Origin of the sequence: Moorena sp. SIO3H5, from assembly GCF_010692395.1 — a bacterium.
Classification (GTDB): domain Bacteria; phylum Cyanobacteriota; class Cyanobacteriia; order Cyanobacteriales; family Coleofasciculaceae; genus Moorena.
Genome location: NZ_JAAHHS010000030.1, coordinates 1 through 45125 on the forward strand (window position 1 = coordinate 1; position 45125 = coordinate 45125).

The following is a 45125-nucleotide window of genomic DNA, read 5'->3' on the forward strand; positions in this document are numbered from 1 at the left end:
TTCTTTGGGCTCTATAGTTTGATTAATAAAATTTGATAATTCATCTATAATATTCATATTTTTTATTTTTGTATAATAAAATTAATATTTATATTATATCTGTTACAAGCTATTTAGGGTTGCTATACCGGAAACGCTAACACAGAAACCGTCAAAAAGTATATACAGAATCAAAAAGGCAAATAATACAAGAGCCGGGATGAATCCCGGTTCGCTCCACGCCCACCTAATTTATTAGGTGGCTAACTCTCGCTTGTTAGTTTTCTGTTTTTCCATCAAATCATCAAATGTGGGATCATTGGCAAATATTCCCGCATATCTCATCTGAGGCGTAGTTGCATTTGGCTGAAGGTCTAAATTTACTTCAATAGTGACAAACTTACCTCTAATTAATTGGGCTTCTAGGGCAGATTTTACCTTCAAAATTGCCTCTGACTCCGTCCTGCCCTCAACCGTTAAATTTGGCATACCAATTACTGATGCCACAAACTTATCGTCGGATTGACTCTGAACAAAAACTTGATACTGCATGATGTATTTTATCCGATTATTTGAGTTTATTTAGAATTAATTCTTAATTCTTAATTCTTAATTCTACATTCTTCATTCTGACGATTCTTCTTCGTCGATGTCGATTGGATTAGGAACATCAAAAATAATCACAAATTCAGCCTCGGGCATCAGCCGTTTAAGGGCTGTCATATGACCCTCCGCATTAGATCGGTTACGGAAACGAGCGACAACGACTCGTTGCATCTGTGGTAACAAGCGAACGATTGCCCATGGGTATAGGCGTTGACTGTAAGACATAATAAAATTACCTCCTTTTGAGTGGGAGACCCAGAGCCAGCCCGTGACGCTCTAACATCTTGGGGCTGGCTCTTCACTTATCTCCTTTTGAGTGTTCCTTTTTCTATAATAGCATAAAAAATTAATAATTATAACATATTTTGAAAATTTTTGTAACAATTTTTTGAGGAACAGCGGATCTCGGAACAGGGAACAGGGTATAGGGTATAGGGTGTAGGGTGTAGGGTGTAGGGAGTCAGAAGTCAGAAGTTAGAAGTTAGAAGTTAGAAGTAGGGAGTAGGGAGTAGGGAGCTAGATGCGATGCTCCTTTAGAGCCGCTACGCGATTGGCCGTAGGCCACGCTAAAAGCGATCGCATTTACCCACCACAGCTATGTGCGATCGCATTTCCGTATCACAGCTAGATGTGATCGCTTTTACTGACCATAGCTAGATGCGATCGCATTTACTGACCATAGCTAGATGCGATCACATTTCCGTATCACAGCTAGATGTGATCGCATTTACCCACCACAGCTATGTGCGATCGCTTTTACCCACCACAGCTATGTGCGATCGCATTTACTGACCAAAGCTAGATGCGATCGCATTTACTGACCAAAGCTATGTGCGATCGCATTTACTGATCACAGCTATGTGCGATCGCATTTACTGATCACAGCTATGTGCGATCGCTTTTACCGATCACAGCTAGATGTGATCGCATTTACCGATCACAGCTAGATGCGATCGCATTTACTGACCAAAGCTAGATGCGATCGCATTTACTGATCACAGCTATGTGCGATCGCTTTTACCCACCACAGCTATGTGCGATCGCTTTTAGTGATCACAGCTAGATGCGATTGACCTGCTTGTCACGCTACGCGATTGACCTGCTTGTCACGCTACGCGATTGACCTGCTTGTCACGCTACGCGAACGCATTCACCCACCACAATCGATACTCTTCCCCCGATTCCCGATTCCCGACTCCCGACTCCCGATTCGCGCATTCTAAATTCGCGCATTCTAAATTCTAAATTCCCTGTAGTATCCACTGTCTAGAGAAGTATTTTTCACTTACGATTGAAAATTGTTATACTTACGGGTCATTCAACAGAAAAACAAAGGGAGCTTTTACCGAAATACCACCTGTAATTTATGAAGCTTACAATAGCAATTATTAATTGAAGCTTAGACAGCTAAGCAGAGTATATTTGGAGTTTAGGCAAAAGGCAATAGGCATGCTAGCAATAGGTAAAAATCCTGTGTATTTCATATATATCATAAACGCTATAACAACAGGATCCCTATCAAAAACGCGATCGCAACTAAAAACGTGAGGTCCATTCGCTTTTCCCCTATTCCCTACACCCTACACCCTACACCCTACTCCCTACTCCCTACTCCCTACTCCCTTAATAATCGCTAGTTAACCAAATCACAACTTAAGGACAAATCATGAAAAACAACTCAGAAATACCAATCCCCAATCCTGCCCAAACCATGATGGCGGATGACCAATCCATGACCAATTCACCAGAAACTATGGACAATCAAGACCTAGGGATGGCAACGCCTCCATCCATGGAACGCTCAGAAGAAATCATCAATATTGATGCCCGACGTCCCTATCCTCCCTATCCTCCCTATAACCCACCATCCCTAACCCTTGATACAATTACTACTGTTACTATGCCAGTGCTGAGTCCTGGTAACAATGGTGATGCGGTGCGATTTTTGCAGCAGACCCTAATTAGCTTGGGCTACACCATTGTTAAATTTAATGCCAATTTTGACCGATATACTTATCTAGGTGTGACTCAATTCCAACGCAGCAACCGTTTGAAAGTGGATGGCGTAGTGGGCTGGCATACTTGGCGTAAGTTGGGCGAAGCGAGCGTATCCCGGCGTCGCTATTAGGGAGTAGGGAGTAGGGAGTAGGGAGTAGGGAGTAGGGTGTAGGGTGTAGGGGGTTGAAATTAGTTTTCCCTATTGCTAGCATGCCTATTGCCTATTGCCTCTCGATTAATCCTTCGTCAAGGAAAAATTGACACAAAAATTCTATAGCAATCCGTGTAGGAATTGTGATCATTTTTGTTCCCTACTCCCTGTTCCCTGTTCCCTGTTCCCTGTTCCAAAAACCGTTGCACTGGACGCACAGTTGAGACACTAGAGATACTCCCCTTGCTTGGAAGTCCCGTTTTTATCAAAAGGTATCACAAAACCATTGCATTAGCCACACAGTTTTGAAAACCGTTGCACTGACCCCACACTTGAGAAAACCATTGCACTGGGCTTACAGTTGAGATACTCCCGCCTGCTCTCAAGCTCTCTGCTGCCTGATCAAAAAACCATTGCACTGGGAGCACAGTTGAGATACTCCCTGCTCCCTCGCAGAAAACCATTGCACTGGAAGCACACTTCTGAAAATTGCACTCAAGACACAGTTTTCCCTCTTGCCTCTTGCCTCTTGCTTACTCCCTTCTAATTGCTGCTATACTCAAACGGTTGGCTCTGAAAATTGCACTCAAGACACAGTTTTCCCTCTTGCCTCTTGCCTCTTGCTTACTCCCTTCTAATTGCTGCTATACTCAAACGGTTGGCTCTGACAGGAACCATCATCATGTACCAAATTCACGTGAAGGAAGCAGAGACTAGACTCGCGGCACTACTTGAAGCAGCAGCAGACGGGGAAAAAGTTTTGATTGTCCGTAGTGATGGGCAATCCTTTAGAATTGTGCCAATGATGGCAGTACAAGCAACCCCTAAGTTTGGTAGCGCTAAGGGCTTAGTGAAAATGTCAGATGATTTTGATGAATCGTTATAATATTGTAGGAAATAGTATATCAATCCTAAATGAATTGTGAGGATTTTTGTTCCCTGTTCCCTACTCCCTACTCCCTACTCCCTGTTCCCTGTTCCCTGTTCCCTGTTCCCTGTTCCCTTTGGTATATATCTATTGATTTTTGATTATAAAACTTAAATGTAGCAATGCCTGCTAAGGATATATTTCACGATGTTGTCAAAAAAGCACTTGTCCAAGACAATTGGGTAATTACTCACGACCCCTTAACTTTAGATTTACGCGATCGCCAATTACATATCGATTTAGGTGGCAAAAAGGTAAGGGGTCAGCAGTCAGTAGTCAGCAGTCAGCTTTTGAATAAAAGAGGTTAAGTCACAGCATCGTTCGCACAGCGTGGCCAAAGGCCAAAGCCTTTGCCACAAAGCTAATGAGCTTTTTCAATGAATTTCAGTTCTATAAAATCTCGAACTATTTAATTCTAGCGTTTTCCCATTGCGCATAGGCGCATGCTAGGGTAGTTTTATTTTAGCTGATGGCTGACAGCTGACAGCTGATAGCTGACAAGAGTATGACGTTAAACTGTTAGTCTTCGATCCTAACCAGGAGGTAATTATGCAATGGATAAATTAAACGAGTATCGTGAAGCGATTAAAAAAATATTGACCGATTACAGCAAAATTAAACCTTCGTTTGGTGATATAGACCGTTATACTTCGTTTGATCTAGAAAACGACCACTATCAAATTATTAGTGTGGGTTGGGAAGAGCATCGCCGTGTCTATGGCTGCTTGATTCACATTGATATTATCAATGACAAAATTTGGATTCAATACGATGGGACGGAATATGGTGTGGCGAATGAGCTTACTGATGTGGGAATTCCTAAGTATGACATTGTGTTAGCCTTTCACACTCCGTTCATGCGTCAGTATAGTGATTTTGCGGTCGGTTGATGGGAATAGGGAATAGGGAGTAGGGAGTAGGGAGTAGGGAGTAGGGAGTAGGGAGTAATGGAAAGAGCCCGTATTCAAAATTTTTTGTGAGTTGAATCGCAGAATTTTTCTTATACAGTAAGCTTTCTAAGTTTTTTGACTGTAAATTTAGCATAAAAGGTAATGAAGAACCGATTTTGCTTTTGTTTCAGGATTGTGACACCATAGGGATACAGCGTTTTTCATAACTATCAGGTAGACAGGATTTTTTCCCTCTTCCCTACTCCCTACTACTCCCTACTCCCGTCTTGATGCAGTCGCTCATGGGGGAAACCCCCAAGACCGCGCTGCATCGCTACTCCCTACTCCCTACTCCCTGATCCCTATTCCCTAAAAACATCTACCTCACCCAAATAATAATTACCATCAATGTCAGATATTAACAATTTTAAAGACTTACTAATTTGGCAAAAAGCCATGGATATAGCCGAAAAGTGTTATTTTTTAACTAAATTCTTTCCTAAAGAAGAATTATACGGTATGGTTCAACAAATTAGGAGAGCTGCAGTTTCTATTCCAGCCAACATAGCAGAGGGATATGGGAGAAGGTCAACTCCTGAGTACATTAGATTTCTTAATATTGCCCAAGGGTCAATTAATGAATTAGAGACACATCTTATTTTATCTTCTAGAGTAGGAATATCGAAGCAAACAGATATAGAATTGATTGTTTCTTTACTCACAGAAGAAACTCGAATGATTATTGCTCTGATTAGAAAGCTAGAGCAATGATAGGAAATAGGGAGTAGGGAGTAGGGAGCAGGTAAGAGGGAAGAGGGAAAAAATCGGCTCTTCCTTTATAGGGAATAGGGAGTAGGGAGCAGGGATTAGTGGGAAGAGGCCGTATTCAAAAAAATTTTTTATTTGAATAGTATAAGTTTACTTTTACAGTAAGCTTTCTAAGTTTTTTAACTGTGAATTCAGCATAAAAGGTACAGAAGAAACGATTTTTAAGAATACCAAAAAATCATCCAAGCTCTTTCCTAATGCTCCCTATTCCCTACTCCCTACTCCCTACTCCCTACTCCCTATGCAATAATAACGATAGACAACAATAGGGGAGTCATGAACATGAGCGAAGTTGTGTTTTTGGTTGAGGAAGATCCGGAAGGGGGTTATACAGCCAGAGCCTTAGGAGAGTCTATTTTTACCCAAGCAGACACGTTAGATGAGCTGAAAACGATGGTTCGGGATGCTGTTCAGTGTCATTTTGAAGGTAGTGATAAAGATGTAGTCGTTTCGCTACGGTCTGGTCAAGGTAACAGGATCTAAAATCACGAATTTTTTACCACTACTGCATTTTTAAAATATCTAACTCCCGACACTCCTCATCTCCCCACACTCCCGATTCCCGATTCCCAATTCCCGATTCCCGATTCCCGATTCCCGATTCTAAATTCTTCATTCTAAATTCGCGCATTCTAAATTCCCAATCACGCTCGCAAATAATATTGAAGACTCGCTCCAGTACGACCAGTGATCATCCAGACCACCGAGCGCCCTATATCCCGTGCCACTTTCAGCCAAGTTTCGTCGGGATTCTGGGAAGGAATGGCCACAGGGGTGAAGGCAATACCGTGACTGCCGAAAACAAAGAAGGCGATCGCTATCGACCGACGCATGTGAAAGTCTGAGGTGATTAGATACACATGGTGAATGTCATGGGTTCTGAAATCTTGAACCAGGGAGGTAAAGTTGGTGACCGTATCGATAGCACGCTGATCAAGATGTACTCGCTGATCAGGAATACCTGCTTCCTCAAAGATATTTTGGGCTTGTGGGGTGGGCAATCCAGACGAGACCCAAATATCAAGGTTGGGATGTTGCTGAGCAAACTCAGCTGTAAATGTTTCCCGTTCGATACCGCCACCTAGGGTCAGAATCAGCTGAGGAGTCGGGGATTGGAGATGGGCGAGTCCTAGGCGAATGGGGATAAAGGTAAGAATAATACATAGGATGGTAAGGGTAAATGCTACCCGCATTTTGCGTAGGGTTTTGCGAGGGTAGCTAAAGCCAGGTTTATTGGTGAAAGGTCGGCGTGACGATAAGTTTCCTTTCATAGATCAATACAAGGATTTTCCCGTAAGGTGATGTTATAGGGAGCAGGGAGTAGGGAGCAGGAAGTAGGGAGCAGAAGAGTCTTGGGGATCCAGTCCGGTCTTGATGGTTCCCCCCAATCTTCCCATCTCCCCAGCTCCCCATCTCCCCAGCTCCCCATCTCCCCATCTCCCCATCTCCCCATCTCCCCACACTCCCGATTCCCGATGCCCTGTTCCCAGATCCGCTGTTCCCTGTTCCCTAAAAACCAGAACTTTGTACCTCAACAATTTGAGAACTGCTATATATTAAGTTAATAAAACCATTAAGACAAGCAAAAGCCCCTACACTCCACCCTTTCCACGGATTGATAATATTAATAATTCCGGCGGCAGGAAAATGTCCTTTTGGTGCAGTAATATCGAAGGTTAAACTTGAATAGAAAGACCAGTTATCGTTAACACGCCAACCTAAGCGATCGCAATAGTCACACCAGACTTGATAGTTGGGATTTTGACTACCTTCAATGGTTTCCCAAATCTGCTTTTGCACAGAGAATCCAAACCTACCTTGGCTGTGTTGGTGCCAAATTTTGTCTATTAATTGCAGAGTGTGAGGGTTTAATTTATTGATAGCTGCGATGGTCAACCAACCTTCTTTTTGGCGTCCACTAATTTCAAGGAGTAATTTTGAGGTGGCTTTGTCTGCTTCTCGCCAATTTTGTACGGTGAGGAAGGTAGCTAACTGCTCGTAAGTTACAAATTGTTCTATTTCGATATGGCTTGGAGTTTTTTGCTTGGAGATAATATCACTCGTTGTCTGCTGTGGAGAAGGCTTGACAATTTTGCTGTTGCTGTGTTGAGTCGTGGGATTGGCAACTGCTACGGTAGTATAGTGTGTGGTTAATATCTCACCCTGGTTATCACCAAGGCGATTTACTAATGATGGCTCATGAGACGATTGGTTAAAATTGCTTGTTGAGTAAAATTGATTGATATAAATACGTGGCAGGGCATCAATCCCGTCGGTGTCTGTAGCCACAACAGCTAAAACTTGAATCCACAGATTTTTAGCCGCTTCTAGTTCACCTTTGGTTTCTGCTTGTAATGCCGAGTTTTTGAGAGTGTTAATATCTTGCTTGGTGGCATGTTTAGCAATCAGAATCCGATGCGGTTGAGGTGATATCAGAGCTGGGGTTTGGTCTGATTGATGATATTGTTGGACAAGGTGAGATACTCGATGGTGCAAATAGTTGTCTAATTTGGCGACAGTTGAGCATTGTCCTCTATCTCCTAATCCTTCCGTAAGAGCATAGGCAAATACACCGTATTTTAAAAAGGGAATATCATAGGACAATTGACTAGACGACTGGGCGAAAAATGTGGTACTATTATGATTATTTGATTTGGCGTAATCAAGATGTTCTGGATAAGAATCAGTCTTTCTTTCTTGATAGAAAATATCTAACAATAAAATGGTATTACCAGCACCACACTTGTTCAGGTAGTTGGTAATTTCAGCAATGGAAATGGCAGTATTTTCGATATCAGTAAGTTTGCCATCTACAGGCATTAAATAATTAGAGCCCTTATGGTTAATTCCATGGCCGCGAAAAAAGAACCAGAAATTGTCAGTTGGTTCCAGAAATGGCTCCATGGACAAATGGGCTATAAAATTTAAAAGATTTGCCCGTGTGGGAATTATCCCTTGTTTAGTTGTATCGGTAAATACAAATACTCGCTCAAACCCTAAGTCTTCCCTAAATAGCTTTTGTACTAACCACGCATCATTGCTGGCATAGTCTAATGGTTGTAGGAATTGGTATTCATTAATACCAATAGCGATCGCATAATTTTTGCTCATAAATAAATTAGGCTCAAGATAGCGATTTTTACTTGGGTGAGGTAAAGCTTCCTAGGTTCTAGGGAACAGCGGTTCTGGAAACAGGAAAATTTACTTGTATTCGACCACTTATGATAGCCTAGCTGCTTGACATTACTATGTTGATATCGTAAATTAATTGACGCTATTATAAAACTTTGGATAGATAATAATAAAGCAGTCAGCAGTCAGCAGTCAGCAGTCAGGTTATAGCAATTCTCTTTCCCATGAGGCACAAAGGGATCCCCCTAAATCCCCCTTAAAAAGGGGGACTTTGAGAGTAATATCCAGCCATTTTATTCACCCTGCTCCCTGCTCCCTATTCCCTGTTCCCTGTTCCCTATTCCCTGTTCCCTTATATGGCACTGCGATCCACGTAATAAGAACCCAGAACAATCACATCCATGTTGGTTCTTAAGAAGCACTTGATAGCTTCCGATGGCGTGCGAACAATTGGTTCGTTTTCATTTAAGGATGTGTTCAATATTATGGGGATACCTGTCCGTTCTTTGAAGGTATTAATTAAATCCCAATAGAGGGGATTGGTATGGCGACTGACACTTTGCAGTCTTCCGGTACCATCGACGTGGGTAATAGCAGGAATGAGTTCCCGTTTTTCAGGACGAATTTTAAAGACTTTTTCCATGAACGGTACAGGTTCGTTCAGTTCAAAAAATTCGCTGACATCCTCTTCTAAAATACTGGGAGCAAAGGGACGGAATTTTTCTCGGAATTTGATTTTTAAGTTGATAATATCCCGCATATCAACCCGTCGAGGGTCGGCAATTAAGGAACGATGTCCTAATGCCCGGGCACCAAATTCCATCCGTCCTTGATACCAACCAATCACGTTTCCTGCGCACATTGAATCAACCACTTGATTCAATAACTCGTCCCGGTCTAGCTTTTTGGGTTCCAAATTATGCTCTTGGAGTGCTGACAAGCATTCAGCATCGGAAAATTCACTACCCCAGAACGCATGTTCCATCACAAAATTGCGGGGTTGTTTCAAAATCTGGTTCCAGACGTAGAAAGCGGCTCCAAAACAGGTGCCATTATCCGCAGCACCAGCAGGAATATAGATATTTTTGAAAGGAGTGTTTTGGGTAATTTTACCGTTGGCAACGGAGTTCATGGCTACTCCCCCTACCAAACACAAATTATCGCTGGGGAATTTTTTGTGTAACTCGTTGATGAGGTGGAAGATAATTTCTTCGGTAACCGCTTGTAGGGATTTGGCAATATTTTGGTGTTTGGTCGTCACTTCGGACTTGGGTGTGCGCGCGGGTCCCAATAATTTCTCTAAGGCTGGACTGTGGAAGGGTTGTACCCTGGGTGCGCCATCGTCCCAGCTCATGGCAATTCCTTCCAGGTGGTGGTTGAAATAGTCTAAATTCAGTTCAAAGCTGTCACCCTTGGGATAAATCAACTGGCGGAATTCTTCCAGATATTCCGGTTCACCGTAGGGTGCTAGTCCCATGACTTTGTATTCATCACCGTAGGCTGGGAATCCCAAGTATAGGGTAATGGCATTATAGAGGTAACCGATGGAATGGGGAAAATGGGTGCGAGAGAAGTATTCGAGTTCATTTCCCCGTCCCGCTGCGAATAATGTGCTGACGAAATCCCCCATGCCATCGATGGATAAAATTGCTGCTTCTTCAAAAGGGGAGACGAAGAAACCGCTAGCAAGATGGGTGGTATGGTGTTCGAGGTTGTGGATGTGAGCGCGAATATCGGTTTCGTTGCATCCGCAAGCGTTAGCTAATTCTTGTTTGAGGCTAGTTGATTTGCTTTGCTTGTTGAATCTATCCAGTAAGGAATTGAGGGAAGGACGATTTTTGATGGTAAATAAGAGCTTTTTGTTGAGGTTTGCTTTGGGATTGAAGGAAACAGCAACATGGTCTAAATCTTTAGCAGTAATTCCGCCAACTTCCAGACAGTAACGGATTGATTCTGATGGAAATCCTGCCCAATGTTTGACACGGTTGAATCTTTCTTCTTCAACGGCGGCGATGAGTTGACCGTTTTGAACTAAACTTGCGGATGCATCACCGTGATAAGCGTTTATACCGAGAATGTTCATATAGGGTTTTGTTGTGAGTTTGAAGTTAAGAGTGTTAAATTATTGGTGGTGATGGATCTGATACTTGGTTTCTAATCAAAAACTAAATTTTTACTATGGATTAAGTATTTCAGGATGATAAAAAATATTGGCAATTAATATTTGCTTTACTTAATCCAGTTATTTAAAAAAAATTAAGTTATACTTTCCGAAGTAAGTTTACTTAGTTCCTTCTATACAAATAGCATTGGATAAACGGTCTTCACTTTCAACATCACTAAATCTTTCATCTGACCAATCACCGTAATTGCACTTTCGTATATTCTTGAATCCATGCTGAGCAAACGCATTTTTAAATGATGCTTCATCCCACATCCATTGATGTCTGGAGTTGGAAAAGGCTTCCTGCAGCCTATCATAAACACTGCTTCTCTTTCCTTTGTGACCCAGCCATGAGGTTTCCATGAAGTGATGAGCTGCATTTTCACTTAAAGTACTATCTGAACGCTGCTTTATATAGATAGCTATGTGTTGCTCTAAGTCAGGGACAACTGCACGAAAAATACCCCCTGGTTTTAAATAAGAATAAATGTTGCTCATGGCAATATTGAAATCTGATAAACTCAAGTGCTCAAGAACATGAGATGCATAAATAATATCACATTGATTATGATCAATTTTCAAGCCTTTAACTATGTCACCATGATAAATATTCTTTGGCCATTTTGGTGCTCTAATTAAGGTTATTAATTGATTTCCAAGAATAGGAATTTTAGATATTTTAAGAGTTAAAGATGTATCTATATTTAGCCAGTATTTTGGAGCTGTAAGACCGCATCCAATATGTAACAATATACCACTTGATTTGATTATTATATTATCCATAAATTTAACATCTAAAAAGTGCCAAATAATTTATTATTTATCTTTACAAATAATCTTTACAAAAATGCTACTAGTTTAAATTTAGCAAAACAGTTTTAAAATTATTTATCTTTGATTATCAATCATATTACTCAATCGGGACTTTTCCCATTGGAATGCATGTTCAACAATAACCTGAAGACTATCAAACTTTGGATGCCATTCGGTATGCTGAAGTATTTTAGTTACATCTGCAACAACTTCAGGGGAATCCCCGGTTCTTCTATGAGTGACCTCGACGGGAAAATCAACCTTGGAAATTTCTTTAACTGTATTGACAACTTCTCTAACGCTATAACCTTTACCATAACCACAATTGTAGATATTCGATTCGGTACCTTCTGCAAGATGCTTAAGTACTATTAAATGGGCATTGGCTAAGTCCGTAACATGGATGAAGTCGCGAACCCCAGTTCCGTCAGTAGTTGGGTAATCATCACCAAAAATCTGTAACTTGGAGCGATGACCTAGGGCAGTTTGACAGGCTAGTTTGATCAGATGGGTTGCATTAGGTGTGTTTTGTCCGAGTCTCCCTTCTGGGTCGCTACCTGCCACATTAAAATAACGGAGGATTCCATACCGGAACCAAGGTTCAGCTTTAGCCAAATCTTGAATCATCCATTCACTAATTAGTTTGGTACGACCATAAGGACTAATCGGCGAAAGAGGCATAGTCTCAGTCACTGGTACCACATCAGGAATACCATATACAGAGGCACTAGAAGAAAAAATAAAGTTTGGTACCTTGTATTTTTTAACTACCTTAAGTAAGTTAATGGTATTGGTAACATTATTTGAATAGTAAGTCAGGGGGTATTGTACAGACTCCGGTACTACAGAACTAGCTGCGAAATGCATTACAGCTTGAAATTTTTCCTGTTGGAAAATGTCATCCAATAGCCCTTGATCAGATAAATCCCCTTGAATTAATCTGGCAGGAGGCAGAACAGCATCGGCAAAACCTTTAGATAAATTATCAAGTACTGTAACCTGATAGCCTGCTTCAATTAGCGCTAATACAGCATGGGAACCAATATAGCCAGCCCCACCAGTTACAAGAATATTTAGATTTATTTGTTTAGCAACCATAAAAATACTTTGATAACAAAAATTACAATATTTTTTATAAAAAATAGATTGAATATAGCGTTTATCGTAGCTATGAGGTACACATTATTTTTTACCTCTTACCTCTTACCTCTTATCTGCTCCCTGCTCCCTGCTCCCTGCTCCCTGCTCCCTGCTCCCTGCTCCCTATTTCAACAGTTAATTTTACTTTGGTCCGACTAGTTACTTTACTTCATCGCAACATCAAACAAAAATTTCCTCATCACTGGCATCGTAATTTTACAATCTGCCCTTTGCCGTATAATTTCCAAGTTTTTAGTTTGAGCTTGCTGACGCAATTCAATATTATCTAACGCCAATTTCAAACAGGTTGTCAGCTCATCAGCTTGATTCGGATCGAACAGAAAACCATTTTCACCATGGTTAATCCACTCTCGGATTGATTCAAGACCACTCATAATCGGAAAAGCTCCACAAGCCATAGCTTCTAGCATGGTATTAGGAATACCATCTGTTAAGGAGGGTGAAACAATGGCAGCAGCCTGTTGGAGAAGAGAAACTAATTTTGACTGGCTTAGAAAAGGCTCAATAGTAATCATGGTCATATCAATACCTTTTTTTCGAGTCATTAACTCAACTACAGGAATAGCGGATTGGGTTGCCAGCAAGGTATATTGAACATCTTGATAGTCTGGAAGTTGCTGCAATGCTAGAACACTTTCTAAAAAAGTATCTATTTTCATATAGGGAGTTAATCCCCGTGGGTAAACGATCCATCGTTTGCGCCGATTAGCTGCAAGACCAGGCTCAAATACTGATAAGTTCACACCGCCATTACCAGGAAAAATTTTAGCTGGCTTGTCCGCTGGAAAGCCGTAATGTTTCGCAAGTTGAATATCGCGATTACAATCTGATAGTAAAGCATTTATTATTTTGACTGTTATCCCAGTCAGCCAAGCTTGGATTTTATGGCGATTGGCCATATAAATAAAGTCTGAGCCTTGGGTAAAAAGCACTTTTGGGCAAGCCACTGTTGTCAGTGCTGCAATATATCCTTCATTCTGAGTGCGGAAGGCAATTACTAAATCTGGTTTGATTTGATTCAGTTTACGTTTTGACTCAAATGTTTGGAATGGTAGATTTACTAGCTTCAGAAAGTTCCATTGCTCCCATAAGGAAAACATAACTTTCATTAACTTAATTTTCAGTAAACTGGGATAATTGTTAGTCTTCTTAGGTTGTTCTAGAGACGAACTAGACTGCTTGACAAAAGCATTGCCTACTCTGAGGGGAGTAGGGAGTATAAATAGTTTAACCTTTTCAAGGGGGTCACAATTGTAAGTACTCAGTAAATAAACATCGTCACCCTCTGCGACAAAATAGCGAACCCAGCGACGAAAATTATTCGACCTTCCATCAGCTATAAATGCAATTTTCATTAAAAATAAATTTAAAATGTTATTGATTTTAACAATTAGGATATTTTTTTGTTGATCCAAGATTTTTTAAAAACAAACAATAAAATGTAGAAAACCAGCATAACTGTTGCGATTCTTACAAAAGAAAAATTTTGGTACCAAACTCCACGTAAAAGCATGAAGCCGCAAGTTAAATACCATGCCATAAAAAAGATACTATTAAGTTTAAATGATTTTTTTAATAACCATGTAAAAAAGTATGAAATAATAGCAGATACAAAGAAGCATCCCAATACACCAAAATTTGCGTAAGCTTCTGCAGGCTCAAAAATTCCTCCTTGGCTCATTATGGTTCCATTCACCCCAGTATGCCAAGCTAAGTCGAGCTTATCAAATTCTGAAGGACGGATGAAACCTGGTAGCGATCTCGGTATCATATGAAGATAGCTTTCCCCTTTTAAAAAGTCTGAAATAGCAAGTTCTCGCTGAGCAATCATCCCGTAGAATCCACCTATCATATGACAAGCGGTTTCCATCCATAAAACTTGATGTCCCTTAATTGTCGGAAAGAGCAGATCCCGAAAATTAACTACATTTTCAATGAGTAATGAAAATATATCCAAAGATGGATTATAGCGCCAGGTAGCTATCGCAGTAGAGACAAAATAACCCACAATTATAGCTAATACTAAAAACGGCAAAATGTTTCTAGATAATTTTAAACCTGCTTTCAACATCAGCAATCGGTAATATACATTGGTTATACGGAATCTCTCAATAATAGATAAAATATAAATACTTAAAATCAGTATTGGGAGCATATAGTCCGCTCGACTACCTACTAAAAAACCCATAAAAAATCCCAATACTAATAAAGAATAAATAATCCACTTTTCTTTTGAGTTAATAACTTGAAGCGAAATTACTCCTAGTGAAGCAAAAAATATTTGAAAAATATTGAAAACAGCGAATTTTACCCCAATTCCGACTGCTTCACCACTCGAATATGCTTTTCCAGCTGCAAGTATACCTCCACTTGCAAAAACATACAAAATACCAAAAAAAATAGATCCTATACAGCCTACGGTTGCAAGTAAATTACGTTGGGAACGTATGAAATATAAAGCATTTTGAGTTTTCAGTAAATTTTTCCTGATTCTAAGACTACCTAAGTACCATCCAAAAGTTGCTCCAAAAACTGATAGAGCACCCCCAGTTACGAGTATTGTTGTTGTACTAAGTGTTTGATATTCATAACCTAAATAATGAGTCCGGATTACTCCTTGAGACAGCCACCAAAGTATAGAGGTAGCATAAACAGGTAAAAAAATTAGAAAATATCTAAAAGTGATAATTATATTTTGATTAAAAGATGGAATAGTAAAAACAGCATGAACAGTCATTAATAAAGTTGATATTATAAAAAAATCATAAGAATCCCCAACTATAAAATGGTAGTAGCTATAAGAAAAAAAAATTAAAATAGATATAATAATAGTTATATTAATACCATTTTTTGCGTCTTGTGTTTTGGGTATATTTGTCAAAGAACTAATTTCAATTGTCATTGTCATTCTTATTATTTTTATATAAAAGCTTTAAATTTGAATTTAAAAATAATAGTTTTAACTATCTAATTGTAGTAGTAATAAAATTTTTAAAATCCTATTTAATAAATTAATAATAAAACTTCTTAACTAGTATTAAAAGCTTTGTTTTTGATCAAGATTTAATATTTTATTATTCACGAGGTTGTTACCCCGTGAATTCTGTTTCATAATCCAAATTTTTGAACACTTAAGAATTTGCTAAGGCATACTGAACTGCTTGCATCAATCCTTCAGCAAAATAATCTGGTGAGAATTTCTGAATATGTTCTAAAGAAGCTTGGCTCATTTTTTCCAAGTTGATATCGTCCGAACTCATTTTGACCATTAATTCGGTGAGTTGTTCAGGGTTTTCGGGGTCAAATCCAAAACCGTTAACACCTTCAATTATTAAATCTTCAAAGCAACCGCAGCGGTTAGATACAAGCACAGGTAAACCTGCTGCCATTGCTTCGTTTACTACTAATCCCCACTGTTCTTGGATACTCGCATGGATAAAGGATTTTGCATGGGCAAAGTATGGCAGTAGTTCATCTTGTTGAAGAAATCCAGGTAAATGAACAGAGTCTTGTAGATTTAATTCAGCAATCTGCTGTTCAATTTCCACACGAAGTTCACCGTCACCACATAGGACTAAATCCCAAGCATTAACTCCTGCTGTCTGACGATAATTGCCATAGGACGAGATCAGTGTAGAGAGGTTTTTCTTGGGTACAAACCGATTGATTGCTAAAAAATAAGGTTTTTGATGAGGAACAGGAAGAGACTTAATCTTATTGGGATTAAAGTCATCATTGCCGACTACGTCACAGCCAGTAAATATACTCTTAGGATTCATCCCTAATTTAATTAAATAGCGTTTTTGCGGCTTGCCACCAACTAAAGCAGTTTTGTAGCCCTTTAGAAACCAACGTTTAAAATTTTCACGCCACCAACTACGATGTGCATCATCTTCCTTTGTCTCAGATAACAAAATTGTAGGTTTTTGATGCAAAATACTCCATAAAAAAGCATATAGCATACCGATATCAGCATAACCAGCAATTGCTATAACGTCAGGATTTATTTGAGAGAGAACTAAAGAAAGTTTGTTAATTAATACAGTCGTTTTAACTTTTTCACGTGGTTGATCAGAAATTATAGAAATAAATTTATCATTCCAATTATCAATTTTAGTTTTCCATGGATAAATTGTTTCATAACGAGATAATTCTATACCAACAACATTACAATTAAAATGATGAAATTTTTTTTGAGAAGCGGCTAATCTTGAAAAATGATATGGACCGTAATTAATAAATAAAATAGCTATCAACATTTTTATTATGATGTCATTTAAAAAAAATTGTCATAGCTGAATGTTTAACTAAAAACATTCTAAGAGTATTATACGCTGTAATTATCTTGAAAATTGAAATGAACATCATAAGTATTACAGTATCAAGCTTTCAAGATTTTTTTTTATAAAAAAAATAGATCAGTGATTTTCTTTAAGGGATTTCTATTATGAGCGACTGTATCAAGACAATGTTCCGAAAACCCACACTTTTGACTCTGCACTCTCCGGTGCATTTAATTTTTAGAAAAAATTGATAATCATAAGCAAGTGCAGACACGCTCTAGATAACACTTTCTATTGTCGCTATAGTCTTTTGAATCACCTTATCCCAAGTAAAATGCTCTCTAACTATAGATTGGCTTTTTATTTTCTTGTTCATTAACTCTTGATCAGAAGCATGAATGGCATCAATTAAAGCCTCATGAAGTTGATGTGTACTACCTGGGCTAATTAACCAACCATTTTCTTCAGAGACCATTTCACTTACAGCACCAACATCTGTAGCAATTACAGCTAGTCCAGAAGCCATTCCTTCCAGAATAACAGTAGGCATACCTTCCGAATGGCTCGGACATACAAGCACATCACATTGTTTAAAAATTAATTGAAGCTTTTCGACATCTTTAATTAAGCCCCAATATCTTACGCGAGGAGCCTTTATTTGTACGTATTTTGGTATTGATCCTACGAAATTAAATTCAAATTCAAATTCTGGAAGTAGTTTATTAATAACACTACACAGTTCTTCTATACCTTTTCTACGCTCATAACGACCAACAAATAAAAATTTTATTGGTCTATATATTGGCTTTACAGTTGGAGATATCCAAGTATTTTCAATACCATTAGCTATGTCATGTATTTTTGTAAAATTTATACCGATAGAATAAATAATATTAGATAATTTTCCACCTAATGATAAGCATATATCAGCACTATGCAAATTTTTGTTAACAAATGGACGAAACATAATTTTTTCAAGACTTTGTCGGAGTGTTTTTGATTTTTGAAACATCTCTAAGCCATGAAAGTTAACTCCAACAGGTGGAGTATTTAAGCCATTTTGCTTAGCTTCAAATAACTTCCATCCACTAAAACCTTGGACATAAATAAAATCGAAATCATGGATATTATCGATAGCATTTAAAATATTCTTGGAATAAAGATAACAAGCTCTCAAATAATGTCCAGGAAAATTTACTACTTTAGGAAAATCAACTGCAATAATTTGAATATATTTATCCTCTTCGTCGCTAAATAACTTTTCAACACCAGTATCTTCAGTATTACTTAGATAATGATATACAGTAACATATATGTTATTTTTTGCCAGATATTTAGCTAAATAGTAAGAATGTTTTTGCATTCCCCCAATAACATAGGGATATATACCGTCAGTCAGTAGAGCTATTTTCATCTATTTTTTTTATTACAAAATCAAAACCATTAGATTGTCTTAAACATTCAAGTTTATAGTAATTTACAGACATTATAATTGCTTGATTATGACAGTTTTTACGAAGTAGTCGTAATCCAAAATAAGCAAAAATTGATTTTAATGCAATCAGCGCTCTTATTATTATTGCAATTAAACCACGTAAAAACTTAATGTTTATAGGATAAAATAGGACAGCCAGATGATAGTCGATACCGAACCTACCTCCGCCACTAATTTTATCCAATTTCATTCCATTAATGTTCGAGAAATGTTCTAGCGCCTTAAAAGACAAATGTGAATATGATATTTCATGAAAACATTCCATGAACGCCACATATCCTACAAATAACCCATTAGGCTTTAAAACTCTAGAAACTTCCTCAAATGCCTTTGATACATTGGGAACATGCTCAAGTACTGCATCCATCACAGCTATGTCAAATGATTCATCTTCAAATGGTAAGTTTTCGGCATCACCTACAACCGTATGTGCCCCACCCTCAAAAGGTTCTACACCTACCCATGTTCCACCAGCATCTTCAACAATTTTCTTGTTTGCTCCAAAACCGCAACCAATGTCAACGACTTTTTTATTTTGGACTAAATCAATCAAGTTATAAATTTTTTGATTGATAAATATTTCACAATTTGGCAATTGATCTTTTAGTGAAAGACCCCGAACTCCTTTACCCATATATATTTATCTGATTAATTATAAATTAAGCAAAAGTTTATTATAAATTAATAAATATCAAGAAATCAAAAACTTAGTTAATTTTGTAAATCCTCGAATTTTCCAAAAACCAGCATTAAGGATAAATTTGTAGATTTCTAACAAAGTTTTTGAACTACCATCAAAAATCAACGAACTAATAAAGGAATTTTGAAGTGCTTCTTGCAACTCATATTTATGAGTATCATTCATAAAACCTTTTGATGCTTCAATTGCAAAACGATACATGATTGATAATGTAGTACCTCGCAAGCAACGGATATATCGTTTTTTTAAATTTTTTTCGTAGTTTGAAGATTGAATTAAACGATATATAGACTGCTGAAAAATCGTAGATGCTGTTACATATTTTTTGCCTAAATCATAAGCATTAAAAGTATTTTTTTCTAGTGAAACACGGTAAAAAAAATCAGGGAATTCATCCTCAATAACAAAATATTTTAGGCCAAATAATAAAGCCCGTGTATGCAAATCCACATCTTGAAGACGAGGCAAGTCTTCATCAAAACCATTAATTTGATGAAGACTATCTTTTGACCAAAGAACAGAAGTTATATTCCAAGGCAAATCGTGTCTGAGAAAAGATTCAAGATGATATTTAGAATTTTTTGGTCGCCATACCTCTTTTTTATCTCCAACTTGATATAAGAAAGTACCTCCGGTAAAAACATTAAAGTCTAGTTTGTTTCTTTGAATATGATTTAGGCGGTTTTCAATACAATGAGGTGCTAAAACATCATCCGAATCCAAAAACAATATATAGTCAAATTTTGATGCTTTCCACCCGATGTTGCGAGCTGCATTAGCTCCTCTTTTTTCTTTTTTAGTATGCTCTATACAAATTCGCCGATCTTGACTCGCTAGCTGTAAGGCGATTTGTAGTGAGTTATCAGTAGAGCCATCATCGACAAAAATGACTTCCCAATTAGCACAGCTTTGATTGATTACTGATTTGATAGTCTGTGTGATAAACGGTGCTTTGTTGTAGTTAGCTATAACAATAGAGATCATTAGGCTACGCCTTTACAATATTTTCATGGTCTTCACGATAACAACCGCGTGTGTCAACTACTAAATTGCTATTTTCTAAAATTAGCTCATAATTAAATGCGTCATGAGCGGTTGCTAAAATCACGCAATCCATTTGTGATAAAATATCAGAATTTATTTCAACTGAGTTAAGTTCAAAATGGTATCGCCGTTTTTTAGGAAAAACAGGTACGTGAGGATCAGAATAAGAAATAATTCCTCCTTTGTCTTGCAGGAGTTTCATTAATTCTACAGCCGGAGATTCTCGTGAGTCATCAACGTTCTTTTTATAAGCAATCCCAAGAACTAGAATTTTCGAGTCTTTAACAGGCTTACCTCGCTCATTAAGAGCATCCATCACTTTGTTAACTACCCACTCTGGCATGGCTGTATTGACTTCACCGGCAAGCTCAATAAACCGAGTGTGAACACCATACTCACGAGCTTTCCAAGTTAGGTAAAATGGGTCGATGGGAATGCAGTGACCGCCAAGACCAGGACCGGGATAAAAAGGTGTGAAGCCAAAAGGTTTTGTGGCAGCAGCATCAATAACTTCCCAAATATTAATTCCCATGCGGTCAGTTACGGTCTTCAACTCGTTCACTAAACCAATATTGACAGCCCGATAGATATTTTCTAAAAGCTTCGTCATTTCCGCTGCTTGAGTAGAACTGACGGGAACAACTTTCTCTACCACCTGGTTGTATAGAGTTACGCCTAAGTCCAAACATAAAGGTGTTGATCCACCAACAATTTTGGGTATATTATGAGTTGTAAACTTCTTGTTTCCAGGGTCTTCTCGCTCTGGAGAATAAACTAAGAAAATATCCTCACCAATTGTTAATCCCTTACTTTCTATCCTTGGTCTAATTTCTTCTTCTGTTGTCCCTGGATAAGTTGTACTTTCCAAACTCAGAAGTTGTCCCCTACGTAAATGAGGAGTGAGGGAATTAATTGTATTAATGACAAAGGAAAGGTCTGGTTCGTGATGAGTTCCCAGAGGAGTAGGAACACACAGAATTAATGCATCAGCTTCTCTGACACGAGTAAAATCATCCGTAGCCAACAAGCGACCTGTCTGATGTGCAGAGGCTACTCTATCAGTACCGATGTGCTTGATATAGCTCTGACCATTATTTAGTTGCTCAATTTTTGTCGTGTCAATATCAAAGCCCAGGACATTAAATCCAGACTCTACGAAGCGCAGCATTAAGGGTAAGCCGACATAGCCTAAGCCAACAATGCCAATAATTGCTTGTTTGGATTGAATAGTTTCGAGTAGTTTAGTATTTAACATAATTGATGAAGTATTTTTAGTGATAAATCGTTAACTGCTAATTGACTGGTAAATATTTGCTAGTCTTACACCCTGTTGGCCAGCATCATATTCTTGTTCCACATATCCACGCCCAGCCTCAAGCATTTTGCTCCATTGGTCAGGATTATTAATCAACCACTTAAGATGACTAAGCAATCCATCCACATCCCGTTCTGGTGCTAACAAACTTCGCACGCTATTTTTAGTTACTTCTGGGATATCACAGTGCTTGGTACTTACAACGGGCATTCCCGTACCAATCATTTCAATAATTGCTACAGGTGCACCACCTTCTGTATCACCATCATTTGATGTAACACTAGGTGAGATAAAGACATGATGCTTGTAAGCTTCTTCTAATAAAACCGCATGGGGTTGATAACCTAACATACGAACCTTTGACTGAAGGTTGTATTTTTCGATAGCAGTGAGAATTGTTTGTTTCTCTGCCTGACTTCTATGATCGGGACTAGCATCACCAATAATAGTTAGTTTCAGAGGAAGTTCATGCTGCAATTGCCCCAAAGCTTCTATGGCATAGGGAATGCCCTTTTTCTCACGAAAGGAAGCGGCGATAAGTACATGCAAAGCTTCAGAAGGATTCCATGACCGAGGTTTAAAGGGAATCTCTTCAATCGCAATACCTAAATGATGAACTTGAATCTTATGTTGTGGACAGCCTAACTCAGCAATGCACTGAGCCATGTGGGAGCCTTCACAAAGAATACAGTCTATATGCTTAAACAAGGTTTGATAGCGCTGAAGCCACTTGGGATATTGCTTAGGCATAAAGTTAACATCGTAACCGTAGAATGTAGCGATATGCTTTAAATTTGCTTGTTTTGCAGCCTTAATATTATACCAAGCGGTATTACCAAAGTGGGAGTGCAAAATATCTGCTTTATATTTTTCGGCTATTTTAACCAGTAATTGTGAGAAAGCAAATTGATATAAGTAGCTCGAACCTCTCAGTTTACCTAATCTTTGATATAGATTAGTTAACCTTGGCAGTAATTCTGAACAAGAATGGATATTAGGTAAACTAAATTGATCCAAATTCCTTGTAGTTTGGCAGATAATATGATTTTCAATTTCGTCTGGCAAATTGCGAATCTGATTATACAGCCAGTTTTCTGTTAAAGGGAGCCAGTTATCATTACTGTGAAGCACAGTTATATTTTTATGATTTAATGCCTGATTTATCATCTCTTGACTCCTAATGTAGCCAATAATTCCTGCATCTGCTCTCTATTAATCAACCAACTAGCTAACAAGTAAGTAATCAATCCTGTAGGCACCAGTATGCTTAATACCCAAGCACTGGCTAGACTTGTGGGCAAAACCAACATCTTTAAACTCATCAGCACCCCAAGCATCAATAAGCTTGCCAGAAATGGTCGCCAAAGCACTGGAATCAAGTCACTTACCCGTAAATTTATGAGGCGAAAAGGAATTGCAAAACTTGGATAGGTGACGAGCAAAGAAGCAGTTGCATAAGCCGTAGCCACCCCAACTATGCCCCATTGCAATCCAATCACGATTCCAAGGGTAAGTAATGTTCCCGAACCAATACCCCAGCGAAGCATCCAATCTGTACGACCTTTGGAAGTATAGATTGTACCGACTGTTGTTCCTATAGATTGAACAATTCCTACAGGAATCAGAATCATCAGTAACACAATTACAGGCTGCCATTGAGAACCAAACAATGTCAGGATAAATGGTTCAGAAATAGCCCACAGACACATCATGACCGGAAAACTAACTAGGGCAATCGTGGCAACAACCTTAAGATAAGCGCGCCTAAATCTAGCATTGTCGTTTTGTACCTGAGAAAAAGCCGGAAACATTACCTTCCCAAGTACTCCAGAAATATTCTGCAAGGGGTAAAGCATGAGGCGATAGGCTAAGGTGTAATATCCTAATGACTCAGATCCTAAAAATTTTCCGATTAAAATATAGTCTGCATTTCTAATAAAATAGTTAAATATATTAAACCCAGTTAAGTTCAAGCTATAACGGCCAACCTGTCTCACCTCGTTCCAGGAAAAAACTAATTTTGGTTTCCAAGCAGTTGTTATCCAAAGTAAAACCGTTGTAACCGTAACAACGGTTACCGATTGATAAACTAAGCTCCATACTCCAAAGCCTAGGAATGCTGAAACAATACCAATCGCAGATCCATTAAAGACTGCAAAAATTTCTATATTGGCTAATTTATTGAATGCTAAATCTTTTTGTAGAATAGCGTTTTGTAAAATGCTGATACTGGAAATCAAAAATGCACAGGAAAGAACCATCAGCACTGGAGCAATTCTTGGTTCCTCATAAAACTTAGCTACTAAGGGAGAAATTATGAAAAGAATAATTGTTCCCAGGATACCAAAGCCTACATTAATCCAAAAAATGCTATGGACAAGAGATTCAGAAAGATTATTTTTCTGGATTACTGCTGCTGATGTACCTAAGTCCTTAAAAAGTTCTACAAATCCAATTACAATGGTTGCCATACCCAGCAAGCCAAAATCATCAGGAGAGAGCAAACGACCAAGAATAGCTGTAGTGGCAAACTGCATCAGCTGTCGCGCAATTTGTGAAACTGAAGACCATTTAATACCGGAAGTAGTCTTCTTACCTAGACTCATTGTATTTTAGTAATCCATAAACTTACATGGTTTTCTCTTCTACCTATTAAAGATATTTTTTTGATTTCTTGTTTGATTTTATAAATCCAATCAATTAGATAAACGTAAAAACTATGTTGTAGATATTTCGGTAGTTTATTGATAATTTTAATACGACGATGATCAGGATTTTTTAATCCTGTTTGTTCTATTTTAACTATATAATTACTACTATCAATAATAGTAATTATTTCTTTTTCAGTAGTCCATTGTAAAGTGTCTAGCCCCAGAGTTGGTTTACCTATTAATTTTAGGTAAATTTTTGCAATTTTTTTATTCATTTTTGGTAAAAAAGGTATTCTATAATGAGGTTCAAAAAAACTATTATAATCAGGACATTGTATGTATAGACAACCACCAGGCTTGAGCACACGCAGCATTTCTATAATACAAGTTTGAACACATTGAACATGCTCTAAAGTTTGATAGGTAGTAACAATATCAAAAAAATTATCTTCAAAGGGTAAAGATTCCCCGACCCCTTCTAATATATGATCTGCATAGCTTGAAGAATAATTACATGCGTTAATTTTTTTCAAAAAGTATTCTCGTTTCCATGTTTCAGGTTCAACACCCCATACATCGTATCCATGGTTCAAGCCAAATAAAACAAAAGTACCACACCCAGCAGCCATATCTAGAATTTTACTATTGAGTTCACTTTTTTCTTTAATTACTTTCCATCTTCCAGTATAGTCTTTTTGAACATCAAACCAATTATTCGTGACCCGCTCAAGCCACTGATTATCTTGTATGCCAAAATACTTTTCTACCTCTGTTTTAAGATTTTCTCTAAGAAAATTTTTGACATCAATTAATTTAATTTTTTCTGGGCTACTACTATATACATCCATGTCCATTGTTCTGTTTTGTCAATCTTATCTAGAATATACGAAAAACCCTGAATTAATAATCCAATAGCATCAATTAACCGAAGCAAACGTAATAAACTACGATTGCTTCGATATAAATTATAAACTAATAACTGACCAAATGTTACCCAAAATCCTGAAAGGGCTTTGATTTCTACAATTTCAAATCCAGTTTTTTCAAATAAATATTTTAATCCATATTTTGAATATCTATAAAAGTCTCTAGGTTCTTCATGTAAATGCCATATAAATGGAACAGAATAAATGGCTATACCACCGATTTTAAGAACTCGATTACATTCTATTAAAGCTAATTCTGGCTCTTCTAAATGTTCTAAAACAGCCGTACATAGAGCAGAGTCAAAAGAATAATCTTCAACTGGTATTTGATAAGCTGTACCAATTAAATCAATATGGGATTTATCATGAAATGTACCTTCATGGTCAACTCCAATGTGTTCTTGTATGTAGCTAGAGAGGAAATATTTGTAAGGTTTAGTTCCACAACCAATATCAATTAACTTTCCTTTTAAATGTCTAGAGGCACATGATTTCAACTCCCGGTCGTGAATTGAGTTAATTAAAATATTTTTAAATTCCTTGGCCATTTTATAAATCCATTGTTTTGCCGGAATTATCGAGATTTTTAATATTTTTAGCTGGTAGTCCAGCATATACTGTGAAGGAATTCACATTTTCTCTTACAAGAGCATTGGCTGCTACTACAGAATTTTTACCTACCTTGACCCCTGATAGGATAGTAGCTTTGAAACAAATCCATGCACCATTATTAACAAAAATAGACTGACATTTTCGCGGAAATTTTTGTGCTAAAAAATTAGAACGATTACAGTCAGCATGAGTGATAAATGACACTTGACCGGAGATAACAACGTTATTGTCCAATATAATTTTGTTGGCAAGGTCAAAGTAAACGGAATCACCTATGTAGCAGTTCTCGCCAATGTAGAGATAGCTGAAATCTCCTGCTGAATTCTTGTCTTCATAAGCATTATCAATTAGTAAACTTCTTTTTATTGTAGTTTTTTCTCCAATAGTGGCACCAAATTTTCGCAGAAGTTTAACTGTTATTTGAGGATTGGGATTTTTCAAATATCTAACAATTATGGAAATCCCAAATACTTTACCTAAACTATAAACAATCCAGAACTCTGCAAAAGTAAGCAAGCGATTCAGAAATCTCTTAATTCTTTGCATTAGCTGTGTTTGATTACTTTCTTCACTGCCCAAATCACATCTTCAACATCTTCATCGGTCAACTTCGCCGACAATGGCAAACTCACCGTCTGCCTTCCAATACCCATAGCATTAGGATAATCTTCTGGTTTCCAGCCAAAGGTCTGCTGATAGTAAGGATGTTCAGCAACACTTAAATAATGTACTCCCACCCCAATATTTTCAGCAGTCATTCGATTCAGAAACCCATCACGGCTAATCCCAGTTTTCGCTTCATCAACCATAACGGTATACAAATGATAGGCATGGCGGGTGTCTGGTTCCGGTTCTGCTGGTAAGCCAATGGGTAAATTAGCAAAAGCTTGATTATATTTCTGCCAAATCTCCTGACGTCGCTGCCAATAAGGTTCAACTCGCTCTAGCTGATGAATGCCAATGGCTCCCTGAAGATCCATCATGTTGTATTTGAAGCCACATTCCACTACTTGATAGTGTTTATAACCTTCATCACCAAAACGCTTCCAAGCATCCTTACTCATGCCGTGTAGTCCTAGGATCTTGATGCGGGCTGCGTCTTCTTCACAGTTAGTCAGTACCAGACCTCCCTCACCCGTGACGATGTTCTTGGTAACATAAAAACTAAAACAGCCAAAATCACCAAATGTTCCTGCTTTGCGACCTTTGTACTCGGTCTCAATGGCGTGGGCACAGTCTTCAATCAGTTTTAATTTATATCGCTCAACAATCTCACAGAGTGCATCCATATTGCAGGGACGACCAGCAAAATGAACAGGTAAAATTGCTCGGGTCTTGGAGGTAATTTTTGCTTCAACCTGCTTAGGATCAATATTCATTGTCAGCGGATCAATATCCACTACCACAGGTGTAGCCCCAGCATGGATAATGGCATTAACAGTGGCACAAAATGTTAGCGGAGTGGTAATTACCTCATCTCCTGGCTTCAAGCCCGCTGCTAATATACTCAAATGCAGTGCCGCAGTACAAGAATTCACAGCTACTGCATACTTAGCACCTTTATAGGTCTTGAAATCATTTTCAAATTGGGCAACTTTAGGACCTGTTCCTAACCACCCACTCTTCATACTAGCTACAACTTCTTGGATCTCTGCATTCTCAATCGCTGGAGAACCAAAAACTAGGAACTTCTCCTTAGATCTAACTGGAGTTGTCATAATATAATCTGTCTTTTTGCAAATAACCTGGACATGTTTAAGCTCACCCCTAACTCATCCACAAGGACTAGAGAGCCAAAACTAAATCACCCCAAAATCCTTAACCCCATAAAAACCAATTCTTCTAGACTGGCGACGGGTAAACTCCCCCACTCAAGAATTGCCATCTGGATCGATCACCCCTGTGACCTGCTGCCATAACTCAGCCGGAGCCAACGATACCTTATAAGTGCGATCGCCTCCACTCTTGCACACGTGATACCACTTGGTTTTCTGGCACTCACTACACCAAAATGCCTCTACCCATTCTCCTTCGATAGCTACTGTAGTTTTACTCGCTATCAGCATCAAGGCATATTTTGGTTTAACACCACGCGCCTGAAGTTGTCCTGGCCGGTCAGCAAACAACCGATACTTTTGACTAACGCTATCAAGGTAGCAACCAAGAATGAAGAATGAAGAATTTAGAATTTAGAATGAAGAATGAAGAATGAAGAATGAAGAATGAAGAATGAAGAATGAAGAATCGGGAGCAGGGGGGAGAAGAGTGGCAAGTGTAGAACTGGCATCTTGCCAGTGTCCCAACCGTAGAACCGGCATCTTGCCAGTGTCCCAACTGTAGAACTGGCAAGATGCCAGTGGCCTCAACCGTAGAACAGGGATCTTGTCTGTTTCATTTTTCCGGCAGCCAGGATGCCCACCCCACTCCTATTCATTCAGCCCCTCAGTAATGCTCTGATAGCTGATAGCTGATAACTGTTCCCGTAGTGTGCGCGTAGCGCATTAGCTTACATTCAACTAATAAAATTTTCTGAATACAGCCTCTTGCCACTATTCTAAATTCTAAATTCTAAATTCTAAATTCTAAATTCTAAATTCTAAATTCTAAATTCTAAATTCCCTACTCCCTGCTCCCTAAAATAATAGACACACTCTCCCCCTTAATCACTTTTCTGTTGTTGACATCACAACTAATGAAAAGTGGTGTGGGGAGAGACTGAGATCAACAGGACCATCGAAGCCCACTCCTAAATTTAAGGATCTAGATAGTAATATAGCGCTACGCGCAAGGCAAGAGGCAAAAGGCAAAAGGCAAGAGTTGACTACAATAGCTTTTGCTGCTTGTATCAATGTCCTAACTTTAATGCTTAGTGCTATAACTACCTAGTATTTAGTTTTAGCGGTCAGCGGTCAGCCGTCAGCCGTGGCACAGGCTTCCAGCCTGTGACTTAACTCAAATGCTTACCTGTTGTCTTGATCCAGTCACTCATGGGGGAAACTCCCAAGACCGCGCTGCATCGCTTATTCAAAAACTGATAACTGATTGCTGATTGCTGATTGCTGATTGCTGATTGCTGATTGCTGATTGCTGATTGCTGATTGCTGATTGCTGATTGCTGATTGCTGATTGCTGATTGCTGATAACTGATTGCTGATTGCTGAAATTTACGATTATCTCTTAAACAAATCAGTCAATAAAACCTTAGTAGTTAACCCCAAATCATTTATTCTTATTAATCTATGTTTTTCAGGAAAATTGAGAATATTGTTGAGAAAAACTATAATCAATTAGGTCATAAAATTGTTTCACTATAAGATTTTTTATAAACAAAATATAAAAATATTTTTTTAAATGAGTGCGTAAATAATCAGCACTAATTCTGTATTCTTAGTAACCTATATATTTCAGGACAATTTCCTAAATTATTTGAAATAGCATTGATTATATCTATGATTAACGTCTTTATTGGCGCTGATTGCATTTAAGACGTTATTAATTCTGACCTTTGGTTTAAAAGGATCAGCGAAATACCTTATAATCAGGATAATTGATCTAATTGGTTGTAGAAAATTGTTTAATTTTTAATTGAATTTTATTAAAAAATACTTCCGGTAAATAATAGTATCAAAAAAAAGCCCATACGTCAATGTCATAGGGAACAGGGAGCAGGGAGCAGGGAGTAGGGAATAGGGAACAGGGAGCGTTGCTTAATAATAGAATGATTTTAAGAGTTTTGTGGAACCAGCATCTTGGTGGAACGGGCATCTTGGTGGAACGGGCATCTTGCCCGTTGAATTCCCAGGCAGGCAGGAGGCTCACTCCACTCGTCCCCACACTCCCCGCGCCCACTCCCCACACTCCCTACTCCCTACTCCCTACTCCCCACACCCCACACCCCACTCCCTACTCCCTATTCCCCACTCAACGCTTCACAAAGAACCTGATCATACTGCTTAGCAATCACTTCAGGAGTAAAATTCTCTAATAAATACTCACGACCAGCTTGACCTAGGGATTTTACTAACCCCTGATTAGCGGCCAGAGAGCGGATATAGTCAGCCAGACCTTGGCTATCTCCATTCACGAAGCTGCTACCGCACTTAGCCTTGGCGATCAGCTCAGTTAAGTACGCCTCCCGAGAGCAAATCACCGCCACCGGAACCCCAGCGGCTAACGCAGAGTAGAGTTTGCTAGGAGCCACTAAGGTTTCCATACCAGGCATCACACTGACTAAGGAGAGATCGCAAGCGGTTAAGGAGTAGGGCAATACTTCTTTGTCTTGGTAGGGCAAAAACAGAAAATTAGTTAAGCCTAAGCCCTTCACGTCCTCGATTAACGCTTCTCGCTTCGCGCCACTACCAATACAGACAAACTGAATCGGTTCGTCTTTTAGTAATTTAGCAGTCTCAAGAATCGTGTCGATATCATGGCAGCGCCCCATATTACCAGAGTAAAGCACCGTAAACTTATTCACTAAATTGTGCTTCTGGGCAAACCAGTTATCTGGCTTGGGCAGTGGTACAATCACATCTGGGTTAGCCCAACTGTGAATCACCGCCACCTTGTTAGCCAATTTAGGACAGGTATTTATCACTCGTTGCTTCATGGCTGAACTGAGGACAATTATTGCCTCCGCTTTACGCCAAACCCGACGATTGAGACTTCTCCAAAATCGAGCCAAGGGATGATTGTGACCAATCACTCCTAACTCTACAGCAATATCTGGGTAAAAATCGTAAATTAGGCAAACATAGCGCATACCAAAAATCTTACGAGCCAGGTAGGCAACCACAGGAAAAAACGGTGGCGCAGTCGTTAATAACACCAAATTACGACGACGACAGTTTTTAACTAAGTGCAAAAACGCTCGCACAGCAAAAACTAAGCCATTTATAGCCTTGCCACGAATCTGCTGAGGCCACAGTTGAGACGCACGCGATCGCTTAATTTGTACTTTGCCCAACTTTTCATACATTGGTGCAGTGGCAGTCTCAAAGGCATAGCCTGGTTGTCCAGTAAACACCTTAATATCCATGCCTTGTTTGCCCAATTGCATCACCAACTCTTGAATTAGCTGGCCAGTAGCCGCATAGTCAGGAGGGAAAAACTGAGTTAGTACAGACAGCCGCAGAGACTGGTCACTAACTGTATTTGTCGGTAACCAGTCTTTAATTAGATTTGATGTTTTTAGTTGTTTAATAAAAACCATAAATCCACTGATAGTTTTTTCAATTGTTTTAGGGAACAGGGAACAGGGAATTGGGAGTAGGGAGCAGGGAGCAGGGAGCAGGGAGCAGGGAGCAGGGAGTAGGGAGTAGGCAAGAGGCAAGAGGCAAGAGGCAAGAGGCAAGAGGCAAGAGGCAAGAGTTGTGTAGGGTGCCTTAGGGACTGGGGAGCCGTGATTTTCTCAGTAACTTCAGACAATCCGTCCCGTAACGCACCACTTTGGTTCTAGGGAGTAGGGAGTAGCTATGGAGCGGGGGCGCGCGGAGATGGCGCGCGGAGTCTGGGGAGATGGCCATCTGGCCATCTCCCCAGCCACGTTTACAACTCATATGTAATTTAGATGTATAGGAATTCTTGTACTTATGAAGTACAAAGTTATGGCTTTTAGGGAGCAGGGAGTAGGGAGTAGGGAGCAGGTAAGAGGAACCCACCCCTAACCCCTCCCAGGAGGGGAAGGTAAGAGATAAGAGGAAAACAATCCTGTGTACTTCATAGCGATAAGCAACGCTATAGCAATTTTCGTGCTGATCAGGTATAGCGCTACGCGCAAGTCAGAAGTCACAAGTCAGAAGTCAGAAGTTTACTACAACAGGTTTTCAGCTTTTAGCCATGTCCTAACTTTATTGCGTAGTGCTATACAAAGAATTTTTTCTCTGCTCCCTGCTCCCTGCTCCCTGCTCCCTATTCCCTACTCCCCACTCCCCACTCCCTGCTCCATGGAAGAGCCATGAACAGACTCCCATGCTCTCCAACTGACCAATCCTAGTAAAATCGTTGTACTACCGAGAATTACCGGACTGCCAGGAAACTCAACAAAAACTAAAGCTAAACTACCTACCCATAAGGTCAGGGCATAAATCAGTAACACCGTTAGTCGATGAGACAAACCTGCTTTTAACAAACGATGATGGAGATGCCGTTGATCCGCCTGGAAAGGTGAGCTACCGTTATATAATCTTAGAATAATCACCGCAGACATATCTAAAAGGGGTACGGCCAAGACCAGCAAAGGTAGGAGCACTGTTGTCCCTACGGCACTTTTCACCAATGCCATCACACTCAGGCTAGCGATGGTGAAACCGATGAAGTAGGAGCCACCATCTCCCATAAAAATTTGGGCTGGATTGAAGTTATAGTACAAAAATCCTAATAAACTCCCCACTAATGCGGCACTAATTAGTGCTGTCTCGGTTTCGCCCATGAACAAACTGAGGAGGAAAATCATCACCCCAGCAATCCCAGCCACTCCTGAAGCCAAGCCATCCAGTCCATCAATCCAATTTATGGCGTTGACAACCCCTGTTAGCCAAAAGACCGTAAGAGGTAAACTCAGCCATCCTAAGTGTAATATTCCCACTCCTGGCAGACTGACAAGGCTAATCTCCAGCCCCATTGCCCAAGCGACACTAGCCACGACCGCTTGCAGTAACAAGCGCGTTAAGGGCGATAAACTCACCAAGTCGTCGGTAACGCCAATCAAGAAAAAGCAGAAACTGCCGAGAACAACTGCCCAAACCTCTGAAGAAACGCCAGGGGGAAAATCTGCCAACCCTCCTAAACTCCATACTAAAAACAGAGCCAGTAAAGTGCCAGCAGCAATAGAAATTCCCCCTAAACGCACCATTGGTTGTCGATGCACTTTCCGCTCGGCTGGTAAATCCGTGTACTGATACTTGATGGCAGCCGCTTTAACTATCGGAATAGTATTAAAAACAATTAAAGCGGCAACAATGAAGGCAACTACATAATATCCAGAGGAAACCATGGTGCAATGGCGTAAAAATTATCAGCTCTTAGAACTATGATTTACTGATTTCCAGATTGAATTGAGTTCACAAACTGTTGTAGATTAGCATTGGCCACGCCTAATAAATCGAATAACTCTGCCTGTGAACAACCACTCGCTGCACAAGCATCTATCTGCGCAGCACTGGTTACAACATTGTTTAACAAAGCAGTAGATTGCGGGCTTAATCCACCCAAATTTTGTGCGGCGCGGGCAGCACGGCGAGCCTGGGCAGCTCGCCCTACACGCTGAATCAAGATAGCGGTTCCTATCTTTTCTCCCACAGTTGGCCCATTATCATTAGCTTGGGCAGGCAAAATTGAAGTCGATGCCATCGCCAAAGCAGTGATTGTCATAACACTGGCAGTTTTAATGTTAATTGAGGGTATGAGTTTCATGATTTACCTCTGTGAATTTACCTCGGTGTAACCTATTAGCTTGCCTTAACGGCAGTTGAGACCTAAACCGGAATCTTAGAAAATCAGATCCAACAGAGAGATAACATCCCCCACTGAGCCACCAACACCCAACGTAAAACGGGCTTGATCCCCTGCACCAGCAATATCTCTGATGGCGGGAGTAAATACGATAGGGATATTTTTAAACGGGGCAATGGATGCACCGATAGCTAAATCTTGTCCCGTCCACTCCGTAATTACACTTAGCCACGGGAGCACTCCCACACCTATACCACCAAAGACACCAATACCACTTTCTTGATTCAATACTTTTTCTTCACTGCGAAACCGACCTGTACCAGCTCCGACCGTCACGACTGCCACACCAAAAGGGTCACTAGGGTTAGCTCTGAGGGGAAGCACCTTGGTCACGGCTCCGTAGTAGCTATTCTCGAAATCATTAAATTCAGCGCTATCATTAGCACCTTCCGGTAATCGTCCGATGTTAATGATTCCTTCTCCTCCTAAAGCAACACCCCATCCCGGCTCAAATCTACTGTGTATTTTGGCATTAAAACCTCCACTACCAAAAGGTCGGCTACCACCAAAACTAGCTACTGTATAGGATAACTGTGCTCCCACTGAGTCGGTCGCGTCCCCAACACCAAAGCCAAATCCTAAGCCTCCATCCAAACCACCTCCGATTAAACCACCCTGACCACCGCTATAGCGAGCAGGAGCTTGAAAACCAAACCCTACAAAACCGTTGTACTTGTCAGTCCCAAATCCCGAGGGATTGGCAATGCTAAACCCTGGAGAAACTGTACGAGGCTTAGCTGACTCAACGTTTAATCGGTAGAACTCTAGTCTCTTTCTGAACTCGCGGAGTTTCTCTTCAAGTTCTGGCGAAATTGTAGAAGGGTTTGGAGATTCAGTGGGGTTAGTGGCGTCACTAGATTGAGAAACTAGTGTGCTCGATACTGGCTGGTAGGATGTATGGGATGGTTGATAGGGTGAAGTAACCTCAGCACCACTGGTTCTAGAGTTCCCACTTAAGGCTGAAGTAGACCCTAACCATGGACTAGAAAAACTCTTTTTGGTTGACGTTAATCTTCCTTGAGTTATAGCAGTTTCAGTGCTTACCTTGGGAACTGAGTTAACTGGATAATTAACTGGATAATTAACTGGATAATTAACCTGATTACCAGCAACTAGTCCCGCTCCCAAAACTGGAGTTCCTACGTTAGATATGGCACCGAAAGGCTTAACTGGTTCTGGACTAGTTTTAATCTCACGATTAGTAGTACTAAGCCCCACAGGAGTTGCTCCCAGCAGTACCTTTACCGATGGACTCTTAACAGTAGGATTAACAGTAGAAACAGAGGTTCCTAAATCCTTGTAGTTAGAGTATAAATTAGAGGCAGCGCGGTCTTGGGGGTTCCCACCATGAGGGACTGCCGCAGTTGCTGGAGCTTGACCCCCGATAAACCAGGGAGTGAACACCGCAAAACTGTAGGTTGCAAGTTTGGAAATGTGAATCATGCCTTAAGCTGACTCTGAATGTGAGTGTCAGTCCGTAACGTTTAAATAATATAGGTGTGGTATAGCGTACTCCCAGATCAATGATGCAGGAATTAAGGTAAAATGCACTCAAAACTTGTTAATAAATCAAAGCCAATTAGTTAGTGACTACAGCAAGATAGTTTCTCTTATTAGCTGATCAATAATCAACTCGATTTAGTTCTCGTATCACTTCTACTAACCTTGAATATAACATCAGGAAAATTTTTTTTTTTTATTTATTTTATTTGAAAGTATTTTTTAAAAAACTATTATTATTGATGGTATTAATATATGTTTTATTTATAAATTAGTGGAGGTAAAAATTACTGAATTTTAGGGAGTAGGGAGTCAGAAGTCAGAAGTCAGAAGTCAGAAGTCGGAAGTCAGAAGTCAGAAGTAAGGAGTCGGGGTAACAAACTTGAATATATCTCATAAGTATGGAAAACACTATATTTATTTGAACGCTATCAAATAAAAAACAAGGAGTAGGGAGTAGGGACTAAGGCCCTAGGCCACGCTACGCGAATGGAGCAGGAATGCATCGCAAAAAATCAGCAATTTCGCTTACTCGTCATGAAAATTGCTATACAGCGTTTTTTCTCACTATTAGGTAAACAAAATTTTTTCACTATTGCTAGCATGCCTATTGCCTACTCCCTGCTCCCTGCTCCCTGCTCCCTACTCCCTGCTCCCTGCTCCCTGCTCCCTATTCCCTATTCCCTATTCCCTATTCCCTGTTCCCTGTTCCCTGTTCCAGAAGAATCCTGTAGGGAATAATCCTGATAACTACCCCAAGACCAGTATTAAGGATAGAGGTCTATTAACTTAGTTTATTAAGTTAGTTCCCTGTCGGGTATTTTTAGGGGCTGATGCCCTGGGCCAAGGGAAGGTAACATGTCAAATTTGTAATTAGGTACATAGATCCCCCCTAACCCCCCTTAAAAAAGGGGGGAATTAGATTGAAAAGTCCCCCTTATTAAGGGGGATAATGGGGTATCTGAATCAGGGATTAACAAAACTGACATGCACCCAAAACGCGAACGGATCAGCGAAGAAGTAAAAAATCGGTGTGTGTATCTGATTAAACCTCCGGTACGCTTGCATAAGTCTCATAAACCGTGGGTGAAGACAAGGCAAAAGGCAAGAGGAACCCACCCCTAACCCCTCCCAGGAGGGGAAGGCAAAAGCGATAGATTTTGATTTCATATTTATTTTTGCAACAGGTCTATTAATACGAGAATTGCTATATAACTAGTAACTGTAAAATAACTATAAAGTAACTATAAAATAACTATAAATAGTGTTGAATATTCAAAAATTATTGGTAATAACCAAAGTGCACAGGATTGTTTTCCCTCTTACCTCTTCTCTGCTCCCGTCTTGATGCAGTCGCTCATGGTTTGGGTTCTGTGTGCGGAACCTGTGTCCGCACCTGTCTTGATGCAGCGCGGTCTTGGGGGAAACCCCAAGACCGCGCTGCATCGCTCCTAAACTCCGAAACGTGAGTATAGTTTACTTCTGACTTCTGACTTCTGACTTCTGACTTGCGCGTAGCGCTATATAAGGGGTGGAACAGGCATCTTGCCCCTATCCTCCCTCGGGGGGCTGTCCCGATTCCCTACTCCCTACTCCCTGCTCCCTACTCCCTGCTCCCTACTCCCTACTCCCTAAATTGGAATTTGTTGAAGTTATTCAAATAATCCCATGTTCAAAGCCTTAGTACTGATTCCCGTTTCAGCCGCCGCTAGCTATTTTATAGGGTATGGGCTGAGTAATAATTGGAATTACAATGATCATCCGATTGTCCAACTGATTTCTGCTGATCAATCCACAACAGTCAATTTATTCAATCTCGGGAATCTCGGCAATCTTGGAAAAAACGATACCAATCCCCAAGAGTCACAAACTCTGGGTTTACCACAACGGTTTCCTGAGGGAAAGTTTTCCCAGAGCCGATCTCAGTTAGACCTAGGTAAGTCATGGCCAAGCTCACTAGCTATTCCTGAAGAAACCGTTAGCCCAGAAACCGTTGCAACTATTAAACCACCACCCCTGCCTCCACCCCTTCCTAGGGTAACGGTTTCTCCGGCAGATTTAGTACTACCGATTAAAATCCTACCGAGCAAAAAACTACAGATTAACCGTATTGTTGCTCGCTCCGTTGGCAGTGATTTGATCAAAATGCCATGGGAAACCGTGGAGCCAGCTCCAGTAAAGGTAGCGAAAAAACCCCCAGCTGATATCATTGCCACCATCCCTAAGGTGAACAAACCAACCAAATCGAAGGTGGCAGTAAAAGGCAACACTACCAATAGACCTGTAATGAAATTAACCTTTAGATCAGACCTGAGGTTAGTTAATGGTTCATTTTTTGAGATTTCTAATCAACCAGAAGATGATGTCGAGCTAATCGTTGCTGATGCCAACTTAAGTGCTCCTGGGAAGTTAGCTATGCTGACATTCAGGGAATCAGTGCCTAATGGTGAACAGCCCAGGGAAATTATACTTGCTTCGGCTATTGCTGAATCGACCATTGCTCAATTGACTGTTGCTCAATCGACACCAACACCTTACCCAGGTCAGTCTTCTGAAGGTCAGTCCACAGAGATTGTCCCTCTGCCCACCTTTGAGCAACCTACCCAGACCCTACCATCGCCCCCAGGTCAGTCCACAGACATGGTACCTCTGCCTACCTTTGAGCAACCTACCCAAACAATACCATTCCCCACTCTTCCTGACCTTACCACTCCTGCATCTCCTGTAGGGTCAGTTAGCCCTGTAATCGACCAAACCTATACCCTTGGTGCCGGGGATGTGATTCTAATTACTATTTTCAGGGTTCCGGAGTTTAGTGGCCAACAACAAGTTGGTGTGGATGGCTCCCTCAAGTTGCCCTTAGTGGGTAAACTGACCGTTGAGGGCATGACCTTAGAAGAAGCAGAGTTTGCGATCGCAACTAAATATCAATCAGAATTGCGCTCTCCTGCCATCACCGTTAGTTTACTCCAAGCCCGCCCGTTACAAATCGCTATTTCCGGGGAAATTAAAAAACCAGGCTCCTACGTTCTACCCTTAATCAATAATACCCAGTTTCCCAGTATCGCTCAAGCGGTTCAGCTGGCTGGCGGGATGACCCAATCGGCGGATTTAGAGGGAGTGCAAATTCGGCGTACTCAACCTTCTGGTATTACTGATACGATTAGGGTTAATCTCTCACAATTGTTGCAAGCCGGTGATTTGAGTCAAAACCTGATTTTGCGGGATGGGGATGTCATTATAATTCCAGCCACCACTGAGGTAGACTTAGCCAAAAGCGCTCAACTCGCAGCATCTAACCTAGCGAGCACTGACGCCATATCCGATGTGGCGGTGGTGGGGGAAGTGTTTAGACCAGGAGCTTACCGCCTAGGAGGAGGACAAAACCTAGCAGCAGGAGAAAACGGCGCTAGTCGCCCCACAGTTTCTCAAGCGATTCAAACCGCTGGCGGGATTAAACCCTCTGCTAACTTGCGGAAAATTCAAGTGCGTCGTCCCACTCGCGATGGCACAGAACAGCTGATTAACGTTAACCTGTGGCAATTATTACAAGAAGGAGACCTCAGCCAAGATTTGGCCTTGCAAAGGGGAGACACAGTCATTATTCCTGCTGTCACAGACATCACTGCCGCAGAAGCTGCTCAAATTGCTTCCACTAATCTTTCTCCAAATGTAATTCGGGTCAATGTTGTTGGAGAAGTGGAACAACAAGGAACAGTGGAAATCCCATCGAATACTACCTTGAATGAAGCGTTGCTTTCGGCGGGTGGATTTAATGAGCGCTCAGAAGAAGTGGTGGAGCTGATTCGTTTTAATCCTGATGGTAGCTTAAGCCGACGGGAAATCCAAGTCAATTTTAAGCAAGGACTGAATGACGAAACTAACCCTCTGCTATGGAACAACGATATTATCCTTGCTGGTCGCTCCCGTTCCGCCAGAATCACTGATACCCTCTCCAATATTCTTGGTCCAGTGTTCCAATTTTTGCCTGCCATACGTTCGTTGTTGGATTAGTATAGCAAGTGAAAAGGGAGCAGGGAGCTTCGGAGCAGGGAACAGGGAACTCAGAAAAGGCAAGAGGCAAGAGGCAAGAGGCAAGAGGGAAAAAATCCTGTGTAACTCATTATAATAAAAACCTCTAAACTATAAAAAATAACAGTTAAATAAACATTTAAAATAAAATCTAAATCATGAGTTAAAAAATCAATTATTTTATTTTGGTTATTATAAATCTATTTAAATTGAAATATATAACATATTATACTCATGATTTAAACAAAATTTTTGTAAGCATTAAGCTATCATCTATTGGTCTATTGCTGACAGCTGATAGCTGTTCGCGTAGCGTGAGCTAAAAGCTGACGGCTGAATGCTTAGACTTTTCAATTAAACTATAAACAAAACGCAATGATTAATAATTTTTCTCCCTCTCCTTTGCCAATTGCCAGTAATAACGGTAACTTTCCTCCTTTACCTCAAGGGTCACCATGGTTAGAAGCAGATGATAGTGAATGGGATTTGCGCCTTTGGCTTACGGTGCTGGAACGGCGAGGACTAGTCATTGTCGGGGTAGCAGTGACAGGGATGTCCTTCATCATCCCAATGACGTTAAATCAAGAGCCAATTTACGAAAGTAAATTTAAGCTTTTAGTAGAGCCGGTTAATGCTGAAAATGACTTAGGGAATTTCACGTCTTTTTTAGGAGACCAAGACGTTAAATCTGGTTTAGACTACGAAACCCAAATTGAAGTTCTACGTAGTCCTAAGCTAATGGAAAAAGTGCTGGCAGAACTCCAAAAAACTTATCCCGAAATTGATTATGATTCCCTAATGGAGGATTTAACCATCACTCGCTTAGGGAAAACTAAGATCTTAGAAATCAGCTACGAGGGAAACGATCAGGATCAGATCTTGACTGTGTTAGACCTATTAGCCCAGGTATATCTGGAGTACTCCCTGGAAGAGCGCCAGACTAACTTAAAGCTAGGGATTCAATTCATTGAAAACCAGTTACCATCCTTACAAAGTAGGGTAAATCAACTCCAAAACCAATTACAAGTCTTTAGAGAGCGATATCAGTTTACTAACCCCGAAAGCCAAGCTCAACTCATTGCGTCTCAAATGACCACCTTGAAGCAGCAAAACTTAGCCCTTGAACAAGAATTAGTTCAAGCCCGTTCCTATCTTGGTTCTCTACAACAAGAAACGGGAGCCCTGGCGGCTCTTGGTGAGGCTCCACTCTATCAGAACATCATTGGTCAGTTAAGAACTGTAGAAAGCCAAATCGCTGGGGAATTAACTCGCTTCCAACCCCAAAGCACAGCTATTCAACTTCTCCAAACTCAACGGCAAAACCTCTTCCCAATCCTAGAGCAAGAAGCAGAGCGAGTGTTAAACTCGAAATTTGCAGAAGGTGTAACTGAAGTACAACGGATTGAAACCAAACGTCAAACCTTATTCGTTGCCCAACAACAACTAGACCAACAGGCTCAACAAATCCCTGCCTTAGCCAGACGATACGCCGAGTTACAGCGAGAAATACAAATTGCAACAGAAGCGTTAAATAAATTTGAGACTACCAAACAAAGCTTGAAAATTCAAGAAGCCCAAACCGAGATTCCTTGGGAAGTGATTGAAGCCCCAGTTTGGGCAGAGAATCCCATCTCTCCTAATATCCCACGTAATTTAACCTTGGGAGCTGTAGCTACCATTCTGGTAGGCATTGGTTTTGCTTTGGTTTTAGAACGATTAGATAACGTTTATCACACTCTCGACGAACTAAAACAACAAACCAAACTTCCTGTATTAGGGACTATCCCCATTAATAAAAAACTACCAGGAGCCCCAAGTACTAATTCCTTAGAAACAGTAGGACGTTTCTTTTCTACACCCTTTACCTGGGTAATACCAGGTTTGAGGAAAAAATTAACCGCTTATAGCTATGGTAAAGACGCCCAATTTTCACACTTTTTGGAAGCTATACGAGTACTCAATACCAATATTCAATTACTCAGTTCAGACCGCCCAATCCATTCTGTGGCCATCAGTTCATCTACGCCTGGGGATGGTAAGTCAACCATTTCACTTTTCGTGGCTCAAACAGCAGCAGCCATGGGAAAAAAGGTGTTACTAGTGGATGCGGATATGCGTAAACCCCAAGTTCATACTAGATTGCAATTACCCAATGAGTTGGGATTAAGTAATTTAATTGCCCAAACCCGAACTCCTGAAGAGGTAATTAACAGCCAACCGATACCTGATCTACCGGGCTTATCAATCCTAACCGCAGGTAAAATTCCTCCAGACCCTACCAAACTGCTCTCTTCCGAGAAAATGAAAGGATTGATCAAATATTTCGAAGAAATATTTGACCTAATTATTTATGATACTCCCCCAGTTTTGGGATTAGCAGATACTACCTTGCTTACTCCTAAAACCGATGGATTGATTCTGGTAACTCGCATTCAAAAAACAGACCGCTCTGCTCTGACCCAAGCTCTTGATAATCTCAGACTGTCCCGAGTTAATGTTTTAGGCCTTGTTGCTAATGGTGTTGAAGCTGACTCCAATAGCCCTTACGTTTACTACAAAGAGGGTTACGGAAACAATCACAAAGAAGAGGCTTGGGAGGAGGAAGAAGAGAACCTGACATCGACATTGTCTAAGTAAAAGGGAACAGGGAACAGGGAACAGGGAACAGGGAATAGGGAATAGGGAATAGGGAGCAGGGAGCAGGGAGCAGGGAGCAGGGAACAATAGGAAAAAGCTTGGAGTATTTTTTGGTATTTTTAAAAAACATTAATATTGTTCCTGACCTATTTACAAAATACAATTAAAAACTATATTTTGCAAATAAATGTAGCGTTTCTCATAGATATGATATACACATTATTTTTTTTCTTTTCCCTCTTGCCTCTTGCCTCTTGCCTCTTCCCTGCTCCCTGCTCCCTGCTCCCTGCTCCCTAAAACCCAAAGATTTGTACCTCACAAGTCGTATAATGGCTAGATTTAAAACATGCTATATGATCCACCTATTGCTACTAAAATCGCTACAATTAACCAGTGCTTATGCTGGGGTAATCTTGCGATTATCAAGGAGGAAATTGACCAAACTAAGTTAGTCCTTGATGATGGTGAAAATGAACGTCCAGACTTTTCATTTCTAGTCCTTGGGGATACGGATTCAGATACGAAATATGGAGAGAAGCTGCAAGCACAAATTGCTCAACAATTAGGTGAGCACATCGATACGTGTCGCTTTACCTTACACACAGGGGATCTGGTTTATCCCTTTGGGTCTGCTGAGTTTTATCTGGAGAAATTTATTCAATTCTACCGAGAGGTTTTCGGTATTAGGAGTCCTGTCAAGAAAACTGACACTACTCGACTAGTCTTTAATCATCCGATTTTTCCTGTACCAGGAAATCATGATTACTATGACCTGACGTTTCTGCCCAGATTATTTGCTCAGTTAAGTTTACCTCTACACCGTTGGTTAAAATCTAAGTTAGGGTTGACCCTAGGTTGGGAGAGTTCTTACCAAGGCAAAGCCTATGCTCACGCTTTTCTTGATTGCTTGAGTCAGCCTCACAAGCGCCGTAATTTAGCTGAGTACCTTAACCAACACTATACGGCCAAGACCAAAACGGGCAGATGCCTGCGCTACCAACCTGGTCACTTTACCCGCCTACCTAATCGCTACTATACCTTTAGATATGGCGGGATTGACTTTTTTGCCCTTGATTCCAATACCTTTTGTAGTTCTGACTCTTCCTCTAAACCTAAGGCTGGTCCTGACCAAGAACAACTAGACTGGTTACAGCAACGGTTAATTGATTCTTGGCATGATCCTCAGGTACGGGGACGAGTGGTCTATCTTCATCACTCTCCCTATTCAACGGAAACAAGCCGATGGGAGCAGCCAGATGCGATCGCAGTTCGTGGGCATTTACGCCAAGTATTGGATCAGGTGGCTGCTGCTATTGGTTCCCTACCGGAAAAACGACCACTGGTAGATTTAATCTTAAGTGGACACGCCCATTGCTTTGAGCATTTGCGTACCCTTGATACTAAACATGCTGACTCCAATTTAAATTGGTTGGTCTGTGGCGGAAGTGGTGCTAGTTTACGGGGTCAGCGCAAAGATGAGGTTGAAGTGATGGAAATTAGTCAGGGCGGTTATGTTCAAATGGTGGCGCGATCGCTTTTATTTATCGGACGCAAAGGTAAAGGCAGAACAGCCCGCTCTCCTCATACCTTTCTAAGGATTGATGTACATCAGGGTGTGCCCCCTAAGTTTGTAATTCGGCCATTTATAGTTGAGAAACTGAAGAATAAGTGGAGTAGTAGTGCTATCAAACCCTTTGTGCTCCAGAATCTGTAAACACTATGGAATTGAGAACTGCTATATTATAATGCGTTGGTAGTCATAGGCCATAACAACAAATGAGTAAACTGCGCAACATACTAATGGGTGCTGGTATAGCAGCAGTCGGTGCGGTCGGAACTAAAATGGCTGTGGATTATTTCCGCAACCGTGATCAAGAAGAAGAGAGGGACGAAAGTGAAGGTGACGCAGAAGCTACCTCTCCCGAAGAAGTTGCCTACGCTATCGTACAAGACAGTTCTGTGCAAAACTTCTTGGATGCTAGCTTTGGTGATGCTGGTCGTTATGTGCCCACTCGTCCCCCTAAGATGTTCGACTATCAAGACCAACAATATATGGTCATTTGGGCTTACGACAATCAGAAAGAAAAAAACCAAATGTTGGCATTCATCTATACCGATGAGGGTCGTAAGATGGTGGCTAGCGTGGGATATACTGCTGACGCAACGGATTACAATATCAATTTAGACAGCACACCCTTCGCTGTTGAAGTGAATGGCGAACAAATTACCTCCGGTCAAGATCAAACTGACGGAGCTGATGAAGTGGATTTTGTCCTAGCTGGTAGTTAAATCGAAGTTTTGATTGGATAATCTCTGAATACTAAAAGCGATCGCTTGTCTAGGGTGATAAGCGATCGCTTTTAGTTAGCGATGCAGGTACACAGTACACAGATAAAGAGGATTTTTTCCCACTCCCTACTCCCTACTCCCTACTCCCTACTCCCTACTCCCTACTCCCTACTCCCTACTCCCTACTCCCTACTCCCTACTCCCTAAAACCAAGAACTATAGAAAAAGTTATCCTAAAGTTATCCTATAGAGTAAACTATTTATATTCCTTCCGGTCAATGAATAAAAATAAACGACCGAGAGAAAAAATTATTGCTGATCTCAGTATCAATTATGTGGAACGATATGTATTATTATGTGGTTACTCAGTAGAACGAGTTGAACTTGAGTATACCTATGGTTTTGACTTGATTATCTTTACCTATGATGCCAATAGTGAACTTGAAAATGGTAAGATTCACGTCAAGCTAAAGGCAACGGATTTTCTGAGCATGCTAGCCGGTGATCAAGAAACCATCGGCTTTCCTCTAGGACGCTCAGACATAGAGCCATGGTTAAAAGAAGCAATGCCATGTATCCTGATTGTATACGATGCTCAGCTAGATCTAGCCTATTGGCTGTACTTGCAAGCCTACTTTGAAAACTGGGAAAACTTTGATCCATGGCAAATGGAAGAAACGATTACTGTTAATCTTCCTAAAAATAATATTGTCAATCAAGATGCCATTAAAAAATTCGCTCGATATAAAAATAATGTGCTGCGGCAGTTACCGGGAGTAATTAGTCATCGTGCCTAGAAACGTTATTTTTCAAAAGTTTAAGGATTAAGCTCTCAGCGGTCAGCTATCAGCAGTCAGCTGACGTAACAGAGATGAAAGCAATGGTTACGTGTTTTCTTAAAAAGCTAATAGCTGATAGCTTACATCTATTTAACTATTAATAGTTATAAAAAGGCATGAGAATCAAGTAATAAAAATGCGATGGCAAATAGGTCACGCTACGCGATTGGCCTTTTGGCCTTTAGGCCACGCTACGCGAACGGCCAGGCTACGGGAACGCAAAAAAACCTCCTCTGGTAATTTCCCATAAAAGAATTAGGGAACCTTTTCAGGGGACGCTTAGTCAATATATATAGCAATCCCCTTGAAAAGCTGAATAGGATTGCTCTATCTATCTAGCGCCATTTTAATGGCTACCGGGTGCCATCAGATCTGTTGCAGATATTGACCCATGAGGTGATTTATGCATAGAACCAAGTTTTTGGCAATTGCTCCGCTTACTTTGCTCGGATTATCTGAAATAGTGCTTCAGTCTAGCTCAGTTTTGGCTAACCATTACTCTAATCACACTCTCCAGAGAGGTTCTCAGGAGCAGATAACTGTGCTAACCAGTAGCTCATCCTTAGCTAAATTCAATACTGAGTTGCTTGGACTAACCAATGCTGAACGGCGAAAAGCTGGCTTACCACCATTACAGCTTTCT

General features: G+C 40.3%; 50 protein-coding genes. 18 read left to right on the forward strand and 32 right to left on the reverse strand.

Annotation, left to right across the window (positions count from 1 at the left end):
- Nucleotides 1-234 precede the first annotated feature (234 nt).
- A complete protein-coding gene (locus F6K52_RS05360; RefSeq protein WP_293075096.1) occupies nt 235-531 on the reverse strand; it encodes a hypothetical protein in 297 nt (98 codons plus the stop codon).
- Between the two features lie 72 nt (nt 532-603).
- The gene (locus tag F6K52_RS05365; protein ID WP_293075098.1) at nt 604-810 is read right to left on the reverse strand and encodes a hypothetical protein; all 207 of its coding nucleotides are present in this window, start codon (nt 808-810) and stop codon (nt 604-606) included.
- 432 nt (nt 811-1242) lie between these two features.
- On the opposite strand from F6K52_RS05365, the gene F6K52_RS05370 reads away from it, so the two are divergent.
- The 6 genes from F6K52_RS05370 to F6K52_RS05395 all read left to right on the forward strand — a co-directional run bounded on the left by F6K52_RS05370 (nt 1243) and on the right by F6K52_RS05395 (nt 4552).
- Entirely contained in the window at nt 1243-1377 is a 135-nt protein-coding gene (locus tag F6K52_RS05370; RefSeq protein WP_293075100.1) for a hypothetical protein, read from the forward strand.
- 874 nt (nt 1378-2251) lie between these two features.
- Nucleotides 2252-2713, forward strand: coding sequence for a peptidoglycan-binding domain-containing protein (locus tag F6K52_RS05375; RefSeq protein ID WP_293075102.1), 462 nt, complete (start codon nt 2252-2254; stop codon nt 2711-2713).
- A 382-nt stretch (nt 2714-3095) separates the two neighbouring features.
- Nucleotides 3096-3281 (forward strand): hypothetical protein, encoded by a 186-nt coding sequence (locus F6K52_RS05380; protein ID WP_293075104.1) that lies wholly within the window; start codon nt 3096-3098, stop codon nt 3279-3281.
- A 33-nt stretch (nt 3282-3314) separates the two neighbouring features.
- Nucleotides 3315-3620 carry a hypothetical protein gene (locus tag F6K52_RS05385; RefSeq protein ID WP_293075106.1) on the forward strand — a complete coding sequence of 102 codons (306 nt, stop codon included), beginning with the start codon at nt 3315-3317 and terminating at the stop codon, nt 3618-3620.
- Nucleotides 3621-3784: 164 nt separating this feature from the next.
- Nucleotides 3785-3970, forward strand: a complete 186-nt coding sequence (locus F6K52_RS05390) for an element excision factor XisH family protein (protein WP_293075108.1) — start codon at nt 3785-3787, stop codon at nt 3968-3970.
- 246 nt (nt 3971-4216) lie between these two features.
- Complete coding sequence (locus F6K52_RS05395) at nt 4217-4552, forward strand: XisI protein (protein ID WP_293075111.1); 336 nt, start codon at nt 4217-4219, stop codon at nt 4550-4552.
- Here F6K52_RS05395 and F6K52_RS05400 read toward each other — a convergent pair.
- Nucleotides 4518-4706, reverse strand: coding sequence for a hypothetical protein (locus F6K52_RS05400; protein WP_293075112.1), 189 nt, complete (start codon nt 4704-4706; stop codon nt 4518-4520). The genes F6K52_RS05395 and F6K52_RS05400 overlap by 35 nt on opposite strands.
- A 254-nt stretch (nt 4707-4960) precedes the next feature.
- On the opposite strand from F6K52_RS05400, the gene F6K52_RS05405 reads away from it, so the two are divergent.
- Together F6K52_RS05405 and F6K52_RS05410 are read left to right on the forward strand one after the other, a co-directional pair.
- Nucleotides 4961-5323, forward strand: coding sequence for a four helix bundle protein (locus F6K52_RS05405; protein ID WP_293075114.1), 363 nt, complete (start codon nt 4961-4963; stop codon nt 5321-5323).
- A gap of 339 nt (nt 5324-5662) precedes the next feature.
- Nucleotides 5663-5863 carry a 2-oxoisovalerate dehydrogenase gene (locus F6K52_RS05410; protein ID WP_293075116.1) on the forward strand — a complete coding sequence of 67 codons (201 nt, stop codon included), beginning with the start codon at nt 5663-5665 and terminating at the stop codon, nt 5861-5863.
- A gap of 19 nt (nt 5864-5882) precedes the next feature.
- Here F6K52_RS05410 and F6K52_RS05415 read toward each other — a convergent pair whose 3' ends face one another.
- The 7 genes from F6K52_RS05415 to galE all read right to left on the reverse strand — a co-directional run bounded on the left by F6K52_RS05415 (nt 5883) and on the right by galE (nt 12587).
- Nucleotides 5883-6011 (reverse strand): hypothetical protein, encoded by a 129-nt coding sequence (locus tag F6K52_RS05415; RefSeq protein ID WP_293075118.1) that lies wholly within the window; start codon nt 6009-6011, stop codon nt 5883-5885.
- Nucleotides 6012-6024: 13 nt separating this feature from the next.
- A complete protein-coding gene (locus F6K52_RS05420; RefSeq protein ID WP_293075120.1) occupies nt 6025-6651 on the reverse strand; it encodes a YdcF family protein in 627 nt (208 codons plus the stop codon).
- A 33-nt stretch (nt 6652-6684) separates the two neighbouring features.
- The gene (locus F6K52_RS05425) at nt 6685-6915 is read right to left on the reverse strand and encodes a hypothetical protein (RefSeq protein WP_293075122.1); all 231 of its coding nucleotides are present in this window, start codon (nt 6913-6915) and stop codon (nt 6685-6687) included.
- On the reverse strand, nt 6890-8491 hold the full coding sequence (locus F6K52_RS05430; protein WP_293075124.1) for a GUN4 domain-containing protein: 1602 nt from the start codon (nt 8489-8491) through the stop codon (nt 6890-6892). The genes F6K52_RS05425 and F6K52_RS05430 overlap by 26 nt, the downstream gene beginning before the upstream one ends.
- Before the next feature lie 373 nt (nt 8492-8864).
- Nucleotides 8865-10595 (reverse strand): carbamoyltransferase, encoded by a 1731-nt coding sequence (locus F6K52_RS05435; protein WP_293075126.1) that lies wholly within the window; start codon nt 10593-10595, stop codon nt 8865-8867.
- 198 nt (nt 10596-10793) lie between these two features.
- Entirely contained in the window at nt 10794-11459 is a 666-nt protein-coding gene (locus F6K52_RS05440) for a methyltransferase domain-containing protein (RefSeq protein ID WP_293075128.1), read from the reverse strand.
- Between the two features lie 105 nt (nt 11460-11564).
- Nucleotides 11565-12587 (reverse strand): UDP-glucose 4-epimerase GalE, encoded by a 1023-nt coding sequence (gene galE / locus F6K52_RS05445; RefSeq protein WP_293075130.1) that lies wholly within the window; start codon nt 12585-12587, stop codon nt 11565-11567.
- A gap of 72 nt (nt 12588-12659) precedes the next feature.
- Between galE and F6K52_RS05450 the strand changes: the two genes are divergently transcribed.
- Nucleotides 12660-12788: a hypothetical protein gene (locus tag F6K52_RS05450; protein ID WP_293075132.1), complete on the forward strand. Its 129-nt coding sequence runs from the start codon at nt 12660-12662 to the stop codon at nt 12786-12788.
- A gap of 5 nt (nt 12789-12793) precedes the next feature.
- Here F6K52_RS05450 and F6K52_RS05455 read toward each other — a convergent pair whose 3' ends face one another.
- The 17 genes from F6K52_RS05455 to F6K52_RS05535 all read right to left on the reverse strand — a co-directional run bounded on the left by F6K52_RS05455 (nt 12794) and on the right by F6K52_RS05535 (nt 31333).
- On the reverse strand, nt 12794-14005 hold the full coding sequence (locus F6K52_RS05455; RefSeq protein WP_293075135.1) for a glycosyltransferase family 4 protein: 1212 nt from the start codon (nt 14003-14005) through the stop codon (nt 12794-12796).
- A gap of 35 nt (nt 14006-14040) precedes the next feature.
- A complete protein-coding gene (locus F6K52_RS05460; protein WP_293075137.1) occupies nt 14041-15552 on the reverse strand; it encodes a hypothetical protein in 1512 nt (503 codons plus the stop codon).
- Nucleotides 15553-15781: 229 nt separating this feature from the next.
- Nucleotides 15782-16909, reverse strand: coding sequence for a glycosyltransferase family 4 protein (locus F6K52_RS05465; protein ID WP_293075139.1), 1128 nt, complete (start codon nt 16907-16909; stop codon nt 15782-15784).
- 301 nt (nt 16910-17210) lie between these two features.
- A complete protein-coding gene (locus F6K52_RS05470) occupies nt 17211-18347 on the reverse strand; it encodes a glycosyltransferase family 4 protein (RefSeq protein ID WP_293075141.1) in 1137 nt (378 codons plus the stop codon).
- Entirely contained in the window at nt 18325-19062 is a 738-nt protein-coding gene (locus F6K52_RS05475; RefSeq protein ID WP_293075143.1) for a class I SAM-dependent methyltransferase, read from the reverse strand. The genes F6K52_RS05470 and F6K52_RS05475 overlap by 23 nt, the downstream gene beginning before the upstream one ends.
- Before the next feature lie 57 nt (nt 19063-19119).
- Entirely contained in the window at nt 19120-20112 is a 993-nt protein-coding gene (locus tag F6K52_RS05480; protein WP_293075145.1) for a glycosyltransferase family 2 protein, read from the reverse strand.
- A gap of 4 nt (nt 20113-20116) precedes the next feature.
- The gene (locus tag F6K52_RS05485; RefSeq protein WP_293075147.1) at nt 20117-21427 is read right to left on the reverse strand and encodes a nucleotide sugar dehydrogenase; all 1311 of its coding nucleotides are present in this window, start codon (nt 21425-21427) and stop codon (nt 20117-20119) included.
- Nucleotides 21428-21457: 30 nt separating this feature from the next.
- Nucleotides 21458-22654, reverse strand: coding sequence for a glycosyltransferase (locus F6K52_RS05490; protein ID WP_293075149.1), 1197 nt, complete (start codon nt 22652-22654; stop codon nt 21458-21460).
- Nucleotides 22651-24093 (reverse strand): MOP flippase family protein, encoded by a 1443-nt coding sequence (locus tag F6K52_RS05495; RefSeq protein WP_293075151.1) that lies wholly within the window; start codon nt 24091-24093, stop codon nt 22651-22653. Before F6K52_RS05495 ends, F6K52_RS05490 begins: the two co-directional genes overlap by 4 nt.
- Nucleotides 24090-24986: a class I SAM-dependent methyltransferase gene (locus F6K52_RS05500; RefSeq protein ID WP_293075153.1), complete on the reverse strand. Its 897-nt coding sequence runs from the start codon at nt 24984-24986 to the stop codon at nt 24090-24092. The genes F6K52_RS05495 and F6K52_RS05500 overlap by 4 nt, the downstream gene beginning before the upstream one ends.
- Nucleotides 24947-25612: a class I SAM-dependent methyltransferase gene (locus F6K52_RS05505; RefSeq protein ID WP_293075156.1), complete on the reverse strand. Its 666-nt coding sequence runs from the start codon at nt 25610-25612 to the stop codon at nt 24947-24949. Before F6K52_RS05505 ends, F6K52_RS05500 begins: the two co-directional genes overlap by 40 nt.
- A 1-nt stretch (nt 25613) precedes the next feature.
- Nucleotides 25614-26255: a hypothetical protein gene (locus F6K52_RS05510; protein ID WP_293075158.1), complete on the reverse strand. Its 642-nt coding sequence runs from the start codon at nt 26253-26255 to the stop codon at nt 25614-25616.
- Nucleotides 26222-27394, reverse strand: coding sequence for a DegT/DnrJ/EryC1/StrS family aminotransferase (locus F6K52_RS05515; protein WP_293075160.1), 1173 nt, complete (start codon nt 27392-27394; stop codon nt 26222-26224). Before F6K52_RS05515 ends, F6K52_RS05510 begins: the two co-directional genes overlap by 34 nt.
- 153 nt (nt 27395-27547) lie before the next feature.
- Nucleotides 27548-27742 (reverse strand): hypothetical protein, encoded by a 195-nt coding sequence (locus F6K52_RS05520; protein WP_293075162.1) that lies wholly within the window; start codon nt 27740-27742, stop codon nt 27548-27550.
- A 1558-nt stretch (nt 27743-29300) separates the two neighbouring features.
- Complete coding sequence (locus tag F6K52_RS05525) at nt 29301-29495, reverse strand: hypothetical protein (RefSeq protein ID WP_293075164.1); 195 nt, start codon at nt 29493-29495, stop codon at nt 29301-29303.
- 91 nt (nt 29496-29586) lie between these two features.
- On the reverse strand, nt 29587-30885 hold the full coding sequence (locus F6K52_RS05530) for a glycosyltransferase family 4 protein (RefSeq protein ID WP_293075196.1): 1299 nt from the start codon (nt 30883-30885) through the stop codon (nt 29587-29589).
- A 172-nt stretch (nt 30886-31057) separates the two neighbouring features.
- Nucleotides 31058-31333: a hypothetical protein gene (locus tag F6K52_RS05535; RefSeq protein WP_293075166.1), complete on the reverse strand. Its 276-nt coding sequence runs from the start codon at nt 31331-31333 to the stop codon at nt 31058-31060.
- Nucleotides 31334-31384: 51 nt separating this feature from the next.
- Between F6K52_RS05535 and F6K52_RS05540 the strand changes: the two genes are divergently transcribed.
- A complete protein-coding gene (locus F6K52_RS05540) occupies nt 31385-31633 on the forward strand; it encodes a hypothetical protein (protein ID WP_293075168.1) in 249 nt (82 codons plus the stop codon).
- On the opposite strand, the gene F6K52_RS05545 is transcribed toward F6K52_RS05540, so the two are convergent.
- The 3 genes from F6K52_RS05545 to F6K52_RS05555 form a co-directional block, all read right to left on the reverse strand.
- Nucleotides 31591-32667, reverse strand: a complete 1077-nt coding sequence (locus F6K52_RS05545) for an MraY family glycosyltransferase (RefSeq protein ID WP_293075170.1) — start codon at nt 32665-32667, stop codon at nt 31591-31593. The two genes, F6K52_RS05540 and F6K52_RS05545, sit on opposite strands and share 43 nt — an antisense overlap.
- A gap of 41 nt (nt 32668-32708) precedes the next feature.
- Nucleotides 32709-33086 (reverse strand): hypothetical protein, encoded by a 378-nt coding sequence (locus F6K52_RS05550; RefSeq protein ID WP_293075172.1) that lies wholly within the window; start codon nt 33084-33086, stop codon nt 32709-32711.
- 75 nt (nt 33087-33161) lie between these two features.
- Nucleotides 33162-34628 (reverse strand): hypothetical protein, encoded by a 1467-nt coding sequence (locus F6K52_RS05555; protein ID WP_293075174.1) that lies wholly within the window; start codon nt 34626-34628, stop codon nt 33162-33164.
- A 594-nt stretch (nt 34629-35222) separates the two neighbouring features.
- Here F6K52_RS05555 and F6K52_RS05560 point away from each other — a divergent pair.
- Nucleotides 35223-35426 (forward strand): hypothetical protein, encoded by a 204-nt coding sequence (locus F6K52_RS05560; RefSeq protein WP_293075176.1) that lies wholly within the window; start codon nt 35223-35225, stop codon nt 35424-35426.
- A gap of 534 nt (nt 35427-35960) precedes the next feature.
- Here F6K52_RS05560 and F6K52_RS05565 read toward each other — a convergent pair.
- Nucleotides 35961-36131, reverse strand: a complete 171-nt coding sequence (locus F6K52_RS05565; protein WP_293075178.1) for a hypothetical protein — start codon at nt 36129-36131, stop codon at nt 35961-35963.
- 222 nt (nt 36132-36353) lie between these two features.
- Here F6K52_RS05565 and F6K52_RS05570 point away from each other — a divergent pair, with 222 nt between their 5' ends.
- Nucleotides 36354-38699, forward strand: a complete 2346-nt coding sequence (locus tag F6K52_RS05570) for an SLBB domain-containing protein (RefSeq protein ID WP_293075180.1) — start codon at nt 36354-36356, stop codon at nt 38697-38699.
- Nucleotides 38700-39092: 393 nt separating this feature from the next.
- Nucleotides 39093-41354: a polysaccharide biosynthesis tyrosine autokinase gene (locus F6K52_RS05575; protein ID WP_293075182.1), complete on the forward strand. Its 2262-nt coding sequence runs from the start codon at nt 39093-39095 to the stop codon at nt 41352-41354.
- Here F6K52_RS05575 and F6K52_RS05580 read toward each other — a convergent pair.
- Nucleotides 41347-41484 carry a hypothetical protein gene (locus tag F6K52_RS05580; RefSeq protein WP_293075184.1) on the reverse strand — a complete coding sequence of 46 codons (138 nt, stop codon included), beginning with the start codon at nt 41482-41484 and terminating at the stop codon, nt 41347-41349. The two genes, F6K52_RS05575 and F6K52_RS05580, sit on opposite strands and share 8 nt — an antisense overlap.
- A 216-nt stretch (nt 41485-41700) precedes the next feature.
- Here F6K52_RS05580 and F6K52_RS05585 point away from each other — a divergent pair, with 216 nt between their 5' ends.
- The 5 genes from F6K52_RS05585 to F6K52_RS05605 form a co-directional block, all read left to right on the forward strand.
- A complete protein-coding gene (locus tag F6K52_RS05585; RefSeq protein WP_293075186.1) occupies nt 41701-43068 on the forward strand; it encodes a metallophosphoesterase in 1368 nt (455 codons plus the stop codon).
- 62 nt (nt 43069-43130) lie between these two features.
- Nucleotides 43131-43643, forward strand: a complete 513-nt coding sequence (locus F6K52_RS05590) for a hypothetical protein (RefSeq protein WP_293075188.1) — start codon at nt 43131-43133, stop codon at nt 43641-43643.
- Between the two features lie 81 nt (nt 43644-43724).
- Entirely contained in the window at nt 43725-43850 is a 126-nt protein-coding gene (locus F6K52_RS05595; protein WP_293075190.1) for a hypothetical protein, read from the forward strand.
- 71 nt (nt 43851-43921) lie between these two features.
- Complete coding sequence (locus tag F6K52_RS05600) at nt 43922-44440, forward strand: DUF4365 domain-containing protein (RefSeq protein WP_293075192.1); 519 nt, start codon at nt 43922-43924, stop codon at nt 44438-44440.
- 445 nt (nt 44441-44885) lie between these two features.
- Nucleotides 44886-45125 (forward strand): hypothetical protein (locus tag F6K52_RS05605; RefSeq protein WP_293075194.1); only part of this gene is annotated, 240 nt, incomplete at its 3' end.

Excerpts from the sequence above, each read along its gene's own strand:
- F6K52_RS05360 (WP_293075096.1), bottom strand. The coding sequence starts at position 531 with ATGCAGTATCAAGTTTTTGTTCAGAGTCAATCCGACGATAAGTTTGTG.
- F6K52_RS05365 (WP_293075098.1), bottom strand. The coding sequence starts at position 810 with ATGTCTTACAGTCAACGCCTATACCCATGGGCAATCGTTCGCTTGTTA.
- F6K52_RS05370 (WP_293075100.1), top strand. The coding sequence starts at position 1,243 with ATGCGATCGCATTTACTGACCATAGCTAGATGCGATCACATTTCCGTA.
- F6K52_RS05375 (WP_293075102.1), top strand. The coding sequence starts at position 2,252 with ATGAAAAACAACTCAGAAATACCAATCCCCAATCCTGCCCAAACCATG.
- F6K52_RS05390 (WP_293075108.1), top strand. The coding sequence starts at position 3,785 with ATGCCTGCTAAGGATATATTTCACGATGTTGTCAAAAAAGCACTTGTC.
- F6K52_RS05395 (WP_293075111.1), top strand. The coding sequence starts at position 4,217 with ATGGATAAATTAAACGAGTATCGTGAAGCGATTAAAAAAATATTGACC.
- F6K52_RS05400 (WP_293075112.1), bottom strand. The coding sequence starts at position 4,706 with ATGCTAAATTTACAGTCAAAAAACTTAGAAAGCTTACTGTATAAGAAA.
- F6K52_RS05405 (WP_293075114.1), top strand. The coding sequence starts at position 4,961 with ATGTCAGATATTAACAATTTTAAAGACTTACTAATTTGGCAAAAAGCC.
- F6K52_RS05410 (WP_293075116.1), top strand. The coding sequence starts at position 5,663 with ATGAGCGAAGTTGTGTTTTTGGTTGAGGAAGATCCGGAAGGGGGTTAT.
- F6K52_RS05415 (WP_293075118.1), bottom strand. The coding sequence starts at position 6,011 with ATGCGCGAATTTAGAATGAAGAATTTAGAATCGGGAATCGGGAATCGG.
- F6K52_RS05420 (WP_293075120.1), bottom strand. The coding sequence starts at position 6,651 with ATGAAAGGAAACTTATCGTCACGCCGACCTTTCACCAATAAACCTGGC.
- F6K52_RS05430 (WP_293075124.1), bottom strand. The coding sequence starts at position 8,491 with ATGAGCAAAAATTATGCGATCGCTATTGGTATTAATGAATACCAATTC.
- F6K52_RS05435 (WP_293075126.1), bottom strand. The coding sequence starts at position 10,595 with ATGAACATTCTCGGTATAAACGCTTATCACGGTGATGCATCCGCAAGT.
- F6K52_RS05440 (WP_293075128.1), bottom strand. The coding sequence starts at position 11,459 with ATGGATAATATAATAATCAAATCAAGTGGTATATTGTTACATATTGGA.
- galE (WP_293075130.1), bottom strand. The coding sequence starts at position 12,587 with ATGGTTGCTAAACAAATAAATCTAAATATTCTTGTAACTGGTGGGGCT.
- F6K52_RS05450 (WP_293075132.1), top strand. The coding sequence starts at position 12,660 with ATGAGGTACACATTATTTTTTACCTCTTACCTCTTACCTCTTATCTGC.
- F6K52_RS05455 (WP_293075135.1), bottom strand. The coding sequence starts at position 14,005 with ATGAAAATTGCATTTATAGCTGATGGAAGGTCGAATAATTTTCGTCGC.
- F6K52_RS05460 (WP_293075137.1), bottom strand. The coding sequence starts at position 15,552 with ATGACAATTGAAATTAGTTCTTTGACAAATATACCCAAAACACAAGAC.
- F6K52_RS05465 (WP_293075139.1), bottom strand. The coding sequence starts at position 16,909 with ATGTTGATAGCTATTTTATTTATTAATTACGGTCCATATCATTTTTCA.
- F6K52_RS05470 (WP_293075141.1), bottom strand. The coding sequence starts at position 18,347 with ATGAAAATAGCTCTACTGACTGACGGTATATATCCCTATGTTATTGGG.
- F6K52_RS05475 (WP_293075143.1), bottom strand. The coding sequence starts at position 19,062 with ATGGGTAAAGGAGTTCGGGGTCTTTCACTAAAAGATCAATTGCCAAAT.
- F6K52_RS05480 (WP_293075145.1), bottom strand. The coding sequence starts at position 20,112 with ATGATCTCTATTGTTATAGCTAACTACAACAAAGCACCGTTTATCACA.
- F6K52_RS05485 (WP_293075147.1), bottom strand. The coding sequence starts at position 21,427 with ATGTTAAATACTAAACTACTCGAAACTATTCAATCCAAACAAGCAATT.
- F6K52_RS05490 (WP_293075149.1), bottom strand. The coding sequence starts at position 22,654 with ATGATAAATCAGGCATTAAATCATAAAAATATAACTGTGCTTCACAGT.
- F6K52_RS05495 (WP_293075151.1), bottom strand. The coding sequence starts at position 24,093 with ATGAGTCTAGGTAAGAAGACTACTTCCGGTATTAAATGGTCTTCAGTT.
- F6K52_RS05500 (WP_293075153.1), bottom strand. The coding sequence starts at position 24,986 with ATGGATGTATATAGTAGTAGCCCAGAAAAAATTAAATTAATTGATGTC.
- F6K52_RS05505 (WP_293075156.1), bottom strand. The coding sequence starts at position 25,612 with ATGGCCAAGGAATTTAAAAATATTTTAATTAACTCAATTCACGACCGG.
- F6K52_RS05515 (WP_293075160.1), bottom strand. The coding sequence starts at position 27,394 with ATGACAACTCCAGTTAGATCTAAGGAGAAGTTCCTAGTTTTTGGTTCT.
- F6K52_RS05520 (WP_293075162.1), bottom strand. The coding sequence starts at position 27,742 with ATGCTGATAGCGAGTAAAACTACAGTAGCTATCGAAGGAGAATGGGTA.
- F6K52_RS05530 (WP_293075196.1), bottom strand. The coding sequence starts at position 30,885 with ATGGTTTTTATTAAACAACTAAAAACATCAAATCTAATTAAAGACTGG.
- F6K52_RS05545 (WP_293075170.1), bottom strand. The coding sequence starts at position 32,667 with ATGGTTTCCTCTGGATATTATGTAGTTGCCTTCATTGTTGCCGCTTTA.
- F6K52_RS05550 (WP_293075172.1), bottom strand. The coding sequence starts at position 33,086 with ATGAAACTCATACCCTCAATTAACATTAAAACTGCCAGTGTTATGACA.
- F6K52_RS05555 (WP_293075174.1), bottom strand. The coding sequence starts at position 34,628 with ATGATTCACATTTCCAAACTTGCAACCTACAGTTTTGCGGTGTTCACT.
- F6K52_RS05560 (WP_293075176.1), top strand. The coding sequence starts at position 35,223 with ATGAAAATTGCTATACAGCGTTTTTTCTCACTATTAGGTAAACAAAAT.
- F6K52_RS05565 (WP_293075178.1), bottom strand. The coding sequence starts at position 36,131 with ATGCAGCGCGGTCTTGGGGTTTCCCCCAAGACCGCGCTGCATCAAGAC.
- F6K52_RS05570 (WP_293075180.1), top strand. The coding sequence starts at position 36,354 with ATGTTCAAAGCCTTAGTACTGATTCCCGTTTCAGCCGCCGCTAGCTAT.
- F6K52_RS05575 (WP_293075182.1), top strand. The coding sequence starts at position 39,093 with ATGATTAATAATTTTTCTCCCTCTCCTTTGCCAATTGCCAGTAATAAC.
- F6K52_RS05580 (WP_293075184.1), bottom strand. The coding sequence starts at position 41,484 with ATGTTTTTTAAAAATACCAAAAAATACTCCAAGCTTTTTCCTATTGTT.
- F6K52_RS05585 (WP_293075186.1), top strand. The coding sequence starts at position 41,701 with ATGCTATATGATCCACCTATTGCTACTAAAATCGCTACAATTAACCAG.
- F6K52_RS05590 (WP_293075188.1), top strand. The coding sequence starts at position 43,131 with ATGAGTAAACTGCGCAACATACTAATGGGTGCTGGTATAGCAGCAGTC.
- F6K52_RS05595 (WP_293075190.1), top strand. The coding sequence starts at position 43,725 with ATGCAGGTACACAGTACACAGATAAAGAGGATTTTTTCCCACTCCCTA.
- F6K52_RS05600 (WP_293075192.1), top strand. The coding sequence starts at position 43,922 with ATGAATAAAAATAAACGACCGAGAGAAAAAATTATTGCTGATCTCAGT.